Source organism: Companilactobacillus sp. HBUAS59699, assembly GCF_036913575.1.
Lineage (GTDB): Bacteria > Bacillota > Bacilli > Lactobacillales > Lactobacillaceae > Companilactobacillus.
In genome coordinates, this window is record NZ_JAYKTV010000005.1 from 173,014 (window position 1) to 215,698 (window position 42,685).

Consider the following 42,685-nt stretch of genomic DNA (forward strand, 5'->3'; position numbering starts at 1 on the left):
TGTCAAAGATGGTTTAGCTAGTTAGCTTAACCATCTTTTTTATTTGTTCCGTACCGAATTCTTGCTCAGTTTTTAGTAAGATCTCAGCACAGGCAATACTATCAGCTAAAGCATTGTGATGATGCTCTAAGTCAATGTTTAGATTTTGTGAAACGGTATCTAATTTGTGATTTGGTAATTGTGGATAAAATTTGCGGCTGGTTTTTAAAGTATCGATTGTCAGATACTTAGGTGCAAAAATACCGTAATTTGTTAATGTATTCTTCAAAACACTATTGTCGAAACTAGCATTGTGAGCAGCAACTAAATGTGAACTGTCGAATAGTGGTTGAATGTGTGTCCAAACTTGATCAAACGTTGGTGCATCTTTGACATCGTCAGGTCGAATGTGATGAATCTGAATATTTCTAGGACTGAAATATTCTTGTGGATTGATCAGTGTGTAAAAACTGTCGACGATCTTGCTATCACGTACTAATACCAGTGCTAAAGAACAGGCACTAGTACGATGTCCGTTGGCAGTTTCAAAATCCATGGAAACAAAGTTCATATTAAAACTCCTTAGTATTATATGTTTAGATCTAATTCGATTGGGCAGTGATCTGATCCGTAAACATCGGTTAAGATGTCAGCATTATCGATCATGTCTTTACCATTGTTGGAGACTACAAAGTAGTCAATTCTCCAACCGGCGTTATTTTTACGAGCATTAAAACGATAACTCCACCAAGAATATTTGATTTCATCAGGATGTAAATAACGAAAACTATCAATGAAACCACTATTTAGTAATTCAGAGAACTTGTTACGTTCTTCATCTGAAAAACCGGGATTTTTATGGTTCGTTTTATCATTCTTAATATCGATTTCTTCGTGGGCAACATTTAGATCACCGCACAGAATAACAGGTTTATCTGCAGATAGACGTTTCATATATTCTCTTAGGGCATCATCGTAGTGCATTCTGAAATCGAGACGTTTTAATTCTTGTTGAGAATTAGGCGAGTAACTATCGATTAAATAAAATTTGGGAAATTCAAGTGTTAGCGTTCGACCTTCGGTATCTAATTCGTCTACACCGAGTCCACGTGTAACATTGATAGGTTTTTCTCTTGTAAAAATTGCTGTACCGGAATATCCTTTGCGTTCTGCATCATAAAAATATTGTTCATAGCCTGGCAGATCAAGATCGATTTGATCTTGATGTAACTTGGTTTCTTGAACCGAAATGATGTCAGCATCTAATTGATCAACAATGTTTTTAAAATCCTTTTTGACGACGGCACGTAGTCCATTGACGTTCCATGATATAAGTTTCATTATTTAATCACCTCGAAACGATTATATCATTATTCCAGAACTTGGCAGTTCGTTATGATACATAGTATGTGCTAAAATTATAGATAGCTTACATATATTAAGGATGATGAAATTTTGAACTTTCCAATTGAAAAATTACCTAATATTGAATTTAAAACTGACGAACCATTGAGTAAGTATACTTTTACCAAAACTGGCGGAAATGCCGATACTCTTGCGTTTCCCAAAAATCGTAAAGAGCTAGTCGAAATCGTTAATACAGCCCGTGAGAATGATATTGCCATTACTATCATTGGTAATGCAAGTAATTTGATTATTAAAGACGGTGGCATACGTGGAGTTGTCATTATTTTGCCTAACTTTAAGAAGATTGAAGTTAATGGTAATAAGGTTACTGCTGAAGCTGGCGCCACGATCATCAATACTACGATTGCCGCACAGAAAGCCTCGCTAACCGGAATGGAATTTGCTGCGGGAATACCTGGAAGTGTCGGTGGTGCTGTCTTTATGAACGCTGGCGCATACGGTGGTGAGATCAAGGATGTCTTTGAATCTGCAGAAGTATTGTTGCCAGATGGAAAAATTGTAACGCTGACACATGACGATATGAAATTCTCATATCGTCATAGTTTAGTACAAGAAAATGGTGCAATCGTCATTAGTGCGACATTCTCATTGAAACCTGGAGACGGTGAAAAAATTCAGGCTGAAATGGACCGTTTAAATGCGCTTAGACGTTCGAAACAGCCGTTGGAATATCCAAGCTGCGGTAGTGTCTTTAAACGTCCAACAGGTCATTTTACTGGCCCACTGATCATCAAGGCTGGTTTGCAAGGAAGAATCATTGGTGGAGCACAAGTCTCTATGAAACATGCCGGATTTATTGTAAACCTTGGTGGTGCAACGGCAACTGATTACATGAACTTGATTCATTTGATTCAAAAAGCTATTAAATACCAATTTGGTATTGATCTTCATACTGAAGTTAGAATTATTGGTGAAGAAGTTAAATAATAAATCCAAAAAGAAAATAGGTGATGTCTGTGCAGATACTTGAATCAATTATTTTGATTCTTACATTATTAATTGTGGCGAATATCATTAGCCACTACTTCGTGTCGATTCCACCCAGTTTGATTCAAATTGCGGCCGGGATCTTGGCAGCGTTGTTTATGAATGTACAAATTTCGGTGGATACAGAATGGTTTATGTTGGCGTTTATAGCACCAATTTTGTTTAATGACGGGAATAGGTTTCCGAAGCGGGAACTGTGGAAACTCAAGGGTCCGATCCTGGGTAACGCCGTTATACTAGTAATAATTTCTACGGTAGTTGGTGGAATCATAGTTAAGTATTTGATCCCAACATTGCCTTGGTCAGTAGCCTTTACACTAGTGGCAGTCTTGTCACCAACTGATCCAATTGCCGTACAGTCTATTGCCAAGAAGGCACACATTCCTGATAAGCTGATGCACTTGATCAGTGGTGAAAGCTTGATCAATGATGCATCCGGATTGATTTGTTTCAAGTACGGTGTTGCAGCGACTGTAACGGGGATGTTCTCACTGAGAAGTGCAACAATGGACTTCTTTTACATATCGATCATGGGTGCTTTGGCTGGTGCCGTTATGATTTGGATCTTCAACGGTATTAGACTTTATTTGATTAATCAAGGTGTTGATGATTCGATTCTTCATGCTATTATTCAGATAATGATTCCGTTTATCATTTACTACATCGCTGAAGATGTCTTTGATGTTTCCGGTGTTGTGGCCGTAGTTGTAGCTGGAATCATGAATGTCTCTTCAAGCCGAACGGTCAGTGCCTTTTCTCCCGAAATACGACTGGTTACATCTAGAACTTGGGATTTAGTTGTGTACGTATTAAATGGAATTGTTTTTGTCTTGTTAGGGATCGAAATTCCATTTGCAATGGAAAAACTAGTTCACAATGACAATATCAGTACATTTGGAGCAATTGGTTTATCGTTTATCATTTGGATAATGTTGGTCGTTATTAGATTTATTTGGAGTTACGTTTATACGACTTTTTCCAAAAACGGCGACGAAGGTTTTGTTTTGTTCTCTAAGGAAAGATTTGACTATTGTCTAATGTCAGGAATCTCTGGTGTTCGTGGTGCGGTTACTATGGTCGGTGTTTTGTCGATACCTTTGACCATACGTGGCGGTGCGGCCTTTCCATCTCGAACATTAGTCTTGTTCATTGCTAGTACAGTAATTATCTTTAGTTTGATCGGTGCAACTATCTTGATTCCGTTAATGACAAAAAATAGTGCGCCAGTCGCCTATCGTGGTAATTCGTTTATTGACGATAACGTTAATATCGATGATGAAGCTGAAGATACTGAAGTTGTCGATACTCAGATCGAATTAGATCAATATCAAGCTAATAAGTTAGTCCTAGAAAAAACGATCGATAAGTTGAAGGATGAGAATGAAGAAGAGGAAAATATCGTTTATTCAACGGTAATCGCTGAATATTTGTATAGCTTACACAATCTTGGTATTCAGTCGAATTATCCTTCACCGATCAGTAAAAAACGTGTAAAGAATAAAAAAGATGCGGAGTTATGGGATATTTGCTTCAATTGTGAACTAGAAGCGCTTGAAGAATTGTATGCTCATGATGAAATATCTGAAGATTCTTACAATTCAGCTCTTAAAAAAATTGCTAAATACAAAAAAGAAATCGTTCGCCGGCGTTATAGTCAGTCGATCGAATTCTTTATTAATTATTTCAAAAAAACATATCGTGGAATTAAGAAGACGATTCGTCGTAGTTTTATCAAACGTGAAGAAGTCATTCAATTTGATCAAGATGCGATGAAAATCTCGATTGCTGGTGCAGAGCGAGCCTTAGCTAAGCTTCATGAATTAGATCAGAGTAAGCATGGTGGAGTAGCTGATAATTTAGTTTATGTTTTTCAACGTCACTATGAAGACCGTCTTGATCTATTGCAAGGTAGACATAAGCATCGTTCACCAGAATTCAACAGTGAACGGATAACTATTGAGATTCAAGCGCTGAGTTATCAACGTGCCTTCGTTCAAGATCTATTGGAACAAGGCAAAGTAAGCAAATCAACTGCTAATGAATTACGCCAAAATATTAATTATAGTGAAGAAGTAATCAATGTAGATATCGATTAATTGCTTGATGAACTTTTATAATTTTTATTGTTTGCTATAATTAATTCGAGCTGTAAAGGGGTAAAAATCATGAATTTTATACCAAGTAATATTTTTACATGGCAGAATTTAGCTAATTTGGTTGATATTTTAGTAGTTTGGTATGTCCTTTATAAAGTTCTTTCGATGATTCGAGGAACGAAGGCAGTTCAGCTACTAAAAGGTATCGTGATAATTTTCCTGATTAAATTAATTAGTTGGGCTTTGAATCTTCATACCGTTTCATTTTTAATGGATCAATTGATCAATTGGGGAATTGTTGTCATAGTTATAATTTTCCAACCTGAGATCAGACGTGGTTTGGAACACTTAGGTCGAATGCCTCTATTCAGTACTGCAAGTAATGAAGAAGGTAAGACTAAGAATCACTTGATTGAAAGTTTGGATCAAGCCATTCAGTATATGAGTAAGCGTAGAATCGGTGCGTTGATAACTCTAGAAATGAATACAGGCTTGGAAGAGTACGTCGAGACGGGTATCAAGTTGGATGCTGAAGTCACCGGCGCACTTTTAATTAATACTTTCATTCCGAATACGCCACTGCATGATGGTGCGGTTATCATTCGAAAAAACCGTATTTCAGTAGCGGCGGCATATTTACCGTTATCAGAAAGTAATACCATTCCCAAGGAATTGGGTACTCGTCACCGCGCAGCTGTTGGTATCAGTGAAGTTACCGATGCTATTACAATTGTTGTGTCAGAGGAAACTGGTGGTGTCATGATCACCAGAAATGGTCATATGATGCTAGATCTTTCCAGAGAAGATTACTTGAAATATCTGAAGGCACAACTTGCTGATCCTGAAGATGAAACAAGTCACTCAATCTTAAGTCTTTTCTCAATACGTCGAAAGAATGGAGGGAAGCAAAACAATGATGAAGAAAATAATAAATAGTAATTATTTCTATGCTTTCATTTCGCTTTGCGCCGCTATATGGTTATTTTTAACCGTTAGTTCTCCTGGAGTCGGCTCGACTAGAGACTCTAATCAATCTAGTACCTCAACTGTTAATACTAAGGCAACTCTAACGGTGCCTCTGCAAGTGCAGGCGAATACTAATGATTACTACATTACTGGTTATCCAGATAGTGTCAAAATAACGATCGAGGGTCCTTCGGCATTAGTTACAGCCACGAAGAATACTCAAAATTTTAATCTTTATTTAAATCTAAAAAAATTATCCACAGGCCAACATCGAGTACAGATCAAAGAAACTGGTTTAAACAGTGAACTGACGTATACGATCAAGCCTAAATACGTTGATGTAAACATTCAAAAACGTAAGACTAAGACTTTTGCGGTCGACGTTGATTACAGCAAGGATGCTTTAGCATCAGGGTATGAAGCAGGCAAGATAACCTTGTCTCCAGAAACCGTCAGTGTTACTGGTGCGGCGGCTGAAGTTAATAAAATCAAGAAGGTTATCGTTAAGCCAATCTTGCCGAAGGGAATAAAAACAACCTTCGATCAAGAAGTTTTAGTGCAAGCTTTGGATAAAAATGGTAAAACTGTTAATGTAACTTTGGATCCACAAACGGTCCATGTTAAAATTCCAATTAGTATGCCAAGTAAGCAAGTAAGTATTAATCTCACACAAAAGGGTAGTTCGTCGAATTCGAATTTCTCCTTTGAATCTGATGTGAAAACCATCAGAATCTATGGCACTCAAGATCAGCTTGACGCCATCGATGATTCAATTGATGTGCCGATTGATGTATCCGATGTGACCCAGGATACCAAGAAGACGATTAATCTTACTGATGCATTAGGGAATCAGATTGCAGCTGCTGATCCTGAAAGTATTGATGTTAATATTAGTGTTTCTGGAACTACAAACACAAATAATACTAATGGCAATAATGCATCGAATAACACTAACAATACGAATACTAATTCTAATAACAACAGTGGTTCTAACACCAACACTTCTAGTGATGATGATAGTTCCTCAAGTGGTAATAATGATTCAAATAACAATAACAATGAAAACAACGATGGAAAATAACGTTGGGGGTATTATTTATGACAAAGTATTTTGGAACAGATGGAGTAAGAGGAATAGCTAATAAGGAGTTGAGCCCGGAGCTTGCCTTCAAGTTGGGACGTTCTGGTGGTTATGTATTAACACAACATTCAGAAAACGAAAATGCACATCCTCGTGTTTTGGTAGCAAGAGATACACGTATCTCTGGTCAAATGTTGCAATCTAGTTTGATTGCTGGATTGTTATCAGTTGGTATCGAAGTCTTGAACTTGGATGTCATTACAACTCCAGCCGTAGCCTACCTAGTACGTGCTGTTTCTGCTGATGCCGGTATTATGATTTCGGCATCACACAATCCTGCTGAAGATAATGGAATCAAGTTCTTCGGTTCAGATGGTTACAAACTACCAGATGATGTTGAAGATGAGATCGAAGAATTATTGGATGCTAAAGAAGATACATTGCCAAGACCTTCTGCTGAAGGTTTGGGTAGCGTATCAGATTATCCAGAAGGTGCTCAAAAATATTTACAATTTTTGAAGCAAACATTGTCCGATGATCTAAGCGGAATGAAGATCGTTTTGGATACAGCTAATGGTTCAACTAGTCGTCTTGCTAGCACATTATTTGCTGACTTAAATGTCGATTTTGAAATCATGGCATCACATCCAGATGGAATCAATATCAATAAAAATGTTGGTTCGACTCATCCTGAACAATTGGCTCAAAAGGTTAAGGAATCCGATGCTGTTGCTGGATTAGCCTTTGATGGTGATGGAGATCGTTGTATCGCGGTAGATGCTGACGGTAATATTGTAGATGGTGATAAGATCATGTACATTTTGGGTAAGTATTTGCACGATGGTGGCCGTTTGAAGAAGGATACGATCGTAACTACTGTTATGAGTAACTTAGGATTATACAAGGCCATTGAAGCTAACGGTATGCACAGTGTACAAACAGCTGTTGGTGACCGTCACGTTGTTGAAGAAATTCGTGAGAATAATTACAACATCGGTGGAGAACAATCTGGACATGTTGTATTGTACGAGTATATGAATACTGGTGACGGTATGCTTACAGGTATCCATTTGTTACACGTTATGAAGGAGACGGGCAAGAGCTTAGCAGAATTAGGGTCACCTGTTAAGGTTTACCCTCAGAAGCTTGTAAACGTCCCTGTACATGACAAGGACAAGTGGAAAGAACATCAACCAATCCTTGATGCCATTAAGACTGTCGAAGACGAAATGGACGGAGAAGGTCGTGTATTAGTACGTCCTAGTGGAACTCAAGCGTTGTTGCGTGTTATGTGTGAAGCTGCTACTGAAGAAAAAGTAAATGAATTCTGTGATCAAATCGTTGAAGTAGTAAAGAACGAAATGAACTAATAAAACATAAATAAACATAATAGACCAGGGCGGTTGCCTTGGCCTATTTTTTTTACAAATCAGGCAATTATACCAATATTGGTATAAACCACATGTACCAATATTTTAAAATGTCTATAAAACAAAAATAAAATCATTGACAAATCATATCCAAATTAGTATTCTAGGCTTTGTTCCTTAAATAAATGTCTAGCACATATGACTAGACCAATATAAAAATAATGACTAGACCAATTATAAATGCGAGGTTTTTAAAGATGTGTGGAATTGTTGGAGTTGTTGGAAATCCAGAAACAACAGATATTTTATTAAATGGATTAGAGAAGCTTGAGTATCGTGGTTACGATTCTGCAGGTATTTATGTAAACAATCAAAAGGGTCAAGACTTCTTGATCAAAGAAGTTGGAAAAATCAGTGAATTAGAGAAATCAGTTACTCCAGATGTTCAAGGTTTAACTGGAATTGGACATACTCGTTGGGCAACTCATGGACCAGCTACAATTGATAATGCTCATCCTCATTTTTCAGCTGATAATAGATTTTATTTAGTACACAATGGTGTAATTACAAATTATAACGAACTAAAAGAAGAATACTTAAAAGGCGTAGACTTCAAGAGCCAAACTGATACTGAAGTAGCAGTACAATTGGTTTCTCACTTTGCTAATGAAGGTATGGATGCGGAAGCTGCCTTTAGAAAAGCCTTAGGATTAATTGAAGGTTCATATGCCTTTGCGTTAGTTGACAAAGAAGAACCAGATAAGATCTTTGTTGCTAAGAGTAAGAGTCCACTCTTGATTGGATTGGGTGACGGATTCAACGTTATTTGTTCTGATGCTATGGCAATGCTTGATCGTACCCATGAATTCGTAGAAATTCATGATGGTGAAGTAGTTATTCTTGAAAAGGATAAAGTATCCATCAGTAAGATTGATGGTACTCCTGTTGAACGTGATTCTTATACAGTAAATATTGATGCAAGCGATATTTCTAAAGGTCCATATGCTCATTACATGTTGAAAGAAGTAGACGAACAACCAAGTGTTATGCGTCGTATTTCGAAGAACTATATCCGTGAGGATGGTTCGATCAATGTTGATCCTGAAATGTTAAAAGAAATCAATAAAGCTGACAGATTATACATTGTTGCAGCAGGTACTAGTTATCATGCTGGTTTAGTCGGTAAGAATATTTTTGAAACATTAGCGGATGTTCCAGTTGACGTTGAACTTGGTAGTGAATTTGGTTACCATATGCCGAAATTATCACAACATCCATTCTTTATTTTCTTATCACAAAGTGGAGAAACAGCAGATAGCCGTCAAGTACTAGTAAAGATCAATAAGATGAATTTACCTAGTTTGACAATGACTAACGTTGCTAATTCAACTCTTTCACGTGAGTCAACATACACGATGGAATTGTTAGCCGGGCCAGAAATCGCAGTGGCTTCAACTAAGTCATACACATCACAAATCGCTGTGGAAGCAGTTCTTGCTAAAGCAATGGGTGAACTGAAGGGTGTCAAAGCCGCTAAAGATTTGGACCTTAAAGAACAATTAGCTATTGCTGCTAATGGTATTCAAACAATTGTTGATGAAAAAGACTACATCAAGCAATTGAGTGCTGATTATTTAGACGGCCAAGATCATGCTTTCTATATCGGTCGTGGTATTGATTACGCCTTATCTCTTGAAGCTGCATTGAAATTAAAGGAAATCTCATACATTCATGCTGAAGGATTCGCTGCTGGTGAATTGAAGCATGGTACAATTGCTCTAATTGAGAAGGGTACCCCAGTATTTGCATATATCAACGATGGTGTGGGAGCAAGTCACACTCGCGGTAATATTCAAGAAGTTGAAGCTCGTGGAGCTCACGTGCTTGTAATTGCCAACGAGAAGTATGCTCAACCAGGAGATCAAATTATTATTCCTAAGATCGATGAAATGATTTCTCCTATCGTCAGTGTCGTACCAGCACAATTATTCTCATACTATGCCAGCTTGGCACGTGGTAATGATGTTGATAAGCCACGTAACCTTGCCAAAAGTGTCACAGTAGAGTAAGGTACGAAATAGTTATTAAAAAAATGGCCTCTATGTTATATAGAGACTATTTTTGTTTATTTAATAACAATTTTTAAAGTAGTGGTGATTTTCTTAATGAAAGGTAAAAAACTTAGCCTGTTTTCAACCGTTATGTTTGGCCTCAGCGCCATCATCGGTTCAGGTTGGATGTTTGGTTCTAGTCAAGCGGCCAAGATTGCAGGCCCAGCGGCTATTGTAGCCTGGATCTTAGGTGCAATATTAGTCGCTATGATTGCTATAGTATATGTCGAAATAGGAACCATGTTTCCTGAAGATGGAGCGATGAGTCGATTTACAATGTACACCCACGGTTCATTTCTAGGACATATTTCTTCATGGGCAAATTGGCTATCTTTGCTAGCAATTCTGCCAATAGAAGCTGTAGCATCGACACAGTACATGAGCACCTGGCCTTGGAAATGGGCTCAGTGGACACATGGATTCATGTCTGGTGGTGAACTATCCGCGCAAGGATTAATGATGGCAACATTATTGATTTTTGTTTTCACATTGATAAATTATTGGTCAGTAACGATCATGGCCAAGTTTAATAATTTAATTTCAGTATTCAAATTGATCGTACCAATTTTAACAATGATCGTTTTAATATCATCTCATTTCGATCTTACAAATATGGGAACATCAGTTAGTCAGTTTATGCCTAACGGGACTTCTTCAATCTTTATTGCAATTGGTAGTGCTGGTATTATTTATTCGTACGTGGCTTTTCAGACGGTTATCAATCTTGGTAATGATATTATCAAGCCAGCGGTCAATATTCGTCGAGGGATTATTTTGTCGCTGCTAATAAGTGCTATCATCTATATCTCTCTTCAAGTTGTATTTATTGGATCTCTACCAAAGTCTATTGCGAATGCTGGCTGGAGTCATATTAATTTCAATTCTCCATTCGCCGATCTAGCAATTTTATTGAATGTTTATTGGTTATCAACGTTGATTTATTTCACAGCCTTTATTTCTCCAGTTGGCAGTGGAATAGCCTTCTCAGCGTCTGCTAGTAAATCATTATCATCGATGCCTAAGAATAAACATTTACCCAAATTTCTTAGTAAGACTAACAATAAATACAACACTCCTAGAGTGGCCTTGATCGTTGATTTCTTGGTAAGTTTCCTGTTAATATTAATGTTCAAAAACTGGGCGTTATTATCTCGAGTAGTTGCAGCATCCACTTTGATCTCACTGCTTACTGGACCTGTGGTAGCGGGAAGTCTGCGTAAGATGGGACCTGATTTTAAACGACCAACCAAGATTCGTGGAATGAAGTATTTGGCACCGATCGTTTTTGATTTGATAAGTTTAGCGATTTATTGGTCAATGTTTCCAACAACAGTTCAAGTAATAGTGATCATCATAGTTGGTTTGCCAATTTATTTGATCTATGATTACAAACGTGGTTTTAAGGAATTTAAACAAAAAATGTATGCCAGTTTGTGGATGATCGTCCATTTAATTGGATTATCTTTTATTTCTTGGATCGGTAGTGTAGACTTCGGAGGCTTGAATTTGATCAAGTATCCAGTTGATTTTGTGGTTATAATTATTTTTTCAACAATTATGTATTATTGGGCAATTGCATCGTCGTATCATTCAGGATATTTTGATGATGCTAAAAAATTAAATTCAAAAGTTAATTGGGATGAAAGTGATGCGTGATAAGTTAAAAGGTAAGGCAAAGTGGTTCTGGGGTGCGGTCATCTTGATTGAACTAATATTATTTTATAGTTCATCGATGACGTATAAGCAACAAACTTCAGTGCCCTTTCTTGAAAGAACACTAGGACATTCTAATAAGCCTCTGTATGGACCGTTGAGTAAGATCAGTTTCAATTATGGCGGTAAAACGCAGTCGATCGCTAATGATGGATATTATCATTTTATTGAATTTTTCATCAGAAAAGGTGCACACTTTAGTATTTATTTCCTTTTAGGATTGTTTCTGTGTCTAGCGGTTTATAAGTACTTTAATAAGAATAAGTTTTTAATGATGTTTATTCCCTGGTTAGCAACGACTGGATTAGCCGCATTTGACGAATTTCATCAAGGATTAACTGGTGGTAGAACTCCTTTGGTTACAGATGTTATTTTGGATAGTGTAGGAGCCTTGACGGGTATTTTAATATTAATGTTAGTTTTGTGGTTGATTGAACAACATCAGAATAAAGACAAATCGTAATAATAAGACCTGATATTTTATTTATTAAATATCAGGTCTTATTATTTTTGTCATAAATGGTAATCATATTTATTCTAATGTGGATGAAAATATCGTTTATAAAGTATTAATATACGTTAATCAAAAAATTATTATTGATTGGGGTAGCATAATGAAAACTAGAAAAATTGAAATATCCAGATGCGGCAGACAATTACTTATTGCTGCTAGTGCAGTAGTTACAGTGGGTATTGGTACTTCATTGAAACATGAGCTAGTTGTAAAAGCTGATACGACCGATACTACCAGTTCGACGGTCAGCAGTACTTCGTCTACCTCTGCTACGACAAATACACAAACAAATAATAGTGCAACAACAGATTCTCAAAGTACGAATACAACTAATAATTCAACTGATTCAACTAATACAAGTGCAGAAAAATCTACTACTACAACAGCTACTAGTACACAGGATCCTCAGACACCACAAGCAACTTCCTCAGGAACTCCGACTGTAAGCAGTGATTCAACATCAGCTTCGGATTCAGTAAGTACAGATAAAGATTCTACTACTACAACAGCGATACCCACTGCTACAAGTTTAAACACGGTGGAATCTCCAGCTGCTGATTCAACTGACGCAACAAGCACGACTACTGTTACACAAGCTGTGCCATCTGCTGCCACGGCGGTTGCTACAACAACACCGCAAGTACAACCTGCAACAACTCCAGTCGATCAAACGACAAGTGCTGTAACAACTGATCAGCCGACTACAGCTGCACCAGCTAGTTCGGTAGCATCGACAGCGGGAGATTTTTTGTGGGACACAGACGATACTAATTTGACAGCCACTGTTACAGGAATTAATGGTAACTATACCGAAGTTAATATTCCTTCGACTGTTAATCTCAATAGCAAGGATTATAACGTCACAGCAGTTGGTGATAACGCCTTTGTAGGTAATAACTCTATTACTAGTGTGACTATTAACGATGGTCTGGAGACGATCGGTAATGGTGCTTTTGCTTATATTCCTAATTTGACTACAGTGGATATGTCTAATAACAAAACCTTGACGACTATTGGTAACGATGCGTTCACATCATCTAAGATATCCACGATTACTATTCCTGATTCAGTAACGAGTATTGGCGACGATGCTTTTGCTTATAATACCAATTTGAGTTCAGTTAACTTGGGTACTAGTTTGACATCGATTGGAAAAGAAGCCTTTGCGTCTGACAGCCAATTAACGTCGATCACATTGCCAAGTACATTACAGACGATAGGTGATTCAGCGTTCACTAGTGACACAGGGATCACAAATATCGATTTTGGAACTGATAGTCATTTAACATCAATTGGTAACAGTGCTTTCGCCTATAATGTTTCCTTAACCAACTTAAATATTCCTGATTCGGTACAGACAATTGGTGATTCCGCTTTTGTTTCTGACATAGCTCTGGAATCAGTTAAGTTAGGTAGTGGTTTGGTTTCAATTGGTAACAATGCTTTTTTGTATGATGGAAAATTAACTAATTTGAATATTGATAACGCTACTAATTTAGCAACGATCGGTGATGGTGCTTTCGAATATAGTGGAATAACCGGAGAGTTGAATTTCGGTAATAATTTGAAGACTATTGGTTCACAAGCCTTTACTGGTGACAATATCAGTGGAGTGACCTTTGGTGATAACTTACAATCGATTGGCGATTTGGCCTTTGCATACAACAAAATCAGTGGTTCAGTATCATTTCCAGCAACTACCACTTCAATTGGTTCACAAGCATTTTTAGGAAATCAAATTAGTGCGATTGCTTTAAAGGGAACCAATACACAAATTCAAGATGAAGCATTTAGATACAATCGAATTACGGAAGTAAGTGCTCCACAGTTCACAGTTATTGGCAATCCTGCTTCCGGTCAAGTAGCAACCATTTTTACTGATCCAGCACACAATACTATTGCTGATTTGTTTAATGTAGAAGCTGATGGTTTCACCGAAGAAAATATGAATGTAAGTGGATTAACTAATGGCGTAACTTATACGTATGATAATGGAGTAGGTACGTTTAATATTCCCACAGGCGTTAATTCATTTACATTCAATTGGACGATGACTAATGGATACAGTGGACAATACGATGTTGTATTGAACAATCCTGATATCAAGGCGATTGGTTCACAGATCGTAGCTGGATCTACTTGGAACCCTGAAGATAATTTTGTAAGTGCTCAATTACAAAATGGCGATCCGCTTAACTTCTCTGACTTGAATGTAGCGGTAACGGATGCAAGTGGCAATCCAATCAGTACTGTTAATACGGCAGTTCCGGGCGATTATTCTGTGACATACAGTTACGGTAATGACAGTACTACTGTAACGGTGTCGGTATTGAAAAAAGACGGTACGTATAAACTTATAGGATCTGATAATAGTTCTTACACTGGTGCTGAGCAAGTTCCTGATAATGCTAATTACGGAGTTGTTTTGTCTAACGGGACTAATTACACTCCTCAAGCAGGGGACTTAGAAGTTGTCGGTGGGGATGCTAAAAATGCTGGTACATACAATGTTATCCTCACACAGCAAGGAATTGACAACATTAATAAGTTGGATCAAAGCAGTACTTACAATTGGTCTGAAGCAACTGATAGTGCAGCTACCTTCACCATCGATAAAGCCAATGTTGTGTTGACCGCTAATAATGCGTCAAAGATTGCCGGACAAGCTGATCCTGTCTTAACAGCCACGATGCAAGCACCATCTACTCTGGTAGATTCAAGTGATTTGCAATATACAGTAGAACGTACTGTTGGTGATGATGTCGGCACCTATCCAATAACGATCACTTATAATGCTAATCCTAATTACAATGTCACTGTTGTGAATGGTACGTTTGAAGTCTTACCTGTAAAATTGAGCTTGTCAGGCAGTGATTATACAATGCACATTGGTGATCCTGTTCCAACAGTCAGTGATTTCAAGGCTAGTGCTACTGATGAAAATGGTCAATCTGAACCAGTTTTGATTGATTTGAGTAAGGTAAATTACAGTGTTGCCGGCGATTATGATGTTGAACTTAGTACAGCTGATGGACAGAGTAAGACCGTGGTCTTGCATGTTTTAGCGAATAATACTGATACTGGTAATAATGACGGTAACGGCGGTTCAGGTTCTACTAAGCCAGTAGATCCAACTGAACCATCAGACCCTGGTGATCCAACCGATCCTACGACACCAGATACACCTAATGTACCTGATACTCCTGATACACCAGAAGCTCCCGAGGTACCTGATGATCCGAATGCACCAGACCCAGAAGAACCTAATGTACCTGATGCCCCGGAAGAACCTAATGTACCTAATGATTCAAATACTTCAAATACTGTAACAAAACCAAGCGTACCAGGTTCCTCCCAAGCTCCAGACCAATCATCTCCAAATAAAAATGTAACTGTTTCTAATGAGAATAACAGTGGTGTAGTAATTAAATCCGCTGCGAAACCTATTAGCCAATCTTCTGCCGAGTACATAAGTGAACAAAGTTCACCAAATAACACGGTGAAACTTTCAAATAGTAAGCAGGTTATTTTGCCAACAATGACCAACAGTTCTGAACAAAAAGGTTGGACTTATCCTGCACAAACAAGGAAGCTTCCTCAAACAGGTTCAAGTAATGGAGTTCTAACTTCATTGATAGGTGTCGTTATAGCGGCATTAGGTTTAATCGGAATCGATGTTAAAAAAAGAAAAATATAGTTCCTAAACAAGTAGTTAATTGATTGTTAGACATTGAAATGACAGGCGTAGTTTGATATTATATTACCTGGTTTACAATTATTAACGAAAGAAGGAAGCAGAAATGTCAGGACACTCAAAATGGCATAACATCCAGGGTAGAAAAAGTGCTCAAGATGCTAAACGTGGAAAGATTTTCCAAAAGTTATCACGTGAATTATTTATGGCAGCAAAATCGGGTGGTGCCGATCCGGACAGTAACGCTGCTCTTCGTTTAATAGTAGATAAAGCTCGTGCAGCTAACATGCCTAAAGATAATATCAAGCGTGCCTTGGATAAGGCCGAAGGTGGCAGTGATGAACATTATGATGAAGTTACATACGAAGGCTATGCTCCAGGTGGAGTTGCAGTTTTAGTTGAGGCTTTAACAGATAACAAGAATAGAACTGCCTCTGCCGTACGTGTTGCGTTTACTCGTAATGGAGGTAGCATGGGTTCAAGTGGTTCAGTTGCTTACATGTTTGACCGTAAAGGTTACATCGTACTTGACCGTGAAAAGAATACACAAGATGAAGATGAAGTTCTATTAGACATCATGGATCTTGGTGCAGATGATTTGCAAACTTCAGACGAAGCCTTTGAAATCTATACAGATGCCAAAGATTTTGCTGCAGTTCGTGATGGCTTAATTGCCAAAGGATACGAATTAGCTAATTCAGAATTAACTATGATTCCTCAAAACACAACACCAGTTCCTGAAGACAAAAAAGAACAATTTGAACGCATGATCGATCAACTTGAAGACGATGATGATGTTTCAGAAGTCTATACAGCCGCTGCTGAAGACGATGAATAATCGATAAAATAATCAAGACCACAAACTTTTTAAGTTTGTGGTCTTTTTTTTGCGTAATTTTAAGTATAAGGAGGGAAAAACATGACTACTGAGACGATGGCAAACGATTTGTTAATGAATGCATGTGGAAGTTTAGTTACTGATATTTACTTTTTTCCAAAGGAAGATATGTATTTGATCGAAGCTCGTAATGATCAAGGAAAATATAAAGTTGCTGATTTCACATTAGACGAAGTTTTAGCGATTATTAATTTCTTGAAATTCAATAGTGGCTTGGATGTTTCGGAGCGAAGACGACCACAAAAGGGTTCTTTTAGCTTTTATTTTCAAAATAATCGAATTCATATCAGAATTTCGACGGTTGGCGATTTTAAAAATAGAGAATCGATGGTCGTGCGGTTAATTTATCCACATGAATTCAATGCAGAAGTTAATCAAGATATTCTAGAAGAATTATTACCAATTGCTAGACGTAAAGGGATGATGATTTTTGCGGGACCGATGGGCTCCGGTAAAACATCATTGATGTATTCACTAGGACGACAATTGGTTGACAAACAAGTTATGTGTATTGAAGATCCGATAGAAATAGTTGAAGATCAATTTTTGCAATTACAAGTTAATGAAGATTCAGGAATGAGTTATGAAGAATTGATCAAGGCAAGTTTGCGTCATCGTCCGGAAGTTTTGATTATTGGAGAAATTCGAGACAGCAATACTGCAAAACAAGCTATGCAAGCTGCACTCTGTGGTTATACAGTGATGACCACGATACACGGAAAATCTAAATATTCCGTAATTCAACGTTTGAAACAGTTTGGAATTGAAGATCCGGACATTTTAAATGCCGTTAATTCAATTTCATATCAAAGATTGATTCCAACAATTAGCCAAATCGAGTTATTTATAGATTTGATGGAACAAAATGATATTAAAAAATTTATTGAAACAAACGAAGTTGATAACAATTGGACGACTATGATTCAAAATACATTAAAAAATGGATATATCGATGAAAATACCTATCAAGAATATCTTTACGGTTAAAAAAGTCAAACCACAAAAACAAGCTGAATATTTACTAGTTCTTAGTCGGTTGACAATGAATGGCTTCTCCATTAAGCAAGCAATAAATTGTTTGAAAATGCTAGAGAATAAAAATTCTATTTTTGATGCAATTTATCAAGACTTACAAAGAGGTGAAATGATAGCTGAAGCAATGAAACATTTGCAATTACCCCCAGTAATCAATAATCAGTTATCAATTGCACAAAATAATGGCGGGTTACAACAAACATTGTTACAGAGCGGGATGATTTTACAAAATAAGTCACGTCAAAAGGAAAAACTACTAGATCTCTTGGCGTATCCAGCATTTATCATGCTGTTCTTAGTAGTTATGCTGGTGGGGATGAAGATTTATATCGTTCCACAGCTTGATCTGAATAATGACAGTGACCTAATAAATATTTTTATTACTTCCGTAGTATCAATCGTTGCAGCTATCTTTTTAGGCTTGTTGCATTTTGTCTATCGTTTGAGAAAAATGACAGAATATCAACGATCAATTGTGCTGATAAAATTACCAATTGTTGGAAAAGCCTATGCTAGTTTCTTTCAATTTATTATTTTGCAAGGATTAGGGATGCAGGTGGGAAGTGGTTTGAACTTACATGATATTTGTTCATCGACTAATTCATTTGAACGTGGATCGATTCAATGTGCGTTATCGCACAACTTCAGTTTGGGAATGAGCAATGGTAAGAATCTTTATTCGTTAATCGAAAAAGAACCGTTGCTGCCTAACGAATTAAAAATGATTTTGCAATCCGGTGGAGATACCAAAGAGATCTCTCAAGATTTGATCATGATGTCTGAGCTAAAGTTTGAAGAAACACAAAGAAGAATAAAAAAAATATTAAATCTGGTGCAACCAATTTTGTTTGGAGTGATTGCAATTGTAATTCTGATTACATACTTGATCGTGTTGCTGCCGGTATATGGAATGATGAAAGGAATGGGTTAAATGAAAAAATTAATTAATAAAACTAAAAAAGCTTTTACTTTGATTGAAATGGTGATCGTATTATTTATTATTTCACTACTTTTGTTAGTGATGATCCCTAACTTAGGATCACAAAAGAGCAGTGCCGATGCAAAGAGTGAAGAAGCCTTTAAGACCACTCTACAGACTGAAGTTGATATGTATGCAGCTGATAAAGGAATAGAATCAAGTACTAATTGGGGTACATTAGCAGGAAATGGATATATTACTCAAAAGCAAGCTGATAAGGCTAATAAAAAATATGAAATTAAAAAAACCTCTGAATCAACAAGCAGTCATCCAACTTATGAAGTTAGAGAAAAAACTACTACTGCACAAAAATAAAGCCTTTACCTTAATCGAAACAGTAATTTCACTAACAATATTTTGTACTCTAGCATCGGTTTCTATCTACGGAATTCATGACTATCAACAAAAAATCGAAGAAAAGCAGATCATTAGTCAGTACAAAGTAAACTGGCACAATATGTTGAATTATTCGTATTTGAATAAAAGAAGAACTAGATTTTTTTATAATTATGACGATAATACGATGCTTTTTTCTGATTTTTCTAAAAGAGATAAATTTGATTACAAAATAAAGCTACCCTCAACGTTAAAGAGTACCCAAAAGCACGATATAGAAATATATGTTGGTGATGAAGGTATGACCGGTCCCAAAACTATCGAACTTAAATCTTCCGTGACACATAGAGTTTATGACTATACTGTTCAAATGATGTGGGGTGAACTAGTTGAAAAATAAGCCGGGTTTTATCTTGTTAGAGTCGCTGATAACATTAGTGATCTCAGTTACGATTATTTTGACACTATCATATTGTGTAGCAGAACAATTCAAGATCATCAATAATTGGGAAGCCCGCGTCAGTGCGCATAAGGTAATGCTGTTGCATTTGAATAATAAGAATATATCTGATGTTATAACGATAGATGGCAAAGAGTATAAATTCAGCCAAGTTAAAGGACGGATGAAAGTTGAAAGTGGTGGGAAATATTTCTATGCGCAAACATCGCCGTAAAGGGTTCATTTTAGCTGAAGCAGTGATTGCCTTGCTTGTAACAGTAATGATTTTGGGCATATTGCAACAATCGTTGCAAATTGTAAAAAAGGTTCAATCCAATACAAGAAGTGAGGTTTTACGTTGGCATATTTATAATGAACGAATCCAAGATCTATTCTTACATTCTAAGGTGACTAAGATGGCGGATCACAAAATTGTGTTCGAAGTCTCAGATACTAAGAGATATGCAATTGAAGCGTATGACAACAACAATATGTTAAGAATGACTGGAGCTGATATGGGTGGACATATGCCGATAGTAACTGGATTAAAAGATATTAAATTCGAACGAAAAAATAATATTTATATAATCCAGACAATTGATAAGAATAATCGAAAGTCCGAGATGTACTTGATCAATGAAGAATCTAAGCCGTAAATCTAGTGGAACCATTATTCTCAATGCAGTTATGATTTTATCTATTGCCGTTTTAGTGATAGGATTTAGTAATGCTTATTTCGATAGACAAGTGAGAAATTATCAAAAACTTGATGAGAAATATCGGCAAGAAATTATTGACAATACTAAAAATTCCAATGTTAAATTTATGGAAACGCTACAACCACTTGAATTAAATCGCTTACAACGGTAATATTTTAGTATGTTATTAAAGAGGTAAATTATGGCAGAAGAGAATATGCAAAAGTACTATGATCAATTAGATCAAGCTACCACTTTACTAAAGAAGTCATTAGGGACAAGTTATGTCGACGCTTTGGCTGAAAATTTAACTAATATCGCTGATGGACATGTATATGTAGAAAATGGTGCTCCAGATGAGGAGACCGTCAAGCAGTTAGATAAAATTTATAATGAGCTCAAAGAGTTAAGATTAACACAAGCACAATTGAAACAAGCAATTACAGTGAATATCATCAAAGACCAAAAAGTTGATAATGTCGAAGTAAATAAGCTTATGACCCCAGATATGATTGGACTGATCGCTAGTTTGATCGCATTTGAAATCTTGAACTCTGAAGGTAAGAAGACATTGAATCTCATCGATCCGACTGTCGGTACCGGAAATTTCCTAATTGAATTTATTCAACAATTACAACAAGCTGGAGATTTTCAAATTAATTCAGCAGCTATAGATAATGATGATAGTCTTCTGAGTTTATCGAAGGCTTTCAGTGAAGTTATGAATATTAATCTTGATGCCTACCATCAGGATGGTATTTCTGAATGGGAAGTTACCGATATCGATATGGCGATTGCTGATTTGCCAGTTGGCTATTATCCAATTGACGAAAATGCTGCTAAGTTCAAGACTAAGTCGGATGAGGGGCATTCCTATGCTCACCATTTGTTGATTGAACAAACGATGAATAATTTAAATGATGGTGGTGTTGGTATTTTCATTGTACCGTCACAAATCTTCCAGACAGATCAAGCTAAGAAGTTATCTGAATGGATGGTTTCGAGTGTATATTTGCAAGCTGTTTTGGATTTACCATCTAATTTGTTTGCTTCTAAAGAAGCACAAAAGGCAGTTGTAGTGTTACAAAAGCATGGTGGTAATTCTAAACAAGCGGATAATGTATTGATGGGAACAATTCCAGATACAAACAATCCCAAGTTATTTGAAGGATTCAAGGATCAGTTACAAGAATGGGCAAGAAACAACTTTAAAGGTTAGGTGAATAGTATGTCGAAAATTATTGCAGTTAATTCAGGTAGTTCTACATTAAAATGGAAACTTTATTCATATCCAGATGAAAATGTCATTGCTAAAGGTATGGTTGATCGTCTAGGATTATCAGACTCAGTTTTTGAAGTTAAATATAATGGTGAAAAATACAGTAAGGTCGGGGATATTCCTGACCACATCACTGCTGTTAATAAGATGCTAGAAAAACTATTGGAAATGAAAATTATCAATAGTTATGATGAGATCACAGGTATTGGACATCGTGTTGTTGCCGGAGGAAATATCTTCAAAGATTCAGCCGTAATAACACCTAAGGTAATTCAACAAATCAAGGATTTAGCAGAATTTGCCCCACTACACAATCCAGGCCAAGCTGCTGGTATTGAAGCATTCCAAAAGATCCTTCCAGATGTTCCCCAAGTTGCTGTATTTGATACTTCATTCCATCAAACTATGGATCCAGTAAATTATCTATACAGTTTGCCATATGAATACTATGAAAAATACGGTGTTCGTAAGTTTGGTGCACATGGAACTAGCCACCGTTATGTTTCTAAGGCAGCTGCTGATTTTTTAGGTAAGCCAATTGAAGACTTGAAGATCATCTCTGCCCATCTTGGTAGTGGTGCTTCGATCGATGCTATCAAGGGAGGTAAGTCTGTTGATACATCAATGGGCTTCACCCCACTTGCAGGTATTACTATGAGTACTCGTTCAGGAGATATCGATGCATCTCTAGTTGCATTCTTAATGCAAAAACTTAAAATTACAGACATTCAAGATATGATCGATATTTTGAATAACAAATCTGGATTACTTGGTATTTCAGGAGTCTCACCTGATATGCGTGATTTGATTGCTACAAAGGATGACAATAAGCGTTCAGAATTAGCAATTGAAATTTTCATCAATCGTATTGTTAAGTATATCGGTTCATACATTGCGCTATTAGGTGGAACAGATGTAATCTTATTCACTGCTGGAATGGGTGAAGGAAATCCATGGATTCGTGAATTGATTGCTAATAGTTTCAATTACATGGGTGTTAAGATCGACAAAGAGGCTAATGAAAACGGCAAAGGAATTCGTAAGATCAGTACTGATGATTCATCAGTAGATGTATTGGTCGTACCTACAGACGAAGAATTAATGATCGTTCGTGATGTTGTTAGATTAACAAAATAAAAAGTAGAGCTTAACGGCTCTGCTTTTTTATTATTTAAATTATCAAAAAATATATTGTATATTTATCAATTTTTAGCTATATAATTTAGAAAGCCTTTACATTTGTTCGCAAACTAGCTATATTTAAGTTGTAGGGAGTAACAATTTGAACGGAGGTCATAATATGACAAGAAAAGCTTATATGATTGGTACAGGTATTGGTAACTTAGCTGCTGGTATTTATTTGATCCGTGATGGTGGTTTCAAGGGTGACCAGATAACAATGATGGGTCTTGAAAAGCACGGTGCGAATGATGGTGCAGCTGTTTCGACATATGAAAATGAATATAGTAATCAAGCTTTATCTAATAACAAAGGTTTCTTGGCCAAGGGTGGCCGTATGTTGAACGAAGAAACATTTGAGAACCTTTGGGATGTTTTACGTTCAGTACCATCTTTGGATAATCCGGGTCAAACAGTTACAGATGATATTCTTAATTTTGACCACGCACATCCAACACATGATGTTGGTCGTTTGATTGATCATAATGGACCACGTGTTAAAAATAATAAAGACAATTATAGACATATGCAGTTCAACAACAAAGATAGAATGTTGCTGACTAAACTAATGATGATGCCAGAAAAGGATGAAGAAAGACTTAACAATGTAAGTATTGCTGAATACTTTGCAAGTAGTCCACATTTCTTCACAACTAACTTCTGGTATATGTGGCAAACTACCTTTGCCTTTAAGCGTGCCAGTTCAGCTGTTGAACTTCGTCGTTATATGAATCGTATGATTCTAGAATTTACACGTATCAACACATTGGAAGGTGTAACAAGATCTCCATACAACCAATACGAGAGTATTATTTTGCCAATGCGTAAGTACCTAGAGGATCGTGGCGTAACTTTCATCAATAATCGCAAAGTTACAGATATTGAATTTAAAGATACTCCTTTACAAGATGATATTATAGTTACTGGTTTGAAGTATGAAGAAGTTGATAATGATAACAAGGAAGGTCACTTGGATATTGATGAGAATGACTTAGTATTTGACACTAATGGTTCAATCACAGATAGCTCATCAATTGGTGATTTCAATACAGCAATTACTGAAAAAGACGAATACGCTCCAAGTGCTGCACTTTGGAAGAAAGCTGCTGAGAAGTTCTACTCCTTAGGTAATCCAGATAAGTTCTTCGGTGATCGCACTCAAAGTGAATGGTTGAGTTTTACAGTTACAACTAACAATCATTTCTTACTCAATGAAATTGCTCGTATTACGGAACAAGAACCAGGCAATGCCTTGAATACATGGATCGATAGTACACCGTTGATGTCATTAGTAATTCATCATCAACCACACTTCAAGGCACAAAAGCCTAATGAATCAACATTCTGGGGTTACTTCATGTATCCACGTCGTAATGGTGACTATGTTCAAAAACCTGTTATTGAAATGACTGGTGAGGAAATGCTTAAAGAATTATTAGGTCACCTTGCTGAAGTTGATCCAAGTAAAGACAATATTAAGAATCATACACAAGAGATCATGGATAGCATTGTTAATGTGATTCCGGTCTATCTTCCATATGCTAGTGCAATGTTCAATCAAAGAGCTGTGGGTGATCGTCCAGATGTTGTTCCAAAGCACAGCAAGAACTTGGCCTTTATTAGTCAATTCTGTGAACAACCATTCGATATGGTCTTTACAGAACAATACTCATTTAGAGCTGCTCAAAGAGCCGTTTATACATTGTTAGGAATTCCTTTAACAGAAATGACGCCAATGCATCATTATGAAAAAGATCCTAAAGTTATGGCAAGAGCTGCTAAAACAATGTTTAGATAAGATTAAGCAAGAGGGCGAGACAAAACGCGTTTAATTTCTGAGTATAACCGAAAAAGATTTGACATTTACGTAGTAAATGCCAGATCTTTTTTTGTTAAACGGAAGAAATTGTGTTTTGACACGCGCTTACGCTGTAAATTCATATGGCTACCGAATTATGTCACATTCCCTATTTGTGCACTTGTGAAGATACTTTAACAAGCACAAATAGTGTGCCAGTAGCAGCTATTGAATTATATTTCACAAATATCACATTACATTTTGTATACTTACTGACAGGAAAACATGAAAACGTTTTCAAAAATAAACGCTTATATAACAATGATTATCGAATAATTATTGTACATTTTGTTAAATTTATTGCTTTTTAACTGAAAACAGTTGCTATATTTTCAAAGCATGATAAGATAGAACGTGAAATATGTAACGTGAATTAATTAACAAAATATCATTCTGTCTTGGAGGTATAGCAATGTTAAAGGATTCTAAAGAAGTAACTCAAGTTAAAGAAGATCAAGTTGGCCCAGTGACCAATGAGATGGTAATGAAAGCTCAAAAGGCACTTAATATTATGGATAGTTTCACTCAAGAGCAAGTGGATCATATTGTTCACCATATGGCGATTGCTGGTTTGAATGCAAGTTTGGAATTAGCAAAGTTGGCTCACGAAGAAACTGGACGTGGTGTAACAGAGGATAAAGTTATTAAAAATATGTTTGCGACTGAAGAGATCTGGCACTCAATAAAACGTGACAAGACGGTCGGAATTATCGAGGATGATAAGGAACATCGTTTGATCAAAGTTGCTGAACCACTCGGTGTTTTGGCAGGTGTAACTCCAGTTACTAATCCAACGTCTACAACCATGTTCAAATCTTTAATAGCACTAAAAACTCGTAATCCAATTATCTTTGGATTCCATCCTCAAGCACAAAAGTCATCAGTAGCTGCAGCCAAAGTAATGTTAAAAGCAGCCGTTGAAGCAGGAGCACCTGAGAATGTTATTCAATGGATCGAAAAACCAAGTATTGAAGCAACTTCAGCCTTGATGAATCATCCTGGTGTTGCTAGTGTATTGGCAACTGGAGGTCCTGGTATGGTCAAAGCAGCTTATTCAACCGGTAAACCAGCACTGGGTGTTGGACCTGGTAATGGACCGGCATATATTGAGAAGACCGCAAATATTAAACGTGCTGTTAATGACATTGTATTATCCAAGACATTCGATAATGGTATGGTCTGTGCTTCAGAAAACAGTGCTATTGTTGATCAAGAAATTTATAAAGAAGTAAAAGAACAATTAGAAAAGAACAAAGTTTATTTCATCAAAAAGAGTGATCATAAGGCTTTAGCTGAGGCTATGTTTAGACCAGAAGGAGGAGTGAAAGGTCCTATTGCTGGTAAGTCTGCAATTGAAATTGCAAAGTTAGCAGGAATTAAAGTACCAGCAGACACAAAAGTTATCGGAGTTGAAATTACTGGAATTGGACCTAGTGAACCACTATCAGCCGAAAAATTATCACCAGTTTTATCAGTATTCAAGGCTAAGAATCATAAAGATGCTTTTGATAAAGCTGATAAGTTATTACACTTTGGCGGTTTAGGTCATACGGTAGCAATCCACACAATGGATGAAGATCTAGCAACTGAATTTGGTATTAAGATGAAGGCAAGTAGAGTCCTCGTCAATACACCTGCCGCTATCGGTGGTATTGGTAATTTGTACAACGAGATGATCCCATCACTAACATTAGGTACAGGTTCATGGGGTAAGAATTCAGTTTCACATAATGTTTCGTCATTTGATTTGCTTAATATTAAGACGATTGCTAGACGGAGAAACAATATGCAATGGATCAAACAGCCTCGTGTTTACTTTGAAAAAACATCAGTACGTTATCTTGAAGATCTAGAAGGGATGAGTCGTGCATTTATCGTTTGTGATCCTGTCATGGTTCAATTGGGTTATGTGAATACTGTTGTTGATGAATTGAAACACAGTAAGACTAATGTTGAATATTCAATGTTCTCTGATGTGGATTCAGTCGCTACTACTGATATGGTTCAACGTGGAGTCACTCAAATGAAACTCTTCAAACCTGATACGATCATCGCTTTGGGTGGTGGAACAACTATGGATGCCGCAAAAGACATGTGGTTATTCTATGAACATCCCGATGTTGATTTGTTTGGTGCAAAGCAAGGCTTCATAGATATCAGAAAGCGTACATACAAATTCCCTAAACCTGAAAAGACACAATTTGTTGCTATTCCAACGACATTTGGAACTGGTTCAGAGGTAACACCATTTACTTCAATTACTGATTCGAAGACAAATGTTAAATATCCAATTGCCGACTACTCTTTGACGCCTGATGTTGCCATTGTCGATTCACAATTTGTTGAGACAATGCCTAAGGATGTTATTGCTGAATCTGGGTTGGACGTATTGAATAATGCTATTGAATCATATGTTTCAAATATGGCATCTGATTATACACGCCCTTATGCTTTGCAAGCTATCAAGATAGTATTCGATAATTTAGCTAAAGCATACAATGGTGATCCTGATGCACAAGCCGAAATGCACAATGCTTCTACTTTGGCAGGTATGTCATTCGGTAATGCCTTTGCTGGTGTCGGTCATTCAATTACCGATGTTTTGAATAACGAGTTCGGTATTAGACACGGACTGGCTTCGATAATCGCTCTACCTCAAGTCATTAGATACAATTTTGAACAACCGACAAAGATCGCAATGTGGCCTAAGTATGAAAACTTTAGAGCTGATGAAGATTATGCAACAATTGCACGTTCTATTGGTTTAAATGGTAAGAATAATGAAGAATTGCGTGATGGTTTGATTAATAGAATTATTGATTTAGCACATCGTGTTGATGTCAAGTTAAGCTTGAAGGATAACGGAATCAATAAGGCCGAATTTGATAAGAAGATCGATTCTCTAGCAGAATCAGCCTTTGCAGATCAATTCTCCTTCGCTAACCCTAAAGAACCATTGATTACTGAATTGAAGCAAGTATTGTTAGATGCTTATGAAGGTAAAAATATTAAATAGAATTTTGTTGATCATTTCCGGTCAACGGTGATTAATTACAAAAAATGGAGCGTTACGACAATTTGCCGTGACGCTCCATTATTTATTTGTATTAATAAAATACGATTCCTGCACAGTCATCTAGTTAGAAATTCTCTACAAACTCATCGATTTCTTTTAAATAAGTTTCTTTTTGAAAATCACTGATCCAAGAAGTCTCAAAAGAATTCTTAGCGAATGTCACTAGTTGATCAGCAGTTAAATTATATTTTTCGGCGATTGCCTGATAATTATCAGCAATGTAACCTCCAAAATAAGCAGGATCATCGGAGTTAATTGAAACTTTAACACCTTGTTTCATTAATTCCACGATTTCTTTACCTTTCATATCATTTGTAACGAAGCCATTTGATAGTGGACAACTTGTAAGTCCAAGTTTCTTCTGATTGACCCAGTCAACTAGATCTTGATTCTCGACAATATTGGTTCCGTGGTCTAATCTTTCGACTTCGATGATTTCCAAGGCTTGTTTGATGTGTTCGATTGAGTCGACTTGGTCAATGTCGGCGTGCATTGTTGTGTGATAGCCTTGATTAGATGCATCGCTGAATGGACGTGCAAACTTCAATGGAGGATTGTGGTGTTCATCGGAATCCAATCCAACACCAAGAATCATGTCACGATAAGGTTCAGCCATTTTTAATACTTCGTTAGCTGATTTGGCAGGCATATCTCGTAAGAAACACATGATCAAATGTGCATCTACATTGAAAGAACTAGCATCAACACAAGCACGATGATATCCCTTGATAAATGTTTCAAAGGAGATCCCACGAGTTAAATGTGCTTGAGGATCAAAGAACATTTCCACGTGACGAACGCCATTTTGTTTTGCACGTTTTAAGTATTCCATTGCTAGTTGATAAAAGTCATCTTCAGTTTGTAAAACATTCATTCCGGGATAGTAAACCGCTAAGAATGAAGCTAATGAATCATAGTCGTATGATTTACGAACATCTTCAATAGTTGTTTGACCGATATCGATGTTATTCTTTTGTGCTAACTTTAATTTCAATTCCGGTTCTAGCGTTCCTTCCAAGTGTAGATGAAGTTCGGCTTTTGGTAATCCTTCGATAAATTCTCTAGTAATTGTTTTAGGTAACAATATGATTAGCTCCTTATCATTTTATATTGTTAAGAATAACAAGGATAAAATCAATAATCAACTGTTTGAAGCATAAAAATATTTGTTAAATACGAACGATAGAAAAATATTTATAAAAAATAATCGTATTTTACTTGATATTATTATATGAATTTGAGATACTTCTGTTGTAAACGAGAGTGTCATCACACTCAACGCAAAAAGGAGATTAAATAAAATGGATACCTCAATGAACCAAAGAAGTTTTATTGAAAAACTGTTCCATCTTCAAGAAAATGGAACAACAGTAAGACGTGAAGTTTTAGCCGGTTTAACAACCTTTGTTTCAATGGCTTATATTTTATTCGTTAATCCGCAAGTTTTAGGGGATGCGGGTATGAATAAAGGGGCTGTTTTTACAGCAACAGCATTATCAGCAATTTTGGGTTCAGTCTTGATGGCCTTATTAGCTAACTATCCAATTGCAATTGCGCCCGGACTTGGTGACAATGCCTTCTTTACTTATTCGGTTGTTTTAGCGATGGGAATTCCATGGCAAACAGCAATGGCTGGAGTATTCATTTCCAGTATTTTGTTTTTGATTCTTTCATTAGTTAAGTTACGTGAAATTGTTATTGATGCTATACCGCATGATCTTAAATTAGCGATGGCAGCAGGTATTGGTATTTTCATCGCCTTTGTTGGATTCCAAGGTGGTGGACTTATCACTGGTAGTAAATCAACTTTAGTTGCTATGGGTTCCTTAACAGTTCCTACAACTTGGTTAACTATTTTTGGTTTAGTTGTAACAGCTGGTTTAATGGCCAAAAAAGTTCCAGGTTCGATCTTTATTGGTATGGTTTTAACTACTATCTTAGGATTAGTAACTAAGTTGATCCCATTACCAAGTCACATTGTTTCATCTATTCCAAGTTTGAAACCAACATTTGGTGTCGGAGTAGCGCACTTAGGTGATATCAGTCAACCACAATTATGGTCAGTTGTTTTGATCTTCTTATTGGTTGCCTTCTTTGATACCGCTGGTACCTTGATTGGTCTAGCAGCACAAGCTGGATTTATGAAGGATAATAAGATGCCACGTATCGGTGGTGCACTTATGGCAGATTCGATCTCAATGCTTGGTGGTGCAGTGATGGGTACAACTCCAACTGCAGCATACGTTGAATCTAGTGCCGGTATTGCTATTGGTGGTCGTACAGGATTGACATCAATGGTTGTCGGAATTTTATTTGCCCTCGCAATGTTCTTCTCACCATTATTGACAGTCGTAACTTCAAATGTAACGGCACCAGTATTGATCATTGTTGGTATTTTAATGGCTCAATCAATGAAGGAAATCGATTGGAGCAAGTTTGAAATTGCAATGCCAGCATTTCTAACAATTGTTGGTATGCCACTTACATACAATATTTCTTATGGTATTGCCTTTGGATTTTTAGCTTATCCACTAACTATGTTAGCCGCAGGTAGAAGAAAAGAAATAAATCCAATTATGTATATTTTGTTCGTCGTATTCATTATCTTGCTATATACAATTAACATCTTACCTAAATAGGAGGCATTACCTTGTTAGACATGAATGATTTCAAGAACCTCATTAAAGCTGGTTCAGCTGATATTCCCGCAGATTTGGTTATTAAAAATGGACAATTAGTTAATGTATCTACTAAAGAAATTTATCCAACTCAAGTTGCAATTTATAAGAATAAGATCGTCGCAGTTGATGATGATGTTTCTGATTATATTGGTGATTCTACAAAAGTGATCGATGCTAAAGGTCAATATTTGGTTCCTGGTATGATCGATGGACATATTCACGTGGAGTGCAGCAAGTTGAGTATGACAAGCTTTGCTCAAGCTGTTGTTCCTCATGGGACGACGAGTATTGTTTCAGGTTTAGATGAATATATTTCAGTTATTGGTTTGAAGGGTCTTAAAGAAATATTTAAAGAGATCGATCAATCTGATTTGAAATTATTCTGGGGAGCTCCATTCAAAACTCCCTATACTATTCCACAGTCAACAATCGCTGAAAATATTGACTCTAATATGCAAAAAGAGTTATTGAAGCAAGCAAATGTCTATGGTGTTTGGGAAACAGTCCGTGAAGATATTCAAGAATTGGATGAAGATACTTTGAAGACGATGTTATACGCCAAAGAAGCTCATAAGCCAGTTTGGGGTTGCTCGCCTATGGCACGAGGTAAGAAGCTCAATCAGTATTTGATGAGTGGAGTTCGTGTTGACCATGAAAGTTACGATCACGAAGAATTATTAGAAAAAGCGCGTAAGGGCATGAATGTGGTCGTTAGAGAATCATCCGTAACACACTTCTTAAAAGAAAACATCCGTGCCATTACTGAAAACACTGCCGATGTTGCTCGTCACGTTAGCTTCTGTACAGATGATGTTACGGCAACTGATATTGCTGAATTAGGACATCTGGATCACGTCGTTCGTCTGGCAATTAAGGCTGGAGTAGAGCCATTAACGGCCATTCAAATGGCAACGATCAATTCAGCTGAAGCATATCGAATCGATGATCAAGTTGGTATGATTGCACCTAATCGGGATGCTGATATTTTATTTGTTAAAGATTTGAATGAATTTAAAATTTCAGAAGTGATTTCAAAAGGTAAAATCGTTGAAGAAAATAAAACTTCAACGATCAAGTATTCAGATGAAATCATGCATTCAGTCAAAGCTAAGAAGCTTACGCCAGATGACTTTGTTTATAAAGTTGATATTGAATCCGGTGTGGCAAATGTTGAGACGATTAAGAGTGTTGGACCATTTGTCAGAAAACGTCGTGACGTTGAATTGAATATCAAAGATCATCAGATTGAAATTGATCCATCTAAAGATGTCGCTTTGGTTTCTGTTATCGAAAGATTTGGTATTAATGGAAATAAATCTTTGGGATTCACTTCAGGATGGGGTCTGCAGGCCGGAGCAATGGCTTCGACTGCCGCACCGGATGATAATAATCTAATCGTTATGGGTGTTAACGCTGACGATATGGCATTTGCTGCTAATGAATTGATCACACGTGGTGGTGGACAAATCGTTGTTAAAGACCAACAGGTTCTAAGTTTCTTGCCGTTGCCAATTGCTGGAATCGTATCAGAAGCAACTCCGGCAGAAGTAGTGCAACAAGAGAAGAGCATTCTCAAGGCAGCTCGTGATTTGGGTAGTAAAGTTGATGATCCAATGTTTTATATGACTTTCTTACCAATTACAGCTATACCTGACTTGGCAATTACTGATTTGGGACCAACCGATTGTATTGGTTTGAAATTGTTTGATCCAATTTTGAGCGTTAAAAAAAGCTAGCCGTTAAGCTAGCTTTTTCATTTCCATTTATCTATTAATTTGTTAGTCTCTTTTGTGTTATTAGTAAATACACTATCGAATTTGTAAACCTTTAATGCATTGTAGTTATCATTATAAGTATCTAGGGTCCAGGCATTGGTTTTAAAACCATTGTCATGGGCTTTTTTGATGAGCTTTTTAGTCCATTGATTTTGGTCTATCGAAATAAAGGTAATATAACGAGGCGCATTGTCGATTTCCTCAGTATACTGTCTTTCGGTTACGGAATCTAGTAACCATAGAATAGGTATATTCTTTTGGGCTTTTTTACTATGGAATTTTTCAATACCAGGGATGCTGCTATCTTGCATGATAATATTGTTATTCATTTTATACTTATTGAGTACCTTTGCTAAGGCTTGTTCAGTATCAGTATTATCACCGGCGTTTTTCTTTGCTTCTATAATATAATGAACGTTTTTCTTGTAATGCTTGAAGACATCACTGAGTTTATGCAATTTTTCACCGTTAGCTAATTTTATTTTAGAAAGTTTCTGATCAGTCGAATCAGAAATTTTGATATTTTTGCCAGTCGTGCGTTTCAAATTGTTGTCATGAGAAACATATAGATTACCGTCTTTATTCATCCATACGTCTTGTTCGATATATTGACTACCATCTTTAATAGCGGTGTTGTATCCGGCAAAGGAATGCTCAGGTTGATTGTAAGGACTGCCACGGTGAGAGAAGACTAACGGAGTTTCAGGTGAGGCATGATTGATGCTGGTCTCTACTGATGTTAGGTTTTTGGCTTTGGCGGCAGCATTTGCCGTGATACCAGCAGTTGTTATTCCTATTAGTATGGCAGCGATACTTAGAATTGTAGGTATTTTTTTCATGTTTAATTCCCTTAAATGTTAAATAATTTCATATGCTCTTTAAGATATTTTCCAGTGATACTATCTTTGGAATCACAAATTTCTTGAGGAGTTCCACTGGCTATAATTTTACCACCATTGATCCCACCCTCGGGACCAAGATCATTAATATAGTCGGCATTGGCAATAATATCAAGATCGTGTTCAATGACAATAACGGTAGCGTGATTGTCGATCAATTTATTTAGAACGCCGATCAATACTGAGACATCCTTAGGATGGAGGCCGACACTAGGCTCATCGAAGACGAATAATTGGTTCTTTTGACTGCGTTTCATGTAGGTAACTAGTTTTAATCTTTGAGCTTCACCACCTGATAAGGTTGGAGTACTTTCCCCAAGTTCTAAATAATTCAAACCAATTTCATTAAGTGTATCTATGGTGTTTTCAATATTAGTTTCATCTTTGAAAAAGTCAGCTGCTTCAGTAATAGACATATTTAATATTTCGGCAATATTTTTGCCATGCCAAGTTATTGCTAGAATGTCGGGATTGTAACGATTACCGTGACATACTGGGCAAGTTTCTACCATATCAGGAAGATACTGAATATCTAAGGTTATGACTCCAGTTCCACCGCAGTTAGGGCAGGCACCTTCTTTATTGTTATATGAGAAATAACTGGCAGTGTATTTCTTAGCTTTAGCTTGCTCTGTTGCAGCGAATAATTTACGAACCTTGTCTAGAATCTTAGTATAGGTTGCAACTGTGGAACGAACATTCTTACCGATCGGCGTGGAGTCAACCGTCAAAACATTTTTGATACCATTAGTATCAAGAGACTTAACATATTTTGGAATAGGGTCACCGTTTAATTTGTCCTCCAAAGCATTGATGAAACTGTCGAAGACAAGTGTGGTTTTACCTGATCCAGACATTCCTGATACTACATTTAATGATTCTTTACTGAATTTGGCCTTCATACCGTGAATATTGAAGCGGTCACCAATTTCGACGCTGATAGTACCTTTAGTGAATGGTTTAGTTTGTTGATGGCAAAGGATATTTGCATCACCGGTCAAATATGGTTCGATGACGGAGTCGTGATTGTTCTTAATATCATCAACGGTTCCTTTAGAAATAACTTGTCCACCGCTGGCACCTGATGATGGTCCAATTTCAATAACATAATCAGCTGCTGCAATAATACTAGTATCGTGATCAACGACGATGAGCGAGTTACCTAATTTTACTAGTTCACGTAAGATCTTTATCAAACCAGTAACATTAGCCGGATGCAAACCAACACTTGGTTCATCTAAGACGTATAACACTCCAGTCATTTGATTACGAATGGTCCGAGCTAATTGGATTCTTTGTAATTCACCTGTGGACAAAGTATTGCCAGCACGTGTGAGTGTTAAATAGTTTAAGCCTAAGTCATCGATCGGCTGTAATAATTCTAATAACTCATTAGTTAAGTTTTTGCCTAATTTTTGCATATCATCAGGAAGCCAATCCATGATGTCATTACAGAAGTCTTGTAATTGGCTAATACTCAATTGACAAACCTGAGCAATATTTTTACCGACTAATTCATTATTGAATAATTTTGGATCAAATCTGCTACCTAAACAATTTGGGCATTCTTTAATAGAATAAAATCTGCCTAATCGCTTAAGAGTATTTTCGTTTTTGGTACTATTCAAACTATGTTTAACGGCGTCGATGGCATTTTCATATAATGCATTTAGTTTAAATGATTTACCAGTTGAAGTAGGGATGATCACTTCTTTTTTTACACCTTTACCGTTGACGACGATGTCTTTTTCTTTTTCAGTTAGATCTTTAAAGGGAACATCAACTCTAACGCCTAGTTCTTGAACAACTTCGATTTGAAGTGAACGACCTGGTAAGCGCCATGAACGTACGGCACCTTCAGCAATGGTCAAAGTTTTGTCAGGAATGATTTTATCTAATTCGATAGTTTTTAAGAAGCCAGTTCCTTGGCAAGTAGGGCAGGCGCCAGTGGAATTAAAGGCAAAGTCTTCAGCACCAAATGCCATAAAATGTACGTGGCAAACTAGACAAGTTAAAACACCCATATTGTCATCAGAGGTAGGTAGATCCATAACTTGCGATATTTTTAGAGTTGGATCAAGTCTGTGTCCATTAGGACATTTGACTGATGCTAGTCGAGAAAACATCAAACGTAAGATATTTAGACTTTCAGTCATTGTACCAACTGTTGAGCGAACTCCAGGAACCACTGGCCGTTGTCTCAAAGCAATTGTGGAAGGTAGATTCTTGATGTCTTTCACATTTGAACGTCCCATTTGAGTGATGCGACGTCTAGTATAAGTAGAAAGTGCGTTGAGATATTTTCTAGCACCTTCAGAATAAATTGTATCCATTGCCAGTGATGACTTACCTGATCCGGAAACACCAGTTATTGCTACAAAAGAATTGAGAGGAATATCAATATTTAAGTTCTTCAGATTATTAGCATTTGCACCACGAACCTCGATATTGTCTGGAATATAATTTTTGTGTCTAATTACCATAATTAACTCCTTCCATTTTGCATTAACATTTTAACATTGCTGCCAATTATATTGTGAAATTAGGATTTTTTTAAAAGTTGAATCCTACTGCATCAAGCTCCAAGCATGTGAAAACACTACCATATATGGATAAGGCTTAGATTTGTATACAATATCTAGTCGTTAAGTGTTATTATAGTGAATGTTGATTTTTTACAGATTATTTAATGAATTGGTTGGAGGAGAATAATGATGATCGTATTGAGCGGCACTATTGGAGCCGGTAAAAGTTCATTGGCAACTATTTTGTCAAAACATTTAGGAACAGAGGCATTTTATGAACAAGTCGATAACAATCCTGTGTTACCACTTTTTTATGCTGATCCTAAGAAATATGCATTTCTATTACAAATTTATTTTTTGAACAAGCGCTTTGAATCTATCAAACAAGCAATGGTAGATGACAATAATGTTTTGGACCGTTCAATTTACGAGGATTCACTATTCTTTCATATGAATGCAGATATGGGACGTGCTACACCTCAAGAAGTTAAGGTTTATGACGAATTACTAGATAACATGATGCAAGAACTACCATATGCTGCTGCAAAAAAAGCTCCAGACTTACTAGTTCATATTGATATTTCATACGATACAATGATCAAACGTATCGAAAAACGTGGCCGTGACTACGAACAACCAGAACAAGATCCATCATTAGTTGAGTATTATCATAACTTGCTCGGTCGTTATGACGGTTGGTATGATGACTATGATTATAGTCCAAAGATGAAGATCGACGGAGATAAGTATGATTTCGTTGAAAATCCTGATGATCTTCAAACTGTTTTGGATCAAATCGATGCTGAATTGGCAAAGCACAGAGTTACATCAAATAATTAAATTAAAGAAAAGAAGCTGAAAAGCTTCTTTTTTAGTTTGATGTCTATGTGAAAATACGGTAATCTATTTAAGACAGTTTTTCTGGTAACCTGTCCAAAATAAAAACAGTGGGGGATTTTTTTCTATGAACAAATTAAAGACTAGGGATATAACTCAATTGGCGATTATCGCTGCTTTGTATGTTGCAGTGACAGTTGCACCTGGACTTTCAGCATTTTCGTATGGTCCAGTTCAATTTAGAGTTTCTGAGATCCTGATGTTGTTACCATTTTTTAATCATAAGTACAGCTGGTCACTGATCATTGGTTGTTTTATCGCTAATATCTTCAGTGCATCACTTGGAGCATATGATTTATTATTTGGTACATTGGCAACGGCAGTTGCTTGCTACTTGATAACCAAGGTTCCAGCTAAGATGGAATGGATCTGGGCAGTTCCAGCTATATGTGCCGTAGTAAACGGTATTATCGTTGGTGCTGAACTTCACTTGGTACTTAAAATTCCATTCTGGATCAATGCTGGATCAGTTGCATTAGGTGAAGTAGTAGTGGTTGCGATTGGCGCTGCAATTTTTTATTTCTTAATGAAAAATCGCAATTTCAGTAAATTAATTAATTAAGACTATAAAGGGGGAAGTGATTCCTCCTTTTTTTTGTTATAATCATCATTATAAAGATTGTGAGGAGATGTTTTTATGAATATCGGAATTTTTACCGATACATACTTCCCTCAAGTTAGTGGAGTAGCTACATCGATCCAAACATTGAAGAACGATTTGGAACGAAAAGGAAATTCAGTTTATATTTTTACAACAACCGATCCCAATGTTTCTAAAAAAACAATTGAACCTAATATTTTTCGGGTAAGCAGTGTACCGTTCATCTCGTTTACTGATAGAAGAATTGCAATCAGAGGGATGTTCCATGCGGTGGAACTTGCTAAAGAATTAAAATTGGACATTGTTCATACACAGACAGAATTCTCGATGGGTTTAATGGGTAAATTTGTAGCAAAGCAGTTAAAAATACCGTTTGTTCATACTTATCACACGATGTATGAGGACTATTTGCATTACGTCTTGAATGGTCATTTACTTAAGCCATATCATGTAAAGCAAATGTCTAGAATGTTCTTGAAGAATGCTTCAGGCGTTGTTGCTCCAAGTAAGCAAGTGAAGGCAACACTAGACCGCTATGAAATCAAAGCACCTATTTCAATTATTCCTACGGGTGTGGACCTTTCAGAATATACCAAACCAGTTAACGCATCTGATATACGTGAACAATTAGGAATTTCTGAAGATACACCAGTAATACTGATGTTGAGTCGAATCGCTTTGGAGAAAAAGATTGATCATATGCTTCGATCAATGCCTGAGTTGCTCAAGTATAATCCTGAAATTAAGTTAGTTATCGTTGGTGATGGTCCCGATATGGAAGAATTAGTTCAAATGTCGAAGGACTTGGGAATTGACGACAGTGTTATATTTACTGGAGAAGTAGAGCACGATAAAATCTCACCATATTATCATATGGCGAATATTTTTGTGTCATCCAGTGACACTGAATCTCAAGGATTAACATACATTGAAGCAATTGCTTCAGGATTAAAAATCGTCGTTAGAAGTGCGCCATATACTGATCAGCTTTTGACAGATCCGTCAGTTGGTGTAACATTCTCACAAGATAGTCAATTAGTTCCTAGGATCATTGCATATCTTGATCATCCAAAATCATTTGACGATCGTGACGCAAGACATAAGATCCTATATAACATTTCATCTGATAACTTTGGTAATTCCGTTTTGGACTTTTACCATCGTTCAGAAGAATATTTTGTCAGAGAGGAACTTTCAGATTCATCAATAGATCCAGAGGAGTATTCGAATGATTAAAATAACAATGTTTTCATCAGCAGATAAAGTCGCAGGACAGGGCGTCGGCAGTGCCTATAAGGAATTGATAAACCTGCTGAAAGAACGTTTTAGCAATGATTTCGATATTAAGATCAATGACTATGGACGTAGTGATTTAAGTCACTATCATACGATCGATCCACAATTCTATCTGTCAACGTTTTCTAAAAAAAGAGGACGTAAGATAGGATACGTTCATTTTTTGCCTGAGACACTAGAAGGAAGTATTAAGTTACCAGAACCAGCAAAGTCTATTTTTTATAAATATGTAATTAATTTTTATAAGCGAATGGACCAAATTGTTGTTGTTAATCCAACTTTTATTGATAAACTAGTAGCTCATGGCTTAGATCGAAATAAAATCAAGTACATTCCTAATTTTGTTTCGACTGAAAATTTCTATGAAAAATCAGCTGAAGAGAAAAAAGCCTTCCGTAAGAAAATCGGGGTACCTGAGGATAAGTTCATCGTGTTCGGGGATGGACAAGTTCAAGAGCGCAAGGGTATCGATGATTTTTATAAGTTAGCTAAAGGTAATCCAGACATACAATTCATTTGGGCTGGTGGTTTTTCGTTTGGCAAAATAACCGATGGTTATGACCGCTACAAAGATATGATCGATAATGCACCTAAAAATATGAAGTTCACTGGTATCGTTGACCGCAACGAGTTGGTCGATTATTACAATGCATGTGACTTATTTTTACTGCCTTCGTATGATGAATTGTTTCCAATGTCAGTATTGGAAGCATTTGCCTGTGGCGCACCAGTATTATTGAGAGATCTAGATTTGTATCGTGCTATAATCTATGGATATTATCAACCAGCCAGAAATTATTCTGATATGAATGATTTTATAAATAAGGCTGCAGCTAATCGAGATATCCTGAAAGAATTCAAGAAGAAATCTCGAGAGGCTACACAACAGTACTCAGAGGACAATTTGAGTAAGATTTGGTATGATTTTTATACTGATCAATATAAAATTTCTAAACGGGATAAATAATGAGTAGAAAAAATATAGTTGCATTATTTGTGATGATAGGGCTAGGAGTCAGTATTTTTTGGTGGGAAGCCAGAAAAATCAACTTCAAGTCATTAGTCACAACGTTTCAGAGTTTGAATTACGGTTGGCTAGCGGTAGCGTTTCTATCCATTCTATTGTCATATGCAGTAGAGTCACTAGTCTTACATACTTTATTGAAGAAAAAAGAAGACCGGAAGTTTGGTTGGTGGGAGATGTACCGTATACCATTGATTCAAGCATTGTTTAATGCCATCACACCTTTTTCTTCAGGTGGACAACCAGCTCAATTAGTTGGATTGATGCAATCGAAGATTGATCCTGGTCGAGCAAGTTCTGTCCTATTGATGAAGTTCGTAATTTATCAAGCGATGGTGCTAGTTAATTTTATTATTGCAATGGCGGTAAGCTTCAAAAGTGTTGCGCAACATTTTTCGGGGCTTGCCACTTTAATTGTGTTTGGAATGGTTATTCATTTAGTTACCATTTCTTTCTTATTGATGATCATGTATTATTATGATTTCACTAAGAAAATGGTTCAGGTCATTCTTAAACCAGTTTTGTTTTTTCTAAAAGAAGAAAAACGTGATAAAATTTTACAGTCGACAATTACTAGTATCGATAGTTTTTATAATGAAAGCTTGGTTTTGAAACGTGAAAAGAAAAAAGTTATCAAAGCATCGTTACTAACGATCGTTCAACTATTCTTGTATTATTTTGTAGTTTATTTTGTACTACTAGCATTAAATTGTGATCATGTAAATATCGTCGATGTTTTAGTGATGCACATAATGATTGTAATGATCACATCTATCTTTCCGATTCCTGGGGGCTCAGGAGGAGCGGAATTTAGTTTCAAAACACTGTTTGCTGGATTCATTCCTTCACCTTCAGGATTGATTCTGGGTATGTTTTTATGGAGATTTATTACATATTATTTGGGGATGTTTTTGGGGATTATTGCGGTTTCAAAGAAACCCAAAATTAAATGAGACATCATAAAAGTTGTTAGTAAATCTATGGAGCGTAAATAATGAAGCGTATTGTTAAAAGTATTTCTAATTTTTTAAATACTAGGCTAGGATTCGTCGTCTTAGCTGTACTTTTATACACTATTAAAACTGTATATGCCTATCAAAATAAGTTCAACTTAGGTGTTAAAGGATCGATTCAGACTTTCTTAATGATAATCAATCCTATACCGATCATGTTGTTATTATTTGGTATTGCATTGTATATGAAAGGGAGAAAATCATACATCTTTCTACTAATAGTAGATTTCTTGGATACTGTATGGTTATTCTCTAATATTTTGTACTATCGTGAATTCTCAGATTTCCTAACAATGGTTTTGATCAAAGGTTCAGGATCAGTTTCAAATAACTTAGGTAAGAGTATTTTAGGTATTGTTAAGCCAACAGACTTTTTAGTCTTCTTGGATGTATTGATTTTGATTTTATTGTTAGCATTTCATGTTATTAGAATGGACGTAAAGAGACTGAATTGGAGAATTCCAGTATTAGTGAGTTCTTTAGCTGTTCTTTTGTTTGGTGCTAATTTAACATTGGCCGAAAGCGACCGTTCACAATTATTAACTAGAACTTTTGATAATAACTATATTGTTAAGTACTTAGGACTTAATGTATTTAATATTTATGATGTTATCAAGACTTCCCAGACTAACGCTGTTAAGGCTCAGTCTAAGAGTTCAGACTTGGACTCTATCGAGAAGTACATGAAGAATAACTACGTAACACCCAATGTTGAATATACTGGTGTTGCTAAGGGGAAGAATGTCTTCATTATCCATTTGGAGAGTTTGCAACAGTTTATGATCGACTTCAAATGGGATGGAGAAGAAGTAACTCCTAATTTGAATAAACTTTATCATGAAGACGATACTTTGAGTTTTGACAATTTCTTCAATCAAGTTGGACAGGGTAAGACTGCCGATGCTGAATTAATGCTCGAAAACTCATTGTTTGGACTACCTGAAGGATCAGCAATGGTTACTGATGGTACAACGAATACCTTCCAAGCTGCTCCAGCTATTCTGGATCAACATGGATATACGACAGCCTCATTCCATGGGGATGTACCAAGTTTCTGGAATCGTGATAATGCCTATAAGTCATGGGGATATGATTACTTCTTTAGTTCAGATTACTATAAGATCAAGAAAGACTACGAAGTCGGTTATGGTATGAAGGATAAGATATTCTTAAAGGATTCTGCCAAGTATATCGAACAATTGCCACAACCATTCTATGCAAAACTAATTACCGTAACTAACCATTATCCATATACTCTAGATAAGAAGAACCAAAGTATATCCAAGACAGACACAGGGGATAAGACTGTTGATGGATATGTTCAAACCGCAAGGTACTTAGATGAGTCTATCGGTGAGTTTATGAATTGGCTTAAGGAGACTGGACTAGATAAGAATAGTATGCTAGTTCTATACGGTGATCACTATGGTATTTCTGATAACCACAAGAAGGCTATGGCTAAGTTAACGGGGATTAAGGGATTCAACGACTTTGATAATGCACAATACCAGCGTGTTCCATTTATGATCCATATGGATGGACTAAAGGGTGGCATCAACCATACTTACGGTGGTGAAATCGATGTTCTACCAACTTTACTTAATTTGTTAGGTGTAAGTGATAAGAATATGATTCAATTCGGTAGTGATCTACTAGCTAAGGATCATTCTCAAGTTGTGGCATTTAGAAATGGTGACTTTGTCTCGCCTACGGTAACCAAGGTAGGAAGTACATACTACAATACTAAGACGGGTAAGGTAGATAAGAAGATATCTGCCGCGGAGAAGGCCAAACTATCTAATAGAGTCACGACAGAATTGTCGTTATCTGACCGTGTTATTAATGGAGATCTACTGAGATTCCATAAGGTGCCAGGATTTACTACTGTAAATAAGAAAGATTACTCATATAAGAAGAGTACAGCTCTTAAGAAGCTGAAAGCAGCTAGAACTAAGAATGGAACTAGTTTATTAGCTCAAAATGATAATAAATCAATGGTAGATCTATATACCACTGATGCTCCAGAGTTAAGTGATAGCAAATAAGTACTAACTTTGATACCAAAGACACAAAGTCTTTGGTATTTTTTTATCTAGACAAAATGGCCCAAAAGGTAGTAATATTAGTAGGTAATCACCAATACCAATTTTTGTATGTAAATTAATTAAAGTTTTTTTGCAAAAACACTTGCATACATCAATTCTAATTGGTAATATATTACCTGTTGTTGCGATACAGCAACGGCGACAACGACTTCA

General features: G+C 36.5%; 35 protein-coding genes (1 of these 35 cut by a window edge). 30 read left to right on the top strand and 5 right to left on the bottom strand.

Going from position 1 to position 42,685, the window contains the following annotated elements; translation table 11 throughout:
• Positions 1–17: the 3' end of a GNAT family N-acetyltransferase gene (locus U8519_RS10615; RefSeq protein WP_334330282.1), read on the top strand. The gene continues 448 nt to the left of window position 1, outside the view; 17 of the gene's 465 nt are visible here — the last part of the coding sequence; its start codon lies beyond the left edge, outside the window; its stop codon occupies positions 15–17.
• Here U8519_RS10615 and U8519_RS10620 read toward each other — a convergent pair.
• Both U8519_RS10620 and U8519_RS10625 read right to left on the bottom strand, forming a co-directional pair.
• Positions 14–550, bottom strand: a complete 537-nt coding sequence (locus U8519_RS10620; protein ID WP_334330283.1) for a 3'-5' exonuclease — start codon at positions 548–550, stop codon at positions 14–16. The two genes, U8519_RS10615 and U8519_RS10620, sit on opposite strands and share 4 nt — an antisense overlap.
• Before the next feature lie 17 nt (positions 551–567).
• Positions 568–1,320 carry an exodeoxyribonuclease III gene (locus U8519_RS10625; RefSeq protein WP_334330284.1) on the bottom strand — a complete coding sequence of 251 codons (753 nt, stop codon included), beginning with the start codon at positions 1,318–1,320 and terminating at the stop codon, positions 568–570.
• A gap of 114 nt (positions 1,321–1,434) precedes the next feature.
• Between U8519_RS10625 and murB the strand changes: the two genes are divergently transcribed.
• The 21 genes from murB to adhE all read left to right on the top strand — a co-directional run bounded on the left by murB (position 1,435) and on the right by adhE (position 27,656).
• Positions 1,435–2,334 carry a UDP-N-acetylmuramate dehydrogenase gene (gene murB, locus U8519_RS10630; RefSeq protein ID WP_334330285.1) on the top strand — a complete coding sequence of 300 codons (900 nt, stop codon included), beginning with the start codon at positions 1,435–1,437 and terminating at the stop codon, positions 2,332–2,334.
• Between the two features lie 29 nt (positions 2,335–2,363).
• Complete coding sequence (locus tag U8519_RS10635) at positions 2,364–4,490, top strand: cation:proton antiporter (protein WP_442892146.1); 2,127 nt, start codon at positions 2,364–2,366, stop codon at positions 4,488–4,490.
• A 69-nt stretch (positions 4,491–4,559) separates the two neighbouring features.
• Complete coding sequence (gene cdaA / locus U8519_RS10640) at positions 4,560–5,426, top strand: diadenylate cyclase CdaA (protein WP_334330287.1); 867 nt, start codon at positions 4,560–4,562, stop codon at positions 5,424–5,426.
• Positions 5,404–6,537 carry a CdaR family protein gene (locus U8519_RS10645; protein WP_334330288.1) on the top strand — a complete coding sequence of 378 codons (1,134 nt, stop codon included), beginning with the start codon at positions 5,404–5,406 and terminating at the stop codon, positions 6,535–6,537. Before cdaA ends, U8519_RS10645 begins: the two co-directional genes overlap by 23 nt.
• A 17-nt stretch (positions 6,538–6,554) precedes the next feature.
• Positions 6,555–7,907, top strand: coding sequence for a phosphoglucosamine mutase (gene glmM / locus U8519_RS10650; RefSeq protein ID WP_334330289.1), 1,353 nt, complete (start codon positions 6,555–6,557; stop codon positions 7,905–7,907).
• Positions 7,908–8,164: 257 nt separating this feature from the next.
• Positions 8,165–9,976 (top strand): glutamine--fructose-6-phosphate transaminase (isomerizing), encoded by a 1,812-nt coding sequence (gene glmS / locus U8519_RS10655; RefSeq protein ID WP_334330290.1) that lies wholly within the window; start codon positions 8,165–8,167, stop codon positions 9,974–9,976.
• A 96-nt stretch (positions 9,977–10,072) separates the two neighbouring features.
• The gene (locus U8519_RS10660) at positions 10,073–11,674 is read left to right on the top strand and encodes an APC family permease (protein ID WP_334330291.1); all 1,602 of its coding nucleotides are present in this window, start codon (positions 10,073–10,075) and stop codon (positions 11,672–11,674) included.
• Complete coding sequence (locus U8519_RS10665; RefSeq protein WP_334330292.1) at positions 11,667–12,194, top strand: VanZ family protein; 528 nt, start codon at positions 11,667–11,669, stop codon at positions 12,192–12,194. Before U8519_RS10660 ends, U8519_RS10665 begins: the two co-directional genes overlap by 8 nt.
• A gap of 151 nt (positions 12,195–12,345) precedes the next feature.
• Positions 12,346–15,942, top strand: coding sequence for a leucine-rich repeat protein (locus U8519_RS10670; RefSeq protein ID WP_334330293.1), 3,597 nt, complete (start codon positions 12,346–12,348; stop codon positions 15,940–15,942).
• Positions 15,943–16,045: 103 nt separating this feature from the next.
• Positions 16,046–16,777, top strand: a complete 732-nt coding sequence (locus U8519_RS10675) for a YebC/PmpR family DNA-binding transcriptional regulator (protein WP_334330294.1) — start codon at positions 16,046–16,048, stop codon at positions 16,775–16,777.
• An 81-nt stretch (positions 16,778–16,858) separates the two neighbouring features.
• Positions 16,859–17,824 (top strand): competence type IV pilus ATPase ComGA, encoded by a 966-nt coding sequence (gene comGA / locus U8519_RS10680; RefSeq protein ID WP_334330295.1) that lies wholly within the window; start codon positions 16,859–16,861, stop codon positions 17,822–17,824.
• Positions 17,790–18,803 (top strand): type II secretion system F family protein, encoded by a 1,014-nt coding sequence (locus tag U8519_RS10685; protein ID WP_334330296.1) that lies wholly within the window; start codon positions 17,790–17,792, stop codon positions 18,801–18,803. The genes comGA and U8519_RS10685 overlap by 35 nt, the downstream gene beginning before the upstream one ends.
• Positions 18,804–19,166 (top strand): competence type IV pilus major pilin ComGC, encoded by a 363-nt coding sequence (gene comGC / locus U8519_RS10690; RefSeq protein ID WP_334330297.1) that lies wholly within the window; start codon positions 18,804–18,806, stop codon positions 19,164–19,166.
• Positions 19,129–19,587 (top strand): prepilin-type N-terminal cleavage/methylation domain-containing protein, encoded by a 459-nt coding sequence (locus tag U8519_RS10695; protein WP_334330298.1) that lies wholly within the window; start codon positions 19,129–19,131, stop codon positions 19,585–19,587. The genes comGC and U8519_RS10695 overlap by 38 nt, the downstream gene beginning before the upstream one ends.
• Positions 19,577–19,861 (top strand): hypothetical protein, encoded by a 285-nt coding sequence (locus U8519_RS10700; protein ID WP_334330299.1) that lies wholly within the window; start codon positions 19,577–19,579, stop codon positions 19,859–19,861. The genes U8519_RS10695 and U8519_RS10700 overlap by 11 nt, the downstream gene beginning before the upstream one ends.
• Positions 19,842–20,282, top strand: coding sequence for a competence type IV pilus minor pilin ComGF (comGF, locus tag U8519_RS10705; protein WP_334330300.1), 441 nt, complete (start codon positions 19,842–19,844; stop codon positions 20,280–20,282). The genes U8519_RS10700 and comGF overlap by 20 nt, the downstream gene beginning before the upstream one ends.
• Positions 20,263–20,496 (top strand): hypothetical protein, encoded by a 234-nt coding sequence (locus U8519_RS10710; protein WP_334330301.1) that lies wholly within the window; start codon positions 20,263–20,265, stop codon positions 20,494–20,496. The genes comGF and U8519_RS10710 overlap by 20 nt, the downstream gene beginning before the upstream one ends.
• Positions 20,497–20,526: 30 nt before the next feature.
• On the top strand, positions 20,527–21,543 hold the full coding sequence (locus tag U8519_RS10715) for a class I SAM-dependent methyltransferase (RefSeq protein WP_334330302.1): 1,017 nt from the start codon (positions 20,527–20,529) through the stop codon (positions 21,541–21,543).
• Between the two features lie 9 nt (positions 21,544–21,552).
• Positions 21,553–22,740: an acetate/propionate family kinase gene (locus U8519_RS10720; RefSeq protein ID WP_334330303.1), complete on the top strand. Its 1,188-nt coding sequence runs from the start codon at positions 21,553–21,555 to the stop codon at positions 22,738–22,740.
• 163 nt (positions 22,741–22,903) lie between these two features.
• A complete protein-coding gene (locus U8519_RS10725) occupies positions 22,904–24,580 on the top strand; it encodes an oleate hydratase (protein WP_334330304.1) in 1,677 nt (558 codons plus the stop codon).
• A 472-nt stretch (positions 24,581–25,052) separates the two neighbouring features.
• Positions 25,053–27,656 carry a bifunctional acetaldehyde-CoA/alcohol dehydrogenase gene (adhE, locus tag U8519_RS10730; protein WP_334330305.1) on the top strand — a complete coding sequence of 868 codons (2,604 nt, stop codon included), beginning with the start codon at positions 25,053–25,055 and terminating at the stop codon, positions 27,654–27,656.
• Positions 27,657–27,780: 124 nt separating this feature from the next.
• On the opposite strand, the gene add is transcribed toward adhE, so the two are convergent.
• Entirely contained in the window at positions 27,781–28,800 is a 1,020-nt protein-coding gene (gene add, locus U8519_RS10735; RefSeq protein ID WP_334330306.1) for an adenosine deaminase, read from the bottom strand.
• 217 nt (positions 28,801–29,017) lie between these two features.
• Between add and U8519_RS10740 the strand changes: the two genes are divergently transcribed.
• Complete coding sequence (locus tag U8519_RS10740; protein WP_334330307.1) at positions 29,018–30,355, top strand: NCS2 family permease; 1,338 nt, start codon at positions 29,018–29,020, stop codon at positions 30,353–30,355.
• Positions 30,356–30,375: 20 nt separating this feature from the next.
• Positions 30,376–32,133: an adenine deaminase C-terminal domain-containing protein gene (locus tag U8519_RS10745; RefSeq protein ID WP_334330321.1), complete on the top strand. Its 1,758-nt coding sequence runs from the start codon at positions 30,376–30,378 to the stop codon at positions 32,131–32,133.
• A gap of 17 nt (positions 32,134–32,150) precedes the next feature.
• Here U8519_RS10745 and U8519_RS10750 read toward each other — a convergent pair whose 3' ends face one another.
• Together U8519_RS10750 and U8519_RS10755 are read right to left on the bottom strand one after the other, a co-directional pair.
• A complete protein-coding gene (locus U8519_RS10750) occupies positions 32,151–33,011 on the bottom strand; it encodes a glycerophosphodiester phosphodiesterase (protein ID WP_334330308.1) in 861 nt (286 codons plus the stop codon).
• Positions 33,012–33,022: 11 nt separating this feature from the next.
• On the bottom strand, positions 33,023–35,554 hold the full coding sequence (locus tag U8519_RS10755) for an excinuclease ABC subunit UvrA (protein WP_334330309.1): 2,532 nt from the start codon (positions 35,552–35,554) through the stop codon (positions 33,023–33,025).
• Positions 35,555–35,785: 231 nt separating this feature from the next.
• On the opposite strand from U8519_RS10755, the gene U8519_RS10760 reads away from it, so the two are divergent.
• The 6 genes from U8519_RS10760 to U8519_RS10785 all read left to right on the top strand — a co-directional run bounded on the left by U8519_RS10760 (position 35,786) and on the right by U8519_RS10785 (position 42,472).
• Positions 35,786–36,436, top strand: a complete 651-nt coding sequence (locus tag U8519_RS10760) for a deoxynucleoside kinase (protein ID WP_334330322.1) — start codon at positions 35,786–35,788, stop codon at positions 36,434–36,436.
• A gap of 124 nt (positions 36,437–36,560) precedes the next feature.
• Entirely contained in the window at positions 36,561–37,055 is a 495-nt protein-coding gene (locus U8519_RS10765; protein WP_334330310.1) for a QueT transporter family protein, read from the top strand.
• Positions 37,056–37,130: 75 nt separating this feature from the next.
• Positions 37,131–38,330 carry a glycosyltransferase family 4 protein gene (locus U8519_RS10770; protein ID WP_334330311.1) on the top strand — a complete coding sequence of 400 codons (1,200 nt, stop codon included), beginning with the start codon at positions 37,131–37,133 and terminating at the stop codon, positions 38,328–38,330.
• Complete coding sequence (locus U8519_RS10775; RefSeq protein WP_334330312.1) at positions 38,323–39,357, top strand: glycosyltransferase family 4 protein; 1,035 nt, start codon at positions 38,323–38,325, stop codon at positions 39,355–39,357. The genes U8519_RS10770 and U8519_RS10775 overlap by 8 nt, the downstream gene beginning before the upstream one ends.
• A complete protein-coding gene (locus U8519_RS10780) occupies positions 39,357–40,367 on the top strand; it encodes a lysylphosphatidylglycerol synthase transmembrane domain-containing protein (RefSeq protein WP_334330313.1) in 1,011 nt (336 codons plus the stop codon). Before U8519_RS10775 ends, U8519_RS10780 begins: the two co-directional genes overlap by 1 nt.
• Positions 40,368–40,408: 41 nt before the next feature.
• Positions 40,409–42,472, top strand: a complete 2,064-nt coding sequence (locus U8519_RS10785) for an LTA synthase family protein (protein WP_334330314.1) — start codon at positions 40,409–40,411, stop codon at positions 42,470–42,472.
• Positions 42,473–42,685 lie beyond the last annotated feature (213 nt).

What these genes read in the sequence shown, in the direction of transcription:
- U8519_RS10620 (WP_334330283.1), bottom strand. Translation starts at nt 550, where the DNA reads ATGAACTTTGTTTCCATGGATTTTGAAACTGCCAACGGACATCGTACT.
- U8519_RS10625 (WP_334330284.1), bottom strand. Translation starts at nt 1,320, where the DNA reads ATGAAACTTATATCATGGAACGTCAATGGACTACGTGCCGTCGTCAAA.
- cdaA (WP_334330287.1), top strand. Translation starts at nt 4,560, where the DNA reads ATGAATTTTATACCAAGTAATATTTTTACATGGCAGAATTTAGCTAAT.
- U8519_RS10645 (WP_334330288.1), top strand. Translation starts at nt 5,404, where the DNA reads ATGATGAAGAAAATAATAAATAGTAATTATTTCTATGCTTTCATTTCG.
- glmM (WP_334330289.1), top strand. Translation starts at nt 6,555, where the DNA reads ATGACAAAGTATTTTGGAACAGATGGAGTAAGAGGAATAGCTAATAAG.
- glmS (WP_334330290.1), top strand. Translation starts at nt 8,165, where the DNA reads ATGTGTGGAATTGTTGGAGTTGTTGGAAATCCAGAAACAACAGATATT.
- U8519_RS10660 (WP_334330291.1), top strand. Translation starts at nt 10,073, where the DNA reads ATGAAAGGTAAAAAACTTAGCCTGTTTTCAACCGTTATGTTTGGCCTC.
- U8519_RS10665 (WP_334330292.1), top strand. Translation starts at nt 11,667, where the DNA reads ATGCGTGATAAGTTAAAAGGTAAGGCAAAGTGGTTCTGGGGTGCGGTC.
- U8519_RS10670 (WP_334330293.1), top strand. Translation starts at nt 12,346, where the DNA reads ATGAAAACTAGAAAAATTGAAATATCCAGATGCGGCAGACAATTACTT.
- U8519_RS10675 (WP_334330294.1), top strand. Translation starts at nt 16,046, where the DNA reads ATGTCAGGACACTCAAAATGGCATAACATCCAGGGTAGAAAAAGTGCT.
- comGA (WP_334330295.1), top strand. Translation starts at nt 16,859, where the DNA reads ATGACTACTGAGACGATGGCAAACGATTTGTTAATGAATGCATGTGGA.
- U8519_RS10685 (WP_334330296.1), top strand. Translation starts at nt 17,790, where the DNA reads ATGAAAATACCTATCAAGAATATCTTTACGGTTAAAAAAGTCAAACCA.
- comGC (WP_334330297.1), top strand. Translation starts at nt 18,804, where the DNA reads ATGAAAAAATTAATTAATAAAACTAAAAAAGCTTTTACTTTGATTGAA.
- U8519_RS10695 (WP_334330298.1), top strand. Translation starts at nt 19,129, where the DNA reads ATGAAGTTAGAGAAAAAACTACTACTGCACAAAAATAAAGCCTTTACC.
- comGF (WP_334330300.1), top strand. Translation starts at nt 19,842, where the DNA reads ATGCGCAAACATCGCCGTAAAGGGTTCATTTTAGCTGAAGCAGTGATT.
- U8519_RS10710 (WP_334330301.1), top strand. Translation starts at nt 20,263, where the DNA reads ATGAAGAATCTAAGCCGTAAATCTAGTGGAACCATTATTCTCAATGCA.
- U8519_RS10715 (WP_334330302.1), top strand. Translation starts at nt 20,527, where the DNA reads ATGGCAGAAGAGAATATGCAAAAGTACTATGATCAATTAGATCAAGCT.
- U8519_RS10720 (WP_334330303.1), top strand. Translation starts at nt 21,553, where the DNA reads ATGTCGAAAATTATTGCAGTTAATTCAGGTAGTTCTACATTAAAATGG.
- U8519_RS10725 (WP_334330304.1), top strand. Translation starts at nt 22,904, where the DNA reads ATGACAAGAAAAGCTTATATGATTGGTACAGGTATTGGTAACTTAGCT.
- adhE (WP_334330305.1), top strand. Translation starts at nt 25,053, where the DNA reads ATGTTAAAGGATTCTAAAGAAGTAACTCAAGTTAAAGAAGATCAAGTT.
- U8519_RS10740 (WP_334330307.1), top strand. Translation starts at nt 29,018, where the DNA reads ATGGATACCTCAATGAACCAAAGAAGTTTTATTGAAAAACTGTTCCAT.
- U8519_RS10745 (WP_334330321.1), top strand. Translation starts at nt 30,376, where the DNA reads ATGAATGATTTCAAGAACCTCATTAAAGCTGGTTCAGCTGATATTCCC.
- U8519_RS10750 (WP_334330308.1), bottom strand. Translation starts at nt 33,011, where the DNA reads ATGAAAAAAATACCTACAATTCTAAGTATCGCTGCCATACTAATAGGA.
- U8519_RS10755 (WP_334330309.1), bottom strand. Translation starts at nt 35,554, where the DNA reads ATGGTAATTAGACACAAAAATTATATTCCAGACAATATCGAGGTTCGT.
- U8519_RS10760 (WP_334330322.1), top strand. Translation starts at nt 35,786, where the DNA reads ATGATCGTATTGAGCGGCACTATTGGAGCCGGTAAAAGTTCATTGGCA.
- U8519_RS10765 (WP_334330310.1), top strand. Translation starts at nt 36,561, where the DNA reads ATGAACAAATTAAAGACTAGGGATATAACTCAATTGGCGATTATCGCT.
- U8519_RS10770 (WP_334330311.1), top strand. Translation starts at nt 37,131, where the DNA reads ATGAATATCGGAATTTTTACCGATACATACTTCCCTCAAGTTAGTGGA.
- U8519_RS10775 (WP_334330312.1), top strand. Translation starts at nt 38,323, where the DNA reads ATGATTAAAATAACAATGTTTTCATCAGCAGATAAAGTCGCAGGACAG.
- U8519_RS10780 (WP_334330313.1), top strand. Translation starts at nt 39,357, where the DNA reads ATGAGTAGAAAAAATATAGTTGCATTATTTGTGATGATAGGGCTAGGA.
- U8519_RS10785 (WP_334330314.1), top strand. Translation starts at nt 40,409, where the DNA reads ATGAAGCGTATTGTTAAAAGTATTTCTAATTTTTTAAATACTAGGCTA.